The 56,635-nt window shown below is 57.8% G+C and carries 56 protein-coding genes and 4 pseudogenes (1 of these 60 cut by a window edge); 41 read left to right on the plus strand and 19 right to left on the minus strand.

Annotated features, from left to right (window positions below; translation table 11 throughout):
- Window positions 1-228: 228 nt before the first annotated feature.
- Window positions 229-915 (minus strand): hypothetical protein, encoded by a 687-nt coding sequence (locus NO978_RS17715; protein ID WP_257300893.1) that lies wholly within the window; start codon window positions 913-915, stop codon window positions 229-231.
- A gap of 586 nt (window positions 916-1,501) precedes the next feature.
- Between NO978_RS17715 and NO978_RS17720 the strand changes: the two genes are divergently transcribed.
- The gene (locus NO978_RS17720; RefSeq protein ID WP_257300939.1) at window positions 1,502-2,380 is read left to right on the plus strand and encodes a DUF955 domain-containing protein; all 879 of its coding nucleotides are present in this window, start codon (window positions 1,502-1,504) and stop codon (window positions 2,378-2,380) included.
- Window positions 2,381-2,774: 394 nt separating this feature from the next.
- Here NO978_RS17720 and NO978_RS17725 read toward each other — a convergent pair whose 3' ends face one another.
- Complete coding sequence (locus tag NO978_RS17725) at window positions 2,775-3,209, minus strand: hypothetical protein (protein ID WP_257300894.1); 435 nt, start codon at window positions 3,207-3,209, stop codon at window positions 2,775-2,777.
- Between the two features lie 71 nt (window positions 3,210-3,280).
- On the minus strand, window positions 3,281-4,426 hold the full coding sequence (locus NO978_RS17730; RefSeq protein WP_257300895.1) for a hypothetical protein: 1,146 nt from the start codon (window positions 4,424-4,426) through the stop codon (window positions 3,281-3,283).
- A gap of 879 nt (window positions 4,427-5,305) precedes the next feature.
- Between NO978_RS17730 and NO978_RS17735 the strand changes: the two genes are divergently transcribed.
- The 4 genes from NO978_RS17735 to NO978_RS17750 all read left to right on the plus strand — a co-directional run bounded on the left by NO978_RS17735 (window position 5,306) and on the right by NO978_RS17750 (window position 10,336).
- Complete coding sequence (locus NO978_RS17735) at window positions 5,306-6,940, plus strand: MBL fold metallo-hydrolase (RefSeq protein ID WP_257300896.1); 1,635 nt, start codon at window positions 5,306-5,308, stop codon at window positions 6,938-6,940.
- Between the two features lie 70 nt (window positions 6,941-7,010).
- A complete protein-coding gene (locus NO978_RS17740; protein ID WP_257300897.1) occupies window positions 7,011-7,229 on the plus strand; it encodes a hypothetical protein in 219 nt (72 codons plus the stop codon).
- A gap of 241 nt (window positions 7,230-7,470) precedes the next feature.
- Entirely contained in the window at window positions 7,471-8,850 is a 1,380-nt protein-coding gene (locus tag NO978_RS17745) for a PD-(D/E)XK nuclease family protein (protein ID WP_257300898.1), read from the plus strand.
- A gap of 565 nt (window positions 8,851-9,415) precedes the next feature.
- Entirely contained in the window at window positions 9,416-10,336 is a 921-nt protein-coding gene (locus tag NO978_RS17750; RefSeq protein WP_257300899.1) for a transcription initiation factor IIB family protein, read from the plus strand.
- Between the two features lie 10 nt (window positions 10,337-10,346).
- On the opposite strand, the gene NO978_RS17755 is transcribed toward NO978_RS17750, so the two are convergent.
- On the minus strand, window positions 10,347-10,601 hold the full coding sequence (locus NO978_RS17755; RefSeq protein WP_257300943.1) for a hypothetical protein: 255 nt from the start codon (window positions 10,599-10,601) through the stop codon (window positions 10,347-10,349).
- Between NO978_RS17755 and NO978_RS17760 the strand changes: the two genes are divergently transcribed.
- On the plus strand, window positions 10,482-10,823 hold the full coding sequence (locus NO978_RS17760; protein WP_257300900.1) for an SWIM zinc finger family protein: 342 nt from the start codon (window positions 10,482-10,484) through the stop codon (window positions 10,821-10,823). The genes NO978_RS17755 and NO978_RS17760 overlap by 120 nt on opposite strands.
- Window positions 10,824-10,933: 110 nt before the next feature.
- Window positions 10,934-11,425 carry a hypothetical protein gene (locus NO978_RS17765; RefSeq protein ID WP_257300901.1) on the plus strand — a complete coding sequence of 164 codons (492 nt, stop codon included), beginning with the start codon at window positions 10,934-10,936 and terminating at the stop codon, window positions 11,423-11,425.
- A 268-nt stretch (window positions 11,426-11,693) separates the two neighbouring features.
- On the opposite strand, the gene NO978_RS17770 is transcribed toward NO978_RS17765, so the two are convergent.
- From NO978_RS17770 to NO978_RS17800, 7 genes are all read right to left on the minus strand, one after another.
- On the minus strand, window positions 11,694-12,053 hold the full coding sequence (locus NO978_RS17770) for a type II toxin-antitoxin system PemK/MazF family toxin (protein WP_257300902.1): 360 nt from the start codon (window positions 12,051-12,053) through the stop codon (window positions 11,694-11,696).
- Between the two features lie 3 nt (window positions 12,054-12,056).
- Complete coding sequence (locus NO978_RS17775; protein WP_257300903.1) at window positions 12,057-12,323, minus strand: AbrB/MazE/SpoVT family DNA-binding domain-containing protein; 267 nt, start codon at window positions 12,321-12,323, stop codon at window positions 12,057-12,059.
- A 246-nt stretch (window positions 12,324-12,569) separates the two neighbouring features.
- A complete protein-coding gene (hutH, locus tag NO978_RS17780) occupies window positions 12,570-14,123 on the minus strand; it encodes a histidine ammonia-lyase (RefSeq protein ID WP_257300904.1) in 1,554 nt (517 codons plus the stop codon).
- A gap of 70 nt (window positions 14,124-14,193) precedes the next feature.
- Window positions 14,194-14,682: a hypothetical protein gene (locus tag NO978_RS17785; protein WP_257300905.1), complete on the minus strand. Its 489-nt coding sequence runs from the start codon at window positions 14,680-14,682 to the stop codon at window positions 14,194-14,196.
- A 2-nt stretch (window positions 14,683-14,684) separates the two neighbouring features.
- A complete protein-coding gene (locus NO978_RS17790) occupies window positions 14,685-15,191 on the minus strand; it encodes an aromatic-ring-hydroxylating dioxygenase subunit beta (RefSeq protein ID WP_257300906.1) in 507 nt (168 codons plus the stop codon).
- A complete protein-coding gene (locus NO978_RS17795; RefSeq protein ID WP_257300907.1) occupies window positions 15,188-16,561 on the minus strand; it encodes an aromatic ring-hydroxylating dioxygenase subunit alpha in 1,374 nt (457 codons plus the stop codon). Before NO978_RS17795 ends, NO978_RS17790 begins: the two co-directional genes overlap by 4 nt.
- A 174-nt stretch (window positions 16,562-16,735) precedes the next feature.
- Complete coding sequence (locus NO978_RS17800) at window positions 16,736-17,725, minus strand: pyridoxal phosphate-dependent aminotransferase (protein WP_369684164.1); 990 nt, start codon at window positions 17,723-17,725, stop codon at window positions 16,736-16,738.
- Between the two features lie 56 nt (window positions 17,726-17,781).
- On the opposite strand from NO978_RS17800, the gene NO978_RS17805 reads away from it, so the two are divergent.
- Window positions 17,782-18,606: an IS5 family transposase gene (locus tag NO978_RS17805; RefSeq protein WP_158832582.1), complete on the plus strand. Its 825-nt coding sequence runs from the start codon at window positions 17,782-17,784 to the stop codon at window positions 18,604-18,606.
- Window positions 18,607-18,635: 29 nt separating this feature from the next.
- Here NO978_RS17805 and NO978_RS17810 read toward each other — a convergent pair.
- A pseudogene (locus tag NO978_RS17810) lies at window positions 18,636-19,367 on the minus strand (MFS transporter); the annotation flags it as partial.
- A 259-nt stretch (window positions 19,368-19,626) separates the two neighbouring features.
- Here NO978_RS17810 and NO978_RS17815 point away from each other — a divergent pair.
- From NO978_RS17815 to gdhB, 3 genes are all read left to right on the plus strand, one after another.
- Entirely contained in the window at window positions 19,627-22,509 is a 2,883-nt protein-coding gene (locus NO978_RS17815) for a bacterio-opsin activator domain-containing protein (RefSeq protein WP_257300908.1), read from the plus strand.
- 112 nt (window positions 22,510-22,621) lie between these two features.
- Window positions 22,622-22,765, plus strand: coding sequence for a rubrerythrin-like domain-containing protein (locus tag NO978_RS17820; RefSeq protein WP_257300909.1), 144 nt, complete (start codon window positions 22,622-22,624; stop codon window positions 22,763-22,765).
- Entirely contained in the window at window positions 22,762-24,072 is a 1,311-nt protein-coding gene (gene gdhB, locus NO978_RS17825) for a glutamate dehydrogenase GdhB (RefSeq protein ID WP_282352304.1), read from the plus strand. Before NO978_RS17820 ends, gdhB begins: the two co-directional genes overlap by 4 nt.
- Window positions 24,073-24,598: 526 nt before the next feature.
- On the opposite strand, the gene NO978_RS17830 is transcribed toward gdhB, so the two are convergent.
- A complete protein-coding gene (locus NO978_RS17830; RefSeq protein ID WP_369684163.1) occupies window positions 24,599-26,044 on the minus strand; it encodes an amidase in 1,446 nt (481 codons plus the stop codon).
- A gap of 109 nt (window positions 26,045-26,153) precedes the next feature.
- Between NO978_RS17830 and NO978_RS17835 the strand changes: the two genes are divergently transcribed.
- Together NO978_RS17835 and NO978_RS17840 are read left to right on the plus strand one after the other, a co-directional pair.
- Window positions 26,154-27,005 carry a sulfite exporter TauE/SafE family protein gene (locus NO978_RS17835; RefSeq protein WP_135822956.1) on the plus strand — a complete coding sequence of 284 codons (852 nt, stop codon included), beginning with the start codon at window positions 26,154-26,156 and terminating at the stop codon, window positions 27,003-27,005.
- Window position 27,006: 1 nt separating this feature from the next.
- Window positions 27,007-29,442, plus strand: a complete 2,436-nt coding sequence (locus tag NO978_RS17840) for a heavy metal translocating P-type ATPase (protein ID WP_257300912.1) — start codon at window positions 27,007-27,009, stop codon at window positions 29,440-29,442.
- Between the two features lie 75 nt (window positions 29,443-29,517).
- Here the strand turns inward: NO978_RS17840 and NO978_RS17845 are convergent, their stop codons facing one another.
- Complete coding sequence (locus NO978_RS17845) at window positions 29,518-30,792, minus strand: IS4 family transposase (protein WP_135823195.1); 1,275 nt, start codon at window positions 30,790-30,792, stop codon at window positions 29,518-29,520.
- 255 nt (window positions 30,793-31,047) lie between these two features.
- Here NO978_RS17845 and NO978_RS17850 point away from each other — a divergent pair, with 255 nt between their 5' ends.
- The 3 genes from NO978_RS17850 (at window position 31,048) to NO978_RS17860 (ending at window position 34,637) form a co-directional block, all read left to right on the plus strand.
- Entirely contained in the window at window positions 31,048-31,500 is a 453-nt protein-coding gene (locus NO978_RS17850) for a helix-turn-helix domain-containing protein (RefSeq protein ID WP_098727617.1), read from the plus strand.
- Complete coding sequence (locus tag NO978_RS17855) at window positions 31,497-31,775, plus strand: hypothetical protein (protein ID WP_098727616.1); 279 nt, start codon at window positions 31,497-31,499, stop codon at window positions 31,773-31,775. The genes NO978_RS17850 and NO978_RS17855 overlap by 4 nt, the downstream gene beginning before the upstream one ends.
- A 276-nt stretch (window positions 31,776-32,051) precedes the next feature.
- A complete protein-coding gene (locus NO978_RS17860; RefSeq protein ID WP_115864527.1) occupies window positions 32,052-34,637 on the plus strand; it encodes an RND family transporter in 2,586 nt (861 codons plus the stop codon).
- Window positions 34,638-35,183: 546 nt separating this feature from the next.
- Here NO978_RS17860 and NO978_RS17865 read toward each other — a convergent pair.
- On the minus strand, window positions 35,184-36,992 hold the full coding sequence (locus tag NO978_RS17865; protein ID WP_115864528.1) for a multicopper oxidase: 1,809 nt from the start codon (window positions 36,990-36,992) through the stop codon (window positions 35,184-35,186).
- A 99-nt stretch (window positions 36,993-37,091) separates the two neighbouring features.
- Here NO978_RS17865 and NO978_RS17870 point away from each other — a divergent pair, with 99 nt between their 5' ends.
- The 15 genes and pseudogenes from NO978_RS17870 to NO978_RS17940 all read left to right on the plus strand — a co-directional run bounded on the left by NO978_RS17870 (window position 37,092) and on the right by NO978_RS17940 (window position 46,627).
- A complete protein-coding gene (locus NO978_RS17870; protein WP_115864529.1) occupies window positions 37,092-37,631 on the plus strand; it encodes a plastocyanin/azurin family copper-binding protein in 540 nt (179 codons plus the stop codon).
- Window positions 37,632-37,855: 224 nt separating this feature from the next.
- A complete protein-coding gene (locus tag NO978_RS17875; RefSeq protein WP_135536394.1) occupies window positions 37,856-38,830 on the plus strand; it encodes a transcription initiation factor IIB family protein in 975 nt (324 codons plus the stop codon).
- Window positions 38,831-39,215: 385 nt separating this feature from the next.
- Window positions 39,216-39,593, plus strand: coding sequence for a helix-turn-helix domain-containing protein (locus NO978_RS17880; protein WP_135823175.1), 378 nt, complete (start codon window positions 39,216-39,218; stop codon window positions 39,591-39,593).
- Complete coding sequence (locus NO978_RS17885; RefSeq protein WP_135823174.1) at window positions 39,590-39,871, plus strand: hypothetical protein; 282 nt, start codon at window positions 39,590-39,592, stop codon at window positions 39,869-39,871. The genes NO978_RS17880 and NO978_RS17885 overlap by 4 nt, the downstream gene beginning before the upstream one ends.
- A gap of 477 nt (window positions 39,872-40,348) precedes the next feature.
- Window positions 40,349-40,557: pseudogene (locus NO978_RS17890) on the plus strand (hypothetical protein); the annotation flags it as partial.
- A 209-nt stretch (window positions 40,558-40,766) separates the two neighbouring features.
- Window positions 40,767-41,993 (plus strand): MFS transporter, encoded by a 1,227-nt coding sequence (locus NO978_RS17895; protein WP_257300913.1) that lies wholly within the window; start codon window positions 40,767-40,769, stop codon window positions 41,991-41,993.
- A gap of 315 nt (window positions 41,994-42,308) precedes the next feature.
- Window positions 42,309-42,689, plus strand: coding sequence for a hypothetical protein (locus NO978_RS17900; RefSeq protein ID WP_135823172.1), 381 nt, complete (start codon window positions 42,309-42,311; stop codon window positions 42,687-42,689).
- A gap of 83 nt (window positions 42,690-42,772) precedes the next feature.
- Entirely contained in the window at window positions 42,773-43,210 is a 438-nt protein-coding gene (locus NO978_RS17905; protein ID WP_006186968.1) for a hypothetical protein, read from the plus strand.
- 108 nt (window positions 43,211-43,318) lie between these two features.
- Window positions 43,319-43,810 carry a hypothetical protein gene (locus NO978_RS17910; RefSeq protein ID WP_006186967.1) on the plus strand — a complete coding sequence of 164 codons (492 nt, stop codon included), beginning with the start codon at window positions 43,319-43,321 and terminating at the stop codon, window positions 43,808-43,810.
- Between the two features lie 105 nt (window positions 43,811-43,915).
- Entirely contained in the window at window positions 43,916-44,317 is a 402-nt protein-coding gene (locus NO978_RS17915) for a DUF6166 domain-containing protein (RefSeq protein WP_006186966.1), read from the plus strand.
- A 23-nt stretch (window positions 44,318-44,340) separates the two neighbouring features.
- Entirely contained in the window at window positions 44,341-44,619 is a 279-nt protein-coding gene (locus NO978_RS17920) for a hypothetical protein (RefSeq protein ID WP_012289570.1), read from the plus strand.
- A 160-nt stretch (window positions 44,620-44,779) separates the two neighbouring features.
- On the plus strand, window positions 44,780-45,391 hold the full coding sequence (locus tag NO978_RS17925) for an HD family hydrolase (protein WP_010890466.1): 612 nt from the start codon (window positions 44,780-44,782) through the stop codon (window positions 45,389-45,391).
- Between the two features lie 164 nt (window positions 45,392-45,555).
- Complete coding sequence (locus NO978_RS17930; RefSeq protein WP_049892641.1) at window positions 45,556-45,777, plus strand: hypothetical protein; 222 nt, start codon at window positions 45,556-45,558, stop codon at window positions 45,775-45,777.
- Between the two features lie 54 nt (window positions 45,778-45,831).
- Window positions 45,832-46,131, plus strand: a complete 300-nt coding sequence (locus NO978_RS17935) for a hypothetical protein (protein WP_257300914.1) — start codon at window positions 45,832-45,834, stop codon at window positions 46,129-46,131.
- Window positions 46,132-46,261: 130 nt separating this feature from the next.
- Window positions 46,262-46,627, plus strand: coding sequence for a hypothetical protein (locus NO978_RS17940; protein WP_081927556.1), 366 nt, complete (start codon window positions 46,262-46,264; stop codon window positions 46,625-46,627).
- Between the two features lie 158 nt (window positions 46,628-46,785).
- Here the strand turns inward: NO978_RS17940 and NO978_RS17945 are convergent, their stop codons facing one another.
- Window positions 46,786-47,406, minus strand: a complete 621-nt coding sequence (locus NO978_RS17945) for an SDR family oxidoreductase (protein ID WP_049987714.1) — start codon at window positions 47,404-47,406, stop codon at window positions 46,786-46,788.
- A gap of 165 nt (window positions 47,407-47,571) precedes the next feature.
- Here NO978_RS17945 and NO978_RS17950 point away from each other — a divergent pair, with 165 nt between their 5' ends.
- The 4 genes and pseudogenes from NO978_RS17950 to NO978_RS19845 all read left to right on the plus strand — a co-directional run.
- Window positions 47,572-47,991: a hypothetical protein gene (locus NO978_RS17950; protein ID WP_049987713.1), complete on the plus strand. Its 420-nt coding sequence runs from the start codon at window positions 47,572-47,574 to the stop codon at window positions 47,989-47,991.
- Window positions 47,991-48,266 carry a hypothetical protein gene (locus NO978_RS17955; protein WP_012289564.1) on the plus strand — a complete coding sequence of 92 codons (276 nt, stop codon included), beginning with the start codon at window positions 47,991-47,993 and terminating at the stop codon, window positions 48,264-48,266. The genes NO978_RS17950 and NO978_RS17955 overlap by 1 nt, the downstream gene beginning before the upstream one ends.
- 124 nt (window positions 48,267-48,390) lie before the next feature.
- A pseudogene (locus NO978_RS20065) lies at window positions 48,391-48,882 on the plus strand (DUF6610 family protein); the annotation flags it as partial.
- Window positions 48,842-48,994: pseudogene (locus NO978_RS19845) on the plus strand (DJ-1/PfpI family protein); the annotation flags it as partial. The pseudogenes NO978_RS20065 and NO978_RS19845, both read left to right, overlap by 41 nt.
- A 97-nt stretch (window positions 48,995-49,091) precedes the next feature.
- Here NO978_RS19845 and NO978_RS17970 read toward each other — a convergent pair.
- From NO978_RS17970 to NO978_RS17980, 3 genes are all read right to left on the minus strand, one after another.
- On the minus strand, window positions 49,092-49,397 hold the full coding sequence (locus NO978_RS17970; RefSeq protein WP_004054295.1) for a putative quinol monooxygenase: 306 nt from the start codon (window positions 49,395-49,397) through the stop codon (window positions 49,092-49,094).
- A gap of 115 nt (window positions 49,398-49,512) precedes the next feature.
- A complete protein-coding gene (locus tag NO978_RS17975; protein WP_049987710.1) occupies window positions 49,513-50,838 on the minus strand; it encodes a hypothetical protein in 1,326 nt (441 codons plus the stop codon).
- A 70-nt stretch (window positions 50,839-50,908) separates the two neighbouring features.
- A complete protein-coding gene (locus NO978_RS17980; protein WP_257300915.1) occupies window positions 50,909-51,544 on the minus strand; it encodes an IS6 family transposase in 636 nt (211 codons plus the stop codon).
- Between the two features lie 184 nt (window positions 51,545-51,728).
- Here NO978_RS17980 and NO978_RS17985 point away from each other — a divergent pair, with 184 nt between their 5' ends.
- From NO978_RS17985 to NO978_RS18010, 6 genes are all read left to right on the plus strand, one after another.
- Window positions 51,729-52,256, plus strand: coding sequence for a hypothetical protein (locus NO978_RS17985; protein WP_257300916.1), 528 nt, complete (start codon window positions 51,729-51,731; stop codon window positions 52,254-52,256).
- A gap of 165 nt (window positions 52,257-52,421) precedes the next feature.
- Window positions 52,422-53,498: a PQQ-binding-like beta-propeller repeat protein gene (locus tag NO978_RS17990; protein ID WP_257300917.1), complete on the plus strand. Its 1,077-nt coding sequence runs from the start codon at window positions 52,422-52,424 to the stop codon at window positions 53,496-53,498.
- A gap of 353 nt (window positions 53,499-53,851) precedes the next feature.
- Entirely contained in the window at window positions 53,852-54,211 is a 360-nt protein-coding gene (locus tag NO978_RS17995; RefSeq protein ID WP_257300918.1) for a helix-turn-helix domain-containing protein, read from the plus strand.
- Window positions 54,208-54,549, plus strand: a complete 342-nt coding sequence (locus NO978_RS18000; RefSeq protein ID WP_257300919.1) for a type II toxin-antitoxin system PemK/MazF family toxin — start codon at window positions 54,208-54,210, stop codon at window positions 54,547-54,549. Before NO978_RS17995 ends, NO978_RS18000 begins: the two co-directional genes overlap by 4 nt.
- A gap of 140 nt (window positions 54,550-54,689) precedes the next feature.
- Window positions 54,690-54,875: a hypothetical protein gene (locus NO978_RS18005; RefSeq protein WP_257300920.1), complete on the plus strand. Its 186-nt coding sequence runs from the start codon at window positions 54,690-54,692 to the stop codon at window positions 54,873-54,875.
- Between the two features lie 1,276 nt (window positions 54,876-56,151).
- A protein-coding gene (locus NO978_RS18010) for a hypothetical protein (protein WP_257300921.1) crosses the window boundary here: on the plus strand, window positions 56,152-56,635 show its 5' end (the start). It continues 515 nt past the right edge of the window; the window shows 484 of its 999 coding nt (coding positions 1-484); it begins with the start codon at window positions 56,152-56,154; its stop codon lies off the right edge, out of view.

Genomic DNA, 56,635 nt, shown 5'->3' on the forward strand with positions numbered 1-56,635 from the left:
ACGGGATGGGCTCCGCGACGGAGCCCATCCCTGTGGATCATCACGAACCTCCGCTGCCAGCTCATACAGCCCGATTTGTGCGCCTCCTATGAGATGGTGGCGAAATCAGCTCGGGCTAAACACATACCTTTGATGAATTCACTAACCAATATTACGACGCTGTAATTGCGATTCATTACGGTCGAGAATCAGACGGATCTGCAGCATACAATATCGCAAACGACTTTTCTATTCAGTTTGGCCTGTAGTTGAAATTGGATATTCTAAGGAGAACTCCCATACTAGTTCAACGTTATTCGAATCAGGAAGATAAAACTTGCTTTCAAAGCTATATTCACCAGCAGGTGGGCAGTTGTTCTGTTCGTTTGCTAATACAAAGTATGTATTTGAAAAAGTTTCACCCTGACTTAATGACACCTGGAAACCATTGTTGGCTGGACTGTGTGGTATATCAACACGGTTCCAGCAATCACCTTCTCGAGAATCAGGTACTACATTAAATTCGTTGTCATCATTATCATCAACCACAGCTGCATTATGAATATCTTGTGGATGTAAGAGTATCCCATCTTCTATTGGACCGTCACCAACGAATTCAGCAGATAATGGAGCTGATCCTATGAAATTTATATCACGCGCCCCACCATGATTTGTTAATCGCAGTTGCACCTCAGCGGGACTTTCAGCGGTGGCCTCGCTTAACTTTTGAAATTGAAACGAGAGTCTCGCCTCTTCAATTGAGGTTGGTAAAGAAGCTGTAGATGTCCCTGTAGACTGCTCTGTAATTGAGGTCGACTCGTCAGGCTGAGTAGAGCTTTGATTAATTTGGTCTGTGTCTCGTGGTTCCTGTCTTGAGGAAAGACAACCGGATAACGCAGCTGCCCCAAGACTCAGAATATACTTTCTCCGCTCCATATCACCAATAGCTATCCTACGTTTAAATCATCTACCAATGGTGAAATGATATTTTGACCAAGGTGCTTCCCGGTACGGTTTCTCCAAGTAGACCCACAGACTTTGCATCGAAACTACGGCCACGACAGCGAGTAGAGATATTCACATCGCTGTAAAACTCCATAGCGGTCGGAAGACAGATTTCGCCGATGTGCTTGCCGCGATTCCTTCAATCGACCTCGATAGTGTCGAGTTACATCTGCACCGGGGGAACCCAGGAGCACTTCAGGCTCAACTGAGTGACGCTCAAACCTTCATCGAAAGGGATGGACTCGAGCACCGGTTCAAGAGTATGGTTCACAAATCGGCGGCTTCATCGGAAGACGCCGAAACGCTACTCGAATTCTTGAAAGAGGAGTAGTAGGCGATGGTTCCCAGTAGTCAGCCATCGAGAACCCATTTATTTCTCCCAAACTGGGTGAGGGAGACAAAAACACTCCCTTGGAGATTCTTGATGTCTTGCCAGACAACTCAGACCGACAGTGCCGATGCCAAGGAATCCCCGTCAAAAATCGAGTTCGACGATTCAGACACCCGCCGCGACGAGATGCACGACTCGCTCAAGGCGTGGGTCGAGCAGTTCGCCGAGCTCTCGGACGAGGCACGAGGCAGCGCCGAACTCCAGGAGTGGCTGGACGTCCAGTCGCGCTTCCACGACTACTCGTACCGGAACACGCTCCTGATCAAGCGTCAGTACCCGGAAGCGACGAAGGTCGCAGGCTACAACACGTGGCGAAACGAGTTCGACAGACATGTCGAGGAGGGCGAGTCGGCCATCTGGATCTGGGCACCCATCATCACCACGAAATGCCCGGAGTGCGGGAACTCTCCGTCCTACCACGAGAACACCGACTGCGAGTACGACGACACTCCACCCGAAGACTGGGACGAGGGGCTGGTCGGATTCAAACCTGTCCCTGTCTTCGACGTCTCCCAGACCGAGGGTGAGCCGCTTCCGGAGCTCGATACAGCCGCTCACGGCGACGGCAGTGAAGACGAGATACTCAACGCGCTTCTCGGGGCTGCACCGGAGCTGGGAGTCCGTGTGAACCTCGTCCCACCCGAGGAGTGGACCCACGGCGACGCTGCTGGCGTCTGTACCAAGCGCAGCACGTACGACTGCTCGTTGCTCGTCGAAGTCAAGGACGTCGACAACGACGCGCAGGTGGCCAGTGTGCTCGCACACGAGTACGCCCACGCCTTGCTACACTTCGACGTCGACGACGCGGATGAACAGGTGAAGCGCGAAGTCGAAGCCGAGAGCACTGCTTACGTGGTCTCGCAGTACCTCGGGCTTGATGCTTCCAACAGCGTGTTCTACGTCGCCGCCTGGGATGGAGACCCAGCAGAAACGATTCAGGACCGCTTACAACGCATCGTCGATACCGCGCGGGCAATTATTGCTGCCGTTGAAACAACTCAGTAACTAGCCTCAGAGAGCCCCCAGGCACTTGCTATCTATTATATTGTAAGAGCGTTACCCTGTTCTTAATTTATTAAATTTCACTGACCACGTCGAAACATAGAAACCGAGAGGCTGCGGTAAATTCTACGGATATCTGATTATTCAGTAAAGATTGTAGACGGTACATTTCAGCATCATCTCACGGCATCCAAGGTGCTAGTCCCGTGCACAATGGGCAGAGCCGAGCGTGCGCTTGATGCTTGAAGAGACGGGATTCCGAAAACACAATACCTTCGTCTCTTCGCTTTTTGACGCGATAACGCAGTCGCCGCGTCTCCATCTCGTGAATCAAGAGAGTCGATTTCATATATTCCGTGCTTCTTTTATTATATGATAAGTTTCTACTATAACCGGTTCAACCACGCTGGGTCAATGATTCCGTTGGATGGAACGGAAAATATCTCCATAGAGTCCCGATGACAACGGCTATAGGGGTTATGATGAGACCACTGACTACCCCCACAAATATTGCAGAGGATATCCTCTCGAAAAGTGTGGGTGTTCCAAAAGGATATGGCCAGCCACTAATGTACACGATCCCGAAGGTAAGTCCGACTACTATATCATATGAATACCATGAGGAGTAGTTGAATCCTATTGGAATTGATGCAATCAGGACAATTACCAGCAATATACTCCAGAAACCAGCGACTGAGATTATTTCGGAAACTAATTCACCTCTACTTGAATTTTCTACTACTTTGGTGATTCCCACGCCAATAATAATACCTGCTAATAGAATAGCTATATGAGTCGCTAACCTTCTCTTGATTGAGCGGTCAATAACCATTACCAATAGATGTAACGCCAGAGAATAAGTACTTTGCGGCGATTGTTTATTCGTATCTAAGTTACAGTTAGTTATACATATGTATATTGCCATTCATCAGTTATATGCCACGCTGCAGTCCCGAAAACCTTGTATGATGCAAATGGATTCGGGTCTCTGCCATTGCAAACTCCCGCGACGCCCACTTGTCCTTGGTCAAATTTTTGATATGCGACAGACCCACTGTCCCCATCATCAAAATCATTGTCTCCTCCCCACTTTACTTGATGACATCGTTCGTCACATCCCTCACCTCCAGTCCACTTGAAATATCCATTTGCAGCACCAATTTGACCGGACGTTTTACAAGTCGTGATGCCTCTCTTGGTGAGGTATTCATCGGCAGCGATCATATCCTGTAGCGCCTTTTTAGTAAATTGTTCAACGATGACATCTGTTGTCAGCCCCCCATTTGGATCGCCGATATGCATTGAAGGGGTATGACCATTGATTGGGTTTGCAGTGACGAAATCATCTTGGCAAAATGCCTCTCTGACATCACCGATTGCGGCATCTTCATCTTGATTGTACAATTTCCGAGAACCGGGATTATCTCCATAAAAAATGTGTTGGCAAGTAGAAAAGTATCGTTCCCCATCCTGGTGTAAGGGGGCACCCATCGTACAATGGGTATTGTCGTATCCCACTTCCATTTCCGCACCCGTCGGTACGTCTTCACCGTAGTCCGTCTCGTAGCATCCAAGTTGGAAATCACCGGTTGAGAATGCGTTTATTGGAACTCCACCGATGTTATCCGGAATTCTTTCTAGAGCTTCTTGGGTCGATAGTGTGTCAGGTTCTACTTCACCGTCCGGGTTTCGAAGAACACCAACGTTTAATCGAGGGCCAGAACCACCATGCTTTGGCGGAGTCAGCGTAACCTCACGAACAAATCGTTGACTTTCGAAATCACCCTGTCTCCGTGCTCTCTGGGCATGGATTAGCGAATCATGCCAATCCCGGGAAACCTGTTTAGTCCTTGTAGTAAGCGGGCTAGACGAATCCCCTAGCTCTTCTCGCCGAAGTGCATAATCGATCTCAATCAGTCCACTACTTGCGGCTTTTGCACGACTGGAACCGCATAGTGACAGACCAATTGCCCCACCTCCAATCGTTCCTAACACATTACGTCGCTTAACTAAATTCCCGTTATGCTCCGCACTTTTTCCATTAGACATCTCCATTAGAATCCCAAACCATAGACATATAAGTGTTTCTGTGAGTTCTTATCAATTATAAAATATGAGTGGGTTTACTCCGTAGGATCGCTAGACGTAACGACGACAATCTCGTTCTCTCTATAGAAATCGAGGGCGTGTTTAGACGCTAGTAAGAGCGTCTCTGAGCGAGGTTTCGTCTAGAGAATCAACTCCCGAACCGAGAGTCTTCCCTGGATACGGAGTTCAAATAAAAATAATCCGTCAGTAGAACCGCTCAGCCATCGAAGACGGCCGATCGGGGTGCCTCTTTTCCGCGTCTCGAATACACGGCCGTGTTTAGACGCTCGTAAGAGCGGTTGAGAGCGGTATTTCCCGAGTCCGCGAGTCGTAATTGGTGACGAGTATCGTCTGTTTTCGAGTTGAGGTCAGTCTACTCAGCCTAGATTGGTTGCAGTAGCCGGGCAATTGGGTAGGGGAAGCAAAGGAACGACCCGAACTACTGGCAGCTGTTCATCGCCGATCGGGATACAGGCCCTCAAAAGCCTGAAAATCGGCGTCTAAACAGGGCCGAATACACTATTTCGTCAATCTGGCCGTTAACGAGGCTGGATTGGACCGTCTAAACACGCCCGAAATCAAAAATTTGTGCTCAGTAGGATCGCTAGCAGGCGGTCAGTTAACATCGAAATTTGGTGTATTTGAAGCACCTGGTTCTCGATGTATTTTGGTGGATTCAATCGGTTTCGGCTGTTTCCGGCTGATCGCCCCATTTTCCACCGAAATTTCCAGCTTCCAAATTACCCCCGATTCGTAAGAACAGGTCCAAAGTCTAGCGAATTTACAGACCAAGAAAATTTGAATAGACCTTTAATTACGTACAGGAACAATTGAAACTCGATGGAGGTCACCTTCCAGCACGCGAACCCCCACTCTGGGCACGAGTCGGTACTGGTCCGGCTCTCGGGGGACGTGACCGAGCAAACAGCGTGTATCCTCTTCGATTCAGGCACAGACGTCGACGTCGATGGGCTACTCGAGGACGACGAATACCTCACAGCAATCGTCCTCACCCATGCTCATCTGGACCATTACGCAACCCTGGGCACGAATTTGCGTGATGGCGCTCCAGTCTACACGTCCGAACCGACAGCGGCCATCCTCGACACTGTCCTGACCGAAGCAGCAACCAACTACGACATCTCGAACGTCGACGCTGTCGTCGACGCACTCGAACCGATCTCGGACTGGACCACGGTGCTGGGCGATATCGAGCTCCGTCCCGTTCCAGCCGGACACACCCCTGGTGCAGCCGGCTTTCTGCTTCGGTTCGACGACGGTGGTGAGCACAGAACGATGCTCGTGACCGGGGACTGGACGCACCGATCTGCTGCCGGCTTCTCCGGTCTCCCCACGACGCTCTCGCCCGACGCCGTCTTCCTGACTGGCGCAACCAACGAAGAGTTCGAGGACGAGCTCACCGCCGCCGTCGAGACGATTCTCGAGCGCGTCCGAGCTGGGTCGACCGTGCTCGTAACCGCCAGTGGACTGGCCGGCGTTCACATCGCCGCACTCCTGGATGAACTCGACACAATCGACATCGACCCGCCATCAGTCTCGATTACTGGTCACGCCGCGAAACTGTACGAGACACTCGGGTACGACTATTCAACTGTAACGTCTGTTCCGACGTTCGACGATCCCGATGCAATCCTCGAACCCGGCGCTGTGACCATCGCCGGACCGGAGGTCCCTGTCGAGGGAAGCGCAGCGAAGTTCTACGACTGCGTCCAAGACGACCCGGGGGCAACGCTAGTACAGCTCACGAGCGGGAGTGTCTCGCCGGTCGAGTCTACCGGCTGTACCGTCGACCACTTCCAGTACAGCAACCATCCACCTGAGGCGGCTGTCGACGATCTCGTCGAGGACCTTGCCCCGAGACAGCTCGTCATGATGCACCAGTCCGGACCAGCGCTCTCCCGGTACAAGGACCGCTACGACAGCTTCGTGTGGGCAACCACGGACCGGGACGAATACAAAATCTACGAAGACGGGACGTGGGTGGCACCACCGTGGGTGAACGACCGTGTCGCCCGCCGGCTTCGCAGCCAGCAATATGGAAACGGAAGCAGCCTCGGCTCGTTCATCGACAGCGAGCGATCATTGGCCAACGTCGAACAGAGTAAAATCAGTCTCGAGGCAGAGGGCCTCGATGGTGGGACGCTCAAGACCCGTTTTCAGCAATCTGCTCCGGATCCATCGAAGTCGGGGTATGCATCCCAGCTTACTGATTCGCCGGTCGAAAGCGAGGATACGGATATTCTCGAGCACGTCGACGAGATCGAGTCACGGCTTTCCCGACTCGAGAAGACTCTCACCGATAGAGAGGGTGCAGATTACGGAACTCATCAGGTTCGCGTTGTCGACGCCGGCGACGGGGATCTGTTCCTTCGTCTTTGCAATCCGGACGACGTGGCGCAGCGCCTTTCTCATGGGGACACCGTGACGATTCGACTCCAGAACACGCTCGACTGACCCCACGGGCTCACTGCCGGAGCCGGTATCCCTACTACATTGCAGACACAATGTCGACTCAATTAGGTACATGGACGGTGGTTCCACTCCGATTCCCCCGTTCGCTGAGGAGGCCCTCGCTTTACTCCAAGACACGATAGACGATTCATCGGGGATCGAAGAGCAATCTGCGCTCGAGGCGCTTGAGGCCGAAGGGTTCAGTACTGCTGATGCCAGGGAAGCACTCGAAGTTCTCGAGATGCGGGGTTACCTCTACCGTGTCGAAAACCAGCTCCGGATTACGGATTAATGGCTCTGTTGAAACCCTCTTAGTCAGACACCATCTGCGGTGAAACAGCCGGTAGGTAGGATTGCGGACTTACCATCTGGATTTGTATCGGATACTGTTAATGTTCAAGGCGTCGTGCTGAATAGGGATCATATATCCCACAAATGAGCCTCCTCGGAAAATTCACAGTTATCCGAACAGAATCAAGAAGCGGCCTACACGATTATCCGGCTGGGTTTTATGATTACCCCGGAGCTATGTGATGGGAATGGGCGGAAACGAACTGAAAAAAGAGTTACGAGAACTCCGGCGGTCCCTACAGGCAATTCCAGAGGCCCGCGAACCACCGAAACCGACCCTGCGAATCCTCGGCAGCGCTCGCGCCGAACAGTACTGGAACCGATTGCTGTGGTATTTTCTCAATCCGGACCAACCCCACGGATTCGGCGCCGATCTCCTGACGAGCTTCCTAGACAAACTCGCCCAGCAAACGACTGCAGACGTGGAGTACATCCATCGACACATCGATCGAGTCAAGGTCGGAATGGAGGTAAGCTCACCAAACGATAATCGACCCGATCTCGTAATTCGCTCCCCTAGCAACTGGTTCGTCTGCATCGAATGCAAGGTAGACGCCGGCGAAACCAATGACCAACTCACGAGATACATTCAGGACCCATACATTGGCAACGAACTGAAATCCACGTATCCGGAAGCTGGTCATCACTACGTCTATCTCTCGAAAACTACTGCATCGGACGCCAACACCGAACTCCACCTGACCAAAGAGACCGCCCCGACGTCGTTCGTCGACGACTATCTCTCCGCCAACAGCACGGCGGATGAGTACCACAAGCGCTTCGTCGACCTCTCTTGGGGTCACGTGGTCGACGCGTTCACCGATGTGGTCCGGTTTTCTCGCGGGCAGTACCCCGATCGGAGTGTAAGCCAACTTGACGACTTCCACGCCAACATCAACAAGGTGACCAGTATGACCGACGACGACTTCACGGAACGACAGAAAGAGAAGATGCAGTTTCTGGACGAGTACAGAAGCGAGATTGATGAACTCTTCGAGGCCGCAGAGGCCCTTCGCCGACCACTCGCAGAGGACGGGGAATGGGTCGACATGTTTCGCAGCGTCGCCCCGGACTGTGAAGTCTGGACCGACGAGTGGCACTGTCGACGGGACAAATGGGGGTGCATCTTCCAGAGCGGATGGTACCGTGATAACAACTGGGAGCCGACGACAGACCACCAAGAGACGCGTGGTGGATCGGGCCATCGTCTCCATTTCACGCATATGATCCGAAAGGAGAGATCGTTCCGGGACGGCGTCCTCAAGTTCGAACTTCGTTCCTCGACTAACAATTCGGTTCGGTCCGTGTTCAACAATCTCTACAACAGTGAGCGGTGGCAGACCAAACTCGATTCAGTCTGCGATGAACATGGAATCACGAACAAGGGTAATCAGAAAACCTACACGACGGCAACGTATGATGTGAACCAAGCGGGTCTCCCTGAGAGTTACTTCGAAACCCTCGAAACAGCATTCAGCGATCATCAAGAACTCGCCCACCTCGTCAACCAGATCCACCGTGAAGCAGTCGCCGAAGCGCGCCCATCAGATGGCGATACCTGAGCATTATGGAAACGAAGCCCTTTGTGTAGATAACCTGGAAAGCCGGGTCAATAGGGACTAAACAAAGCTTTTGAGTCCGGATTTTGACGGGAAGCAACTGTAACCGCTGTGTTCAGCCTGCCGTTCTTAATAACCATCACACATTAATATATTGTCATTATATAGCTGGCCTACGTCTAACGATTACACACATCGTCCTGTTCGTGACTGAGGATTTCAACAGAGCCCAGCTCCCATGAATTTCCTTGCCAGTGAGATTGCGTGACTGTATCAACGAACTCTGGTGGCATCGTCGGGATAGGTAGTCGTTTACCCAGAACACCATGTTTGAGAAGTCCCAGCAGTTGATACCGTCCAGTTTCCCTTGGCTGGAAGAACGACTTCCACGGTTGATTGCGCCAGATGTCGAGTGCCTGCCAATGAATTGTGGTGTCAAGAGGGTTGGGTATGCGTTGGTTAATACTTGCCCCAGTGTTGGTTAAGAAGGACACTTCCATAGGGAATTTATTGACCCCTGTCGGGTGAGGGGTTCGTCAAACAGGCGAGCACCTCGGAGCGTATCCAGATGCCTGTCAGTGACATCTACCCGACGACGTTCGACGAGGACGTACCGACCGAGACCGACACCAACCACTGCCCGGAGTGCGATGGCCGAATCACCCCGAGTGGTGACGAGTCAGTCTGTGCGGACTGTGGCCTGGTCGTCGACGAACAACGACTCGACCGTGGGCCCGAATGGCGAAGCTACGACGAGGACGAGTGCAGGCGCACTGGCGGGGCGCGCACGGTGTCCAGACACGACCGTGGCCTCTCGACTACTATCGGCTACGGAACGGACTCTCGAGGCAACCAGCTCTCCAGACGGAAGCGCCGACAGCTCGCGCGGATGCGTCGCGAACACTCCCGTGGCCAGTACGAGTCCAAAGCCGACCGGAACCTCATGCATGGGTTCACCGAGATCCGTCGTATCGTCGGCGCCCTCAACCTCGGTGATTCGCTTCGCGACCAGGCCTGTTCGCTGTTCAGGACGGCTCAATCCGAGTCCCTGCTTCGAGGCAGATCCATCGAAGGCATCGCAGCAGCCTGTGTCTACGCAGCCATCCGGTGCAACGGTCTTCCCCGAACGCTCGACGAGATCGCGACGCTCGCGAAGGTGCCCCAGTCCCGGGTGAAGTCCTGCTACAAGTCGCTCAACGCCGAACTGGGACTGCCCGCAAAGCCGATGACCCCGAGCGAGTTCGTTCCCCAGCTCGCCTCGGACCTGGACGTGCCTGACCGACTCCGTCGTCGTGCTCGAGAGTACGCCCGCCGGGCACAGGAGAGCGGTGTGACGACGGGTGTGCGTCCCTCCGGGTTCGCAGCGGCCTGTCTGTACAAGGCCAGCGAGAGTACGTTGCTGACTCAAGACGAGGTAGCTGAGGCGGCCGATACGACATCGGTGACGGTGCGAACGCACTGGCAGACGCTGAACGAGGTCGTCGACTGAGCGTTTGTGCTCACCTGAACGGGTGAGGTGAGACAGAATTCCCACCGAGAACCATCCTCTTTCGCAACTGTCGTTCACGAACCGAGTCCGGAAACGTGCCGAGTACGAAGCCTTCGAGTTTCAGCTCGCCGGCGACGCCGTCCTCGTGACCAACTGCAGCCACGACGACCCCAGCGGGCACCGATACCTGGTCCACGTCGTCGACGGCGTTCCAACCTCCTGTACGTGTCCCGCTGACGAGCACTACGACGATGCCTGCAAGCATCGCGTCGCCGTTGCGATTCGTGGTCCGGTTCTCAACGCGGCTGTGGATGCGATGGTCGCGACTGACGGTGGGAGCGTCGTCAGCAAGTCAGAGGGAACTAGAACTGAGGATAACGGAGAGTGTGAGTGTGAGAAACTCCCCGATGGAGTCCCATGTTGGCCATGCTTTCGTGATGGAGAGGCGACGTTCGGACCGGTCGACCGATCATCGCACACTCCCTGACTAGCCGCTCGGCGTAGAGCCAGTTTGTGGCGCTGGCAACGGGGTGCCAGCGTGCGAGATAGGGCATCACGATGCCGTACTTTCGTCGACGCGCTGGCGAGTGTGATTCCATGCACCAGATCATCTACGCGCTCGTCGAAGCAGAGTCAGAAGATGAAGCACTCGAAGAGGCAACGGTAACGTTCGACCGACTGGTCGGTGCAAAACTCGACGAACGGCCCGTGTTCGACTACCACGTCACGTTCGATGAGGAGGACGCAGCGGTCGCCGGCAAGGCCCGCTGGGGCGACCGGCCGGTCGCGGTTCCTGTCGACTCGCACGAGGGCGCACGCTTGCTCAAACGCGGCTGGGATGCGACCGTCTCGGAGTTCGAACGCAACCTCGAGAAGGTCGACGAGGCGTTGGAGGAGCTGACCGTCGAGGAGTTGATGCACGACAAGGCACTCGTCCGACACGCCTGCAACAACATCGGTTCGTTCCGCGGACACTCGCTGTTCCTCTACGACAGCCACGCGAACGGAATCAGGAACCGATCACACCTCGACCGCGTTCTGGACTCGTCCGAATCACTGTGGATCGTGCCCGCCGACGTCCACTACTGACGCGAATATCCCCTTCTAATTCGATTCCCCTACGGGCACTCTATTCACTTGTGCCCTCCACCCACCAACCACCTCCCCTCCCTCCGCTCCGTGCTCGCTCCGCTGCGCGCGCAGCCACGACCTTACTCACCTGTCTAACTTTCATCCGATAACGCGCGAGACAGGGTGCGCACGGCTGAACTCTTCGATACGTTGCCCGTTACTCAAATTCGAGTTGCTTCCATTCCGGTTGGGGCATCGGGTGGTTCAGAAAGTTCACCAGTCCTTCTCAGATCTCGGTGAGGCCGAGACTGTATTCGAGTGCAGTATCAACCTCGTCCATCCGCTCTTGTGGAATCGGGCCGAGGTTCTCGGTGATACGGTGCTCGATAGAAATAGTTCGAATCTGACTACAGAGCGCAACCGAGTCTTCCCGGAGCGCGCACTCTTCGGCTGGGACGAGCACTTCAAATGGGTAGAGTTGCTCACCGAACGAGGTGGTGAACGGGACAACGATTGTTGTCGGTGCGTTCGCATTTCCGACATCATTCTGCACGACGAGGCACGGACGCGTTCCCCGTTGTTCGGAACCCTGCGTCGGATCGAGTTCGACGATTACGACATCCCCTCGACGGACAGACAGGCTCATCCACTACCACTCTGGAGCATCGCCCAGTTGTTCATCAGCCTCCGTCGAGACGCCCGCCAACTCATCAGCGAGTTCACTGGTCCGTTGGGCAGACCGGCGATACCCCTCAGCCAGCTCCTCACGGGTGACCGGTCGTTCGATAACGATCTTCCCCGCCTCTTCGTGGATCACGACGTCGTCACCTCCCTTGATTCCGAACCGCTCTCGCAGCTCTTTGGGGATCGTCACTTGGCCTCGCTTCCCGATTTTCCGACGTTCGCCACTACCCATACATATTCATATCCTATTCATACTCATAAGCTTTCGGTTGAAAGGCAGCCAGTATGAGCCCTCGCAAGTGCCTGTCGATATTCTCGATCCGCTGCGAGACGACTCAGACCGGGAGATCCAACTCATCAGAACTGGCCTTCCGAAACTAAACATCACGTGAGGACACTGGAATCCCCATTCAGTCAGGAACGAACACCACTCCGTCAGAGCCTGGAAAACCTCGACTGGTCGCCCCGTGGGAGACTGCTATTCGATTGCCCCGGTGCGAATCAGCGACCGCAGGCTCGCAAAGTCGTCCTGCATCAGTCGGTCTTCCGTGAGTGGTGCCACAGTCTCTTCGAGCGTGTCAACGATTTCGCTCGCTTTCTGTCCGGGACTCCCGTCCCTGTAGTCTAATGCCGTATACGAGGCGAACAGCTCGATAGCTAGCACTGTCTCGACGTTATCGAGAACCTCCACGAGATGGTTCGCACCGTTTGCACCCATACTCACGTGGTCTTCCTGATTGTCCGATGTCGGAATCGAGTCCGTCGACGACGGATGCACGAGCGTCTTGTTCTCGGAAACCAGCGCGGCAGCAGTCACGTGTGGCATCATAAATCCACAGTTCAACCCCGGATCTTCGACGAGGAACGGTGGGAGCCCGTCGGAGTGCTCACTCGCCGTCGTCCCATCAGTTCGTCCCTCGGGCTCACCACCGGTTAACTTGAAGATTCGCCGCTCGGAGATGTTGGCTATCTCTGCAATCGCCATCGAAAGCTGGTCGATGACGAATGCAATCGGCTGCCCGTGGAAGTTCCCCCCAGAAACCACATCTCCTTCGCCCTGGTTCAGTACAAGCGGATTGTCGGTGACGGCGTTCAATTCCCGTTCGACAACCTCCCGAACGTGGGCGACCGTATCCCGACTCGCACCGTGTACCTGTGGAATACACCGGAGTGAATAGGAGTCCTGTGCCCGATTCGCATCCGCAGCGGCCGTGACTAACTCACTCCCCTCGATGCCCTCCCTGACACGTCTCGCCACCTCTTTTTGTCCAGGGTGGTTCCGCAATTCGTGGATCTCCGCACGGAACGGATCACTGAGCCCACGGAACGCCTCTAAGGTCATCGTCCCGACGGTATCGGCCGTATCGAGCAACCGCTCTGCGTCGTGAACAGCCAGAGTAGCAACAGCAGTGATGTAGTTCGTCCCGTTGATGAGTGCGAGCCCTTCCTTGGCCTCGAGACCGGTCTCGCCGTCGTCAGTGGAGAGTGGTTCCACGCCAATCGAGTCCAGGACGTCACTCGACGGCACCCACTTCTCTCCGTTCCACGCTTTTCCTTCACCGAGCATCGCAAGCGCGATGTGAGCGAGCGGCGCGAGGTCGCCGCTTGCACTGACCGAACCCTTGCGTGGAACGTGGGGATAGAATCCACGATTCAGCAGGTCCTGGAGCTTCAGAATGACATGCTCCCGAACGCCGGAGCTCCCCGAGAGAAGGGAGTTGAGACGAAGCAACATCATCATCCTAGCTTCATCTTCCTCGACAGGGTCCCCAACACAAACCGCATTACTTCGAATCAGATTCGTTTGCAGCGTCGTCACATCCTCGGAATCGATGATTTCGTTCTGGCTTGCACCGAAACCAGTGTTGACGCCATATATTATCTCTCCCGTTCCGATTCTCGATTCCAGATTGGACCGAGCCTTCCTGACTCGCTCTAGTGCCTCGTCGCTCACCGCAACGTCCTCCCCATCACGGGCACAGGCAACCGCGCTTTCTATCGTCAAATCCTCGCCAGTCAGTTCAACTGTCATTCTCGAACCTCCGGATTCGCTGCATTCAACCACTTTTTTACCACTATCGCGACGAAATCTAACATCGAATTCATTTCTTTGGGTCCTCCAGTCGTTGTCGGAGCAGTTCTGTGAACGTACTTTGGTCTTGAGACGCGATACTCTCGAGAGCCACGGCGTTCAATCGAGTCGTGAAGCCGAGTTTTGGTGCCACCAGTTCAACCCACGTGGGTGTATCGGTGTCGGGGGCCTGTATCTCGACGTGCCCGAACTCGTTCGTTATTCGTGTGAGTTCTTCAGCCGTGTCATCGCCAGGCTCCCGCTGGACGAGAAGCTCGTCGGCTGGCCGAGACCGCTCCTGGCGGTCAAGGAACGAGAGGAACGTCGAGCGGTCCTGCCAGGCAAGACACTCTAACGTGACTGCACCAAGACGGATGCGGTCGTCGACCCTCGATGCATCAAGCTCCAACCGGGCTCCTTTCGGAGTGGTTACGCGGCGTACATCGACCGCTGTTCCCTGGGTAGCCACACGGGTGAGAGGCGTCACAGTCACCGTCGTCGTCAGAGAGTTGTCGCTCATGACTACAGGAAGAACGAGAGATTTCGTGTCTCGAGTATCGTCTGGTCGAGTTGTACCTCCCGCTGAGCGAGCTTGAACGACCCATCGACACGACGGAGTGTATCGTGTCGCTCACCAACGAGCATGTCTGACTCCGTCGTGTCGCCCTGGTTTCGATAGAGCAACAGATTGCTCTTCACCCGAACCTCATCGTCCGACGTCTCCTCCACCCGAACGTTGCTCACGAACCGCCGGGTTCGTGATGGAGGGTTTTCTGCCCAGGCATACTCGCGGTCGAACCGCTTCACGCGGGTCGTAAGTGTCCCGATATCCTCTCGATAGTGGAATCCGTCGTCACTGAACTCGGACTCTTCACTCCCCCGTTCACGGGTGACTCGTCTGGGAACGCGATACTCGACATCGTCAGTCAGCAGTTCAAGCCAATCGTGGAGCCTGCCGTCGTCGAGGAGTTCGGCCTCCCTGTAGAGGAATTCCTCACACTCCAATCGGAGTTCGAATCGGTCACTCATTGGCTTTCCTCCGAGTCGATGTCCTGACCAGTCATCGCGCGGTACCAGCTCTGATAGAACGTCTGCATCGTTCCATCCTCGAAGTTCGTGTCGTACACCTCCCCAGGTCCCGGGAACTCGTCCGAGATCTCCTCGGAATCACTCATGTCGCCGACCCCCATCTGGAAGTTCGATTCGCGCCCCATCTTCTTCCCGAACGTACTCCCGGCTGCTTCGGCGATACCGTCCCAGACTGCGAAGTCGTCCACCTCGAAGTTTCCAGCCACGCTGAACGTTCCAATACCGGTATCGTATGCGCGCTGTTTGAACTCCTCAGAGGCACCCTGTGGGACGAGAATCCAGTTCCACACCTGCGTTTTCTTTGGCCCGACAGGCTGCCACTTTCGGACGTTCAGAAACGCCGTGACTTCGCGATTCTCCGGGTCCGGATTGAGATTCATCTGAAGGAACGACATATTCGGGAACACGGTGCCGACGCTCGAGACCAGTCGTTTCGCAAGTCGAAGCTGGTCATCGGAGAGATGGGCGTCCGTGAAGACATCCTCCGGGTAACCGCCTGCGTACTCCTGGTTCTCCAGATACGCAAGCATGCAGGAGTGGCCGCTACACTCAGTGATGTCTGCGGGGGTTCGCTCCGCCCCGGCCGCGGAGAGTTCCGGCGGGAAAATATCCAAGTCCATTGCAGACTTGTGTGTCGCGAGCGTGTGGTAGGAATCGCCGGTGAAATTGTCGGCCCCAATCTTCCAGTTCGTATCGATCTCCCACCGAATTGGCTCCCCAACCACTTCCATCCCGCCATCAGCAAACTGCAGATGGAGGTCGAGGTACCACGTGAAATCGCCGAGATACTCCTCCAGTGTCGGGGCATCGGCGGAAAGACACGCGAACACGAGACCGCGGTAACTATCGACCTGTGGCGCGGAGTCAAGCGCGTACTCACAGGTATCGAGTTCCTTGAAGAACTCTTCTTTGTGCGGGACACCGACAAGTTCTCCCGTGGTATCATACGTCCAGTTGTGGTACGGACACCGGAAATACGACGTATTGCCCTGTTCAGCACGGACGACCGTCGTGCCACGGTGTTGGCACGAGTCGAAGAGGACCTGTACGTCACCGCTGTCATCCCGGACGAATATGAAAGGACTGTCCCCGATGTAGCGTTTCGCGTAATCACCCGGCTCCGGGATTTCTGATTCGTGACCAACGAGTACCCAAGTATCACTGAAAACTCGCTCAAGCTCCAGCTGGTGGATTTCGTCGTCGTTGTGGATCTGGGAGGGGATAGTCCCCGTTTCTTTAATCGATCCAACCTGTTCGATGACATCCGCCGCCGCTGGCGTCGAGTTAGCTGTGTTCCTCTCCGTTCCCATGTCATTAGGTACTCAGTATCATTGGTTAAGGTGAATGGTGGCAATTGGAGGGTGTATTAAATACAACAGAGTGTTAGATTAGCATTTCGCGAATCTCGATCCTTCTATTAGAAAATAATTTTAGAGTTTAGAACAGAGGTTATAACAGCGAAGATTGTTCAAAATTTGAAACTACTATAGAAGCGCGGATTCGACTCGATCTCCGAGTTCTTCAAGTCGGTCGACAGGCTCGTTGCTGAAGACGATCCGGACGTACTGATCGCTGTTCTCGTCACCCCAGTGGCGCATCGGCGTCGCAGCGATCTTGCTTTCCTCCAGAAGGAGGTCCGACGCCGTCGAAGAATCGTAACCCAGTTCCTCGACGTTCATCAGTTGCATCCATCCACCCTTCGAGGGGATCGTGGTAACTCCAATATCGCGTAATTGCTCGGTGACGGTATCGCGCCGACGCTGTAATTCGGGAACGTACTCGCTTGGTTCGAAGTCGGACTCGATTGCAGCGAGCGCGCCTGCCTGTCCGATTCCACCAGGCGTTGTCGTGTTGTAGATGTGGGTCCGTGCAGCGTCGTTCATGAACTCCTCAGGGCCGACAATCCAACCGACGCGCCAACCAATCATCCCGTATGACTTCGTGACGGAGCCAGCGATAACGGTCCGCTCGGCCATCCCAGGCAGGGAAACAGGGTGAATCAGTGGCAGATCGTCGAAAAGCACTGACTCCCAGATAGCGTTGTAGAGCAGCCAAATGTCGTGTGCCTGGCAGAGATCGCGAATCGTCTCCCATTCCTCGCGATTTAGAACTGCCCCTGACGGCATTGACGGATTGACCAGCAGAAGGACTTCGGTGTCGTCACTCACAGTTTCTCGAAGTGCGTCGACGTCCAACCGCCACTCGTCACCAGCATTCTCGTACGGTACGAACGATGGTTCACCGCCAGCGAGACGAGTCCGGTTTATCATGCCGGCGTAAATCGGGTCCGTCAGGACGACCTCATCTCCAGGGTCGATCATCGCGAGGAGAGCATCGAGAACACTCTCCCCCGTGCTACAGGTGATAACAACGTTTTCAGCACCGTAATCGTGACCCGAGCGATCATTCGTCTGGCGTGCCACCGCTTCACGAAGGTCTTTCTTCCCGATGAAAGTGCCGTGTTGAATAGCGATCTAATCGACGGTTGTCACGGGTTAGAAGGGCGAAGCCGAGGAAATCGATTCTGGCTATGGAAGTTGATCTCCTCGACTTCGTTGAGCAGTGTCGGCAGCTAGTCAAACAAGCGTTGGGAAAGCACGCGGGCGAGCCCGCCAGCGGCGGGTTCGCCCGCTGGAAGCACGTCGTTCTCCATTGTTTCCGGCTCGAAGACGGCCACAGCTACCGTGAAACACCGAATCGGCTACAGTACATGACCGAGATTTGTGACGCACTTGGCCTAGATCCGGACGATATGCCTGACTTCACCACACTCTATAAATCGTTCGACCGGCTGGAAATGTGGGTCTGGCGGGCGTTGCTGCGCGTTTCCGCGCAGCAACACCCGCAGTCTGGCCACGCTGCACTCGACAGCACGTTCTTCGACCGCCGCTCCGCTTCGTCGTACTACCGCCAGCGGTCAGGAAGTAACGTCCAGACACTGAAAGTGACGACACTAACCGATAGAGAGTCTCTTGCTGTTCTTGACGTACATATCTCCGCCCGGTGGAAACACGATACGAAGACCGGGCCGCAGGTCGTCCGCCGGAACGCGGACGACCTGCTATCAGTGGCTGCCGACAAAGCCTTCCACAACTGGATCACGAAATACGAGTTCTACGCACTCGGTGTCGAGCCACTCATCTTACAGCGTGGATCAAGACCGTTAACGCTAGGACATAACGCGCTCATCCGGGCAAAAGGCTACTCTCAGCGCTGGATGGCCGAAACATCGTATTCGACAACGAAGCGCTCGCTCGGCGATGCCGTGCGAGCGCTCGGCTGGTATCGACAGTTCCGTGAAATCGTCCTCATGTTCGCCATCTCCAACATAGAACCGCTCTGTGAACCTCTCTAACCATGACTCAGCATCTATTCAACACGGCAGTATAATGAATAGCCGAGAAAGCCGAGCAGCCCGACCGACCAGACACTCCGGTTCCGGAGGACCGCACCGAACTCCTCGAGAGAAGGAGCGTCTCCCCGGCTTGTTCCGAGTCCGCGACTGGCCGGCCAGAACAGGACGAGGCCGACGACCGTGAGGCCGGTGAATGCGACAAAGATGGCGGGCCACCCGAACCGATGCGCAATCAGTGGCCCGGTCCCCTGACCGAGCGCGAATCCGATCGGGCCACTCGCGGTGAAGATGCCGACAGCAGTCGCTCGATTCTCGCTGGTCGCTGCTCGACTCACGATGTCGATGCCAGCGTTCCAGACGACGACGTAGGCGACCCCACCAAGCGCTCGTGATGCAATCACAGATCGATAATCCCCTCGCCGCCCAGCGATCCATCCCCACGTCCCGGCGACAACAAGTGTCAGCACTGCGAGTGCCATCGCAGTCCTGGAATCCGCCCGGTCGAGCGCCGCTCCAGCTGGGAGGCTTGCGATCACCGCGGTGCCGAACATGACCCCGACCAGGAACCCTGCGATCGTCGGCCCAATATTCAGTGCGTCGCGAATGAGCGGGGTAACACTCGCCGGGACGATCTCATAGGCAGCGAGCCCCGTCGAGATGAGACTCGCTCCAGTGACGAGTCTCCACGCCGACTGGCGCTGCTGGTGCGGTTCCTTGCTCGTGGCGTCTTCGGGCTGGGTGGTGGGAGGTCGGGTAGTCATTCCTCGAGAGTCTGGTTGGATAGCGGAACGCTGAAATCGGGAAGAGTCGGTCGACCGCGAAAAGTCCCGATAATCGCGTTTTCATATTCCGTAGCGCGCTCCCTATCTCACGGGGTTAAACAACAAACCTCTTTGGTTCGAGACGGTTAGATAGTTAACTAGCAATGGACGTACATTCCGACCCGGGCCAGTACCGGAGCTGGAGGCGAGCTCGAATCGGCACCGAGAGAACCATTCGCTATCTCTCTGTGGTCGAATAATGGCTGCTTCCCCACCCATTCTGGATTCGTCGACGGTGTTGCTCGTCGGGACAGACGACTGGCTCACGCAATTCGCCACGACGCTCGAGAAACGGACTGATGCCACCGTACAACACGTTCGAACCAAGACGGAGGCAATCGACACCATCCGGACGAACCCCACGGACTGCCTCATTACCGAGTACGCACTCGAAGAGACAACCGGACTCGACCTCCTCCGAGAAATCCGCGAGGAATCGCCTGCGCTCCCGGTCCTCCTCGGGGCTACTGCCGGGAGCGAAGCCATCGCCAGCGAGGCCATCGAAGCCGGTGTCACCGATTACATCGCGCTTTCGGACCCGCTAGCACAGATAACCGACGAACTCATCGACCGAACAGAGCGTGCCCTCCGGGCCGCACAGCGGTCGGCCACGCAACGGGACCGGGCCAGACAGTTCGACGCGATCTTCAACGATTCGCGAACTGCGACGTGGGTGCTTGACCCGGGTGGCGCACTTGCCCGCGTGAACGAGACAGCACGGGAGATGATCGATGAAGACATCGACACGATCGTCGGCGACCCCTTCTGGACGCTTCCGTGGTGGTCACAGGCCGATGCACCGAACACGGACGTCCAACAACTCGTGGAGAAAGCACTCGACGGGACGTTCGGCAACGCGGTCGTCCCACAGCCGCCAAACGTCGATGACTCGCGCGTTATCGACCTCTCCGTGCGCCCGGTCGAGAACGAGCGCGGCGATCTCGTCTCGATCGTTGTCGAAGGCGTCGACATCACCGAGCGCGTCGATCTCGAACGGAATCTCAGAGAGTCCGAAGAACTGCACCGCGTCACGCTCAACAACATGACCGATACCATCCTCATCACGGACGAAGCCGGCGAGTACACCTACGTTTGTCCCAACGTCCACTTCATCTTCGGCTACACCGTCGACGAGATCCGGAATCTCGGAACGATCGACGACCTCCTCGGCGATGACCTCTTCGACCGGGAGGAACTCGCGGAAGACGGCGTCCTCAAGAACATCGAGACGACGGCGACCGATAAAGCCGGGCGCGAGCACACGCTCCTCGTCAACGTGCGCGAAGTCTCGATCCAGGATGGGACTCTCCTCTTCAGCTGTCGGGACATCACGAAACGCAAGCAACGCGAGGAAGCCCTCGCCACGCTCCACGAGACGGCTCGCGATTTCCTCTACGCCGAGACCCACCAGGAAATCGCCCAGCACGTCGTCGACGACACTCCTGGTGTGCTCGATCTCGATGCGAGTGCGGTCTACCTCTTCGACGGTGAGGCCAACAATCTTCGACCCGCAGCTCACTCGGCGACGATGACCGAGTTGAACGGGCCACTCCCGACCGTGCACGCCGACGGCGAAACACTCCCGAGCTACAGTTTCGTCGAGGACGAATCGCTGTTCTTCGAGGACGTTCACGACGCGGACCGACTCGACAATCGGGCAACCGACCTCCGAACTGCGGCCTACATCCCGCTCGGCAACCACGGCGTGTTCGTTGCGGGCTCGAACCAGGTCGGTGCATTCGATGAGGTGATGCGAGAATTGGCCGATCTGCTCGCGGCTACTGCCGAAGCAGCCCTCGACCGGGTCACACGGGAATCACGACTCCGGGAACAGGACCGAACACTTCAGACGCAAAACGAGCAATTGACCGCCCTGAACCGCATCAACGAGACGATACGGGAGATCGATCAGGCTCTCGTACAGGCGGAGACGCGCGAGGAAATCGATCACACGGTCTGTGAACTGCTGACCGCCGACGACCGGTTCCGATTCGCCTGGATCGGGACGATCGATCCGACGACCGATACCCTGGAGCCTCGGGCCTGGGCAGGGACCGAACAGGGGTACTTGGATAGTCAGTCGTTCGCCGTCCAGGCGTCGGGTGCAGAACCGGCCGGACAAACCGCAGCCACTGGCGATGTGACGATGGTGACGAACGTCGCTGCTGGTCTCCATGACGAGGCGTGGCGGAAAGACGCCATCTCCCGGGACTACCTGTCCGTATTGAGCATCCCGCTCGTGTACAACGACCTTACCCACGGTGTGTTGACGGTGTACGCACCGACCCAGGATGCGTTCGACGAGACGGCGAAGGCCGTCCTGGGAGAACTCGGCGAAACCATCGCATCCGCTCTCAGTGCGATCGAACGGAAGAATGCATTGCTCACGACGTCGATGACACGTGTCGAGTTCACTATCGACGACCCGAAGTTTGTCCTCTCACGGCTGGCACAGGACGCGGAGTGCACCCTCTCGTATCAGGGTGGCGTCCAGCAGTCCACGGAAGGCAGCTACGTGTTCGTGACCGTCGAAGACCGGCCGGTAACTGACGTGGCAGACGCGGCCTCGCAACTGGTCGGTATCGACGACGTGCAGCAGATCAGCGCGGACGGCGAGGGGGGTGTTCTACGGCTCCGGCTCACACAACCGTTCCTCGCCTTGGAGCTGGCCGATCACGGTGCCGTCTTCCGCGAAGCGACCGCTGATCCAACCACGACGACGCTCGTCATCGATATCCCGGACAGCATCGACGTCCGAACGATCACGCAGCTCGTCCGTGAGACGTTCGCTGGCGCTGAACTCCGTGCCAAGCAGACGCTCGATCAGACCGCAGAACACAATCTCTACTCGAAGTTCCTCGATTCAGTGACGGAGCGGCAACTGGAGGTGATCCAGACGGCGTACTACAGTGGGTTCTTCGAGTCGCCCCGTGAGAGCACGGGCGAAGACGTAGCGGAGACACTCGGCATCTCCCCACCCGCGTTCTATCAACACGCGCGGACCGTCCAACGGAAACTGTTTGCTGCACTCTTCGAAGAGAACAATCTCCCGGTGGCGGCCGCCACGGAGACAGTTCAATAACAAACCCACTGGTTGGAGTGCTGTTTGGTAGTCAACAGCCGAATACTCCCTTATACACTTATTACACCTTATAGAGTGCGCCACTCCACCTGGCGGCACTCGTGAACTCACAATGAGAGATGTCGACCCTGAATCAGACGAAGAAACCCCCTACGAGTGCTTCGAATGTGGCAAAATCATCATCGCGGAGGATAGCCCGGGCCAGTGTCCCGACTGTAGCGGTCCGATGCGAAACCGGCGAATGCCGCTCGAATGACCATGGCATCGAAATCTGATAGCACCCGCGACGAGTCAGACGACGAGGCGGCAGATTCGACCGAACCCGAATCGGCGCTCGAAACCGCCCGCCGCCAGTTGTACCATGCTGCTACTCATCTCGATATTGATCAGAACATCGTCGAACGGCTCAAACACCCAAAGAAAGTCCACGAAGTCACTGTTCCTATCGAACGTGACGACGGGACGGTCGAGGTGTTCACGGGCTACCGAGCCCAACACGACAGTGTTAGAGGACCGTATAAAGGGGGGCTCCGGTATCACCCCGAGGTGACGCGGGACGAGTGTGTCGGCCTCGGCATGTGGATGACCTGGAAATGCGCCGTTATGGATCTCCCGTTCGGGGGTGCCAAAGGTGGCGTTGCGGTCAATCCGAAGGAGTTGAGTTCGGCTGAGAAAGAGCGGCTCACCCGACGGTTTGCCCAAGAGATCCGCGGAGCGATCGGCCCGACAGTAGACATTCCCGCGCCAGATATGGGGACAAATCCACAGACGATGGCGTGGTTGATGGACGCCTATTCGATGCAGGAAGGCGAGACCATTCCTGGTGTCGTCACGGGGAAGCCACCTGTCATCGGGGGCAGTAAAGGCCGTGACGAAGCGCCTGGCCGGAGCGTTGCCATCATCGTTCGGGAGGCAATCAAGCACTACGAGAAGGATATTAACGAAGCGAGTGTCGCCATCCAAGGATACGGAAGCGTTGGCTCGAATGCTGCACGGTTACTCGACGACTGGGGAGCGAACATCGTTGCGGTCAGTGACGTCAACGGTGGTGTCTATGACACGAACGGCCTCGATACCCATTCGATTCCATCACACCACGAAGAACCCGAGGCTGTGATGGGTCACGACGCTCCAGAAACCGTCACCAACGCGGAACTGCTTGAACTTGACGTAGACGTTCTCGTGCCTGCCGCCTTAGGGAACGTCCTTACAGCCGAGAACGCCGAGGATGTGCGGGCGGATATCATCGTCGAGGGAGCGAACGGACCAACGACGAGCGCGGCCGATCGTATTTTTACTGAGCGAGGGATACCTGTTATTCCGGATATATTGGCGAATGCCGGTGGCGTCACAGTGAGTTACTTCGAGTGGCTACAAGATATCAATCGCCGTACTTGGTCGTTGGAACGGGTACACGACGAACTCGAAGAAGAAATGTTGACGGCATGGGATGTGGTCAGAGACGAGTTCACCGATGGTGAGGTGACGTGGCGAGATGCTGCCTATATTGTTGCTCTCTCACGAATCGCTGAAGCCCATGAGGCGCGGGGGCTCTGGCCATAAGGAGATGGGTCACCGACCATTCAGACGGATTCGACGGCCAAGTACCCCGCTTGAACGAGGGCTGTTTCGACTGTATCAGCTTGTTAGTCCCGGGGCTCTCCTCGTTACTATCTGCTTTATTGGATACGTTGTCATCGGCTTCAGCTTATCCTTCGTTGGGATCTATGAACCAGCGTACTCCGTGATGGGTTTCACCGACCCATTTTTTACAATCTTGTCATTTCTGACTGGGCTTTTCATCAGTACGATGTCGGGAACGCTCGCGGTGCTCACGCTCCTGCTTAGTCCCAACGATTCGAAGGCTGGTTTCGTTGTCATGGTGAGTTTCATTGCTCTTGGATTTGGGGCCGCTACGATGCGAGTTACATTCGGGGGCGTCCAAGCATGTCTCGCTGAGATAATAAGCAGTCTTCTGTAGAAGTGAAAATATATTTGTGCGATGCAAAAGGGATTAGTTACGACGTTCGCTCTTGAGAACTGCTCAAGAGGGTCCAAACGCTGGGTCTGCTACCGATGGCCGGTCGGTTCACCGCAGAGGATACTGATTCGTCCACGGCCGGCATCGTTCAAGCGCTGCAGCGACGCTCAAAATATCTGCTTCAGCAAACCGCCGGCCAACAATCTGTAATCCAACTGGAAGCCCGTTGTCGGTAATCCCAGCAGGAACTGACGCCACAGGGTGGCCAGTCATATTGAACACCCATGTCAACATCACGTCTGTCGGGACACCAATCACGGATTGACCGTTGATTTCCGTTGGATAGCCGTCGGTGAGATGCTTGCTGAACGGTGGGACGGTAAGAGTGGGTGTCACGAGAACGTCGTAGTCAGTCAGCGCGTCCTGAATGCCATCGTATGCATCAGTCCGTGGCGCGTTCTGTAATCGATTGTCGGCAGCGTCGGTCTCTGTTCCTAATGCGATCGTCGATCGAACCGTGTCTTCGACATCTGCCGTCTCGAAGTCGATGCCGTACCGGTCTTCGATTCGTTGAGCGAATGCACTGAAGAAGACGCCAACCTGCGTGACGTACGCCATCGAGAGCTCTTCATACGACGGGAGCGAGACGTCCACAGTATCGACTGTCGCACCGCCGGCCGCTAGGTCCGTGACGGCAGCATCAACTGTTTCACGCACCGTCGATGCAACTGGTTGTAAATCCAGATTCGGACTGTACGCAACCGATAGCTCAGTAGTCGGCCGGTTAGTGGCCTCGACGTATTCCGTCTCTGGACGGGGCACACTAAATGGGTCTCGGTCGTCATAGCCTGCGAGGACATCGAGTAAGAGAGCTGTGTCCTCAACTGTTCGTGCCATCGGCCCACCCACAAAAAACGGAGAGTGGGTGCCGAATCCGTCGAATGGGATACGTTCGGGAACAAGCCCGAACGTCGGTTTCAGCCCGATGACGTTACAACAGGAGGCTGGGACCCGGAGCGAGCCACCGATATCCGACCCGGTGGCAAGCGGTACTGCACCCGCCGCAAGCGCCGCTGCCGAGCCGCCAGATGAGCCGCCCGCAGAATGATCGGAGTCGAACGGGGTCGGAGTCGCACCAACGAACCGATTCTCTGTCTTAATAGTGTGACCGAGTGCCGGTGTGTTGGTCGTACCGACGATGACGGCACCGGCAGCTTCCAGCCGCTCGACTGTGATGGAATCCTCGTCGGCAACGTTATCGGCCAATGGAGCGAGTCCCATCGTATTCTTGACACCCTCTTTCCGGCTCCGAAGATCTTTGATTGCGACTGGCACACCGTGGAGTGGGCCGAGGTCTTCTCCACGGGCCGCTGCAGCGTCGGCGGCGTGAGCACGCTCCCGTGCCGATTTCTCAGTGATCGTGATGAACGCGTTCAAATCATCGATTGCTCCGATACGCTCTAGGGTTGACTCGAGGAGGGTTAGCGCAGACACACATCCAGTACGGGCTTCAGACGCAAGTTCCCGTGCCGATCGCTGCATGAATTCGGGCATATCTAATGAACATTCGGGCTGTGTGTTCCTATTTATTCTCATCAGTGACCTTCGAAGTCACGGCCCGAACCGAAACCAACTACACAGGACGGGTGGTATACTCTAATCTATGCTGGCTTTGCCAGCCGTGAGTATGATCTCGGCAGTCCTAGTACAACTGAGTGAGATCGGCATCGCGAGTGGCTACGGACTGGTGGTGTTTTTTCTGATTGGCCTCCTCGGCGGTGCACACTGTATTGGAATGTGCGGCCCGCTTGTTGCAACCTACGCCGAGCGTATGGAAACCGACGACCGCTGGTCTGGCGCACTCACTCTCTATGAAGTGCGACAGCACACGCTGTTCAACCTCGGCCGGACGATGAGCTACGCCCTCATCGGGGCTGTCTTCGGGGCTGCTGGCGCGCTGCTCTATGGGACGATCGGGCTCGCCGGGATTCTCGGGCCAGTCCAGGGTGTCGTCGGCATCTGCATCGGCGTGGCAATCCTCGGGATGGGAATCACCCGATTGGCCGGCTACCAACAAGGAGCCGTCGAAGGTGTGATTGCCGATACTGGTATCGGATCAATATTCGCGCGAACTTACACAGTGATCTCGACACGGATCGACCGCTGGGTCAACGGCATCGGCATCGTCGGGCTTGGCGCGCTTCATGGATTGTTGCCGTGTATGCTGCTCTATCCCGCATTCCTGTATGCGTTCGCACAGGGCTCGCCTGTATATGGTCTCCTCTCGCTCGCCGCGCTTGGGCTCGGGACGATTCCTAGCGTGTTCCTCTACGGAACGGTGATCCAGTCAGTAAGCGCCCGCCAGCGACAGGTGGTCCACTATGGACTCGGTGTGTTGTTCATTGGGCTCGGATACGTCCTATTAGCGATGGGGCTCATGCGGTTTGGCGTCGTGCTCCCGTTGCCCGATATCCCGTACTATCAACCAATCTCCGGCTCGGAGGCGGTTGCGTAACATGTCCACCTGTACACTCTGTGACCTCCCTGTCGAAGACCCAATCATCGACGTGGCCATCGACGGCGAGTTCTGCTGTCGGGGCTGTCTAGAGGTCGCACGCCTGGTTGACAACGGTGAGGACGTCGACCTCTCCATTACGGCCGTCCGTGACCGTGTCGCGGCCGAGGATTCCCAACCCGATGTCCCCGAGGGCGCCGAAACGGCCTACCTCTCGATCGACGGTATGCACTGTCAGACCTGCGAAGGATTCATCGAACTCCTTGCCGAGGAAGAGGACGGTGTTCACGAGGCGCGTGCGAGCTACGCCACTGAAATGGCGCAGGTGGTGTACGATCCTGCCCAGATCGACCGTAACGCGATCTCCGCTGCACTCAGTCGACTGGGCTATCAGGCCCACGGTCCCGACGAGGAAAACGACTCGCTGCGTTCGCGCGTCGAGTTCGGCAAATACCGTGCAGTGCTCGCGGCGGTACTGATGATGCCCGTGTTGATTCTCTACGTCCTGTTCATCTATCCGGTATACCTCGGCATCTATCCCGAGAGCTTTCTCTACGGAAGTACCGTTGAGGAAATGGTGTTCGGGCCGCTAGCTGTCTGGAGTACGCTCATCGTTATTGGGCTTGGATACCCTGTCTTCCGCGGGGCCTACGTGAGCCTGAAAGTCGGTCGCCCGAACATGGACGTGTTGATCGCCATCGCGGTGCTCGCAGCGTATCTCTACTCGCTGGCCACCTACCTCACGGGCGGGCGTGACCCGTACTTCGACGTCGCAGTGATGGTACTCGCGATCGTCACCATCGGCAACCATCTCGAGTCACGGGTCAAACACGCTGCGCTCGGCAATCGTGCGGATCTCACGGATTCACGCGTCGATGACGCCCGCCGACTCGACGACGACAGCGAGGCCACCGAAACTATCGACATTGCAGCGTGTGAGCCTGGCGATCAGCTGTTAGTCAAACCTGGCGAACGGATCCCAGTCGACGGCCAGATCATCGACGGGACTGCCGCGATCGATGAGGCACTCATCACGGGTGAATCTCTCCCGCAACGCAAATCCGTCGGGGACGACGTACTCGGCGGGTCGATCCCTACTGACAATGCGGTTGTCGTCGAAGTTGGTCCGGAAAACACCAGTACGATGGATCGCCTCGTCGAACTCCTCTGGAACGTCAAGAGTTCTGCGACGGGCGTCCAGCATATGGTCAACCGTTTTGCGGTGCTGTTCGTCCCGCTCGTACTCGGGCTTGCCGCGCTGACTGCGACTGGCTGGTTCGTCCTTGGCAACGACCTAAACACAGCTATAATGGCCGGTGTCTCCGTGCTAGTGGTCTCGTGTCCGTGTTCGCTCGGGATCGCGACCCCGCTTGCTCTCGCGGCGGCCACCCGCGATGCCACCGACAATCGGATGCTCGTTCTCAACGAGACAGTGCTTGAGCGGATCGACGACTCCGCAGTCGTTGTGTTCGACAAGACTGGGACGCTCACCACTGGGGAGATGGAACTTGTGGACATCGCTGGCGACGATCCTGACGAAGTGCTTGAGATGGCGGCCGCCGTCGAACGTCGGTCAAGCCACCCCATCGCCGCTGCGATCGACGATGCCGCCCCGCCGACCACGCGCTCGGTGTCGAGCTTCGAGAGCGCCGACCGTACCGTGTCAGCGCTCGTCGACGATACCCGCGTAGTTATCGGCCATCCAGACTCCTTCGATGCTGACGAGTGGACGATTCCCGCGGAGATCGAGGCAGCCGTCACGGACGCCTACGAGTCGGGCACTCATCCCACGGCGGTTGCCTGGGAGGGTGTCGTCCGAGGAGTCGTTACAGTCCGAGATACGCCGCGAGAGAACTGGGAACACGTGGTTTCCGAGCTCGCGGACGCGGACCGAGAAATCGTCGTGTTGACTGGCGACGACGAGCGGATGACCGAGACGTTTGCGAACCATCCCGCAGTTGATCACGTATTCGCAGGCGTGCGCCCCGAGTCGAAGGAAGTGATCGTCCAAGGACTCCGCGAACGCGGGACGACGACAATGATCGGCGACGGAACGAACGACGCGCCCGCACTCGCCAGCGCCGACCTCGGGATCGCGGTCTCAAGCGGCACCGATCTGGCGATCGAGGCGGCCGACGCGGTGGTGCTGGACGACCGTCTCGACGCCGTTCCCGAGGTCTTCGAGCTGGCAAGTGAAACTCGAGGCCGAATCAAACAGAATCTCGTCTGGGCGGCTGGCTACAACGCGATTGCGCTCCCATTGGCAATGACTGGCGTGATCACGCCGTTGATCGCCGCCGTTATGATGGCGATCAGTAGTCTCATTGTCGTCTTTAACTCGAAGCGCCGACTGCTTTCGACGAACGGAGATCATTCGGCTGAGACCGACTCTAGCGAACGCAGCGATCGACTCGGACCTCCCGCACACTCGGACTGAGCGATCGAACGCAAGCATCGTCCGTAACCATCCTGCTACGCTTTATGTATAATAACTGCCGCCATTCGTCTTTAGCTAAGACTCACACCTCGGTTGCGTAGTGGTAGCGAGCGTCTCTTGTAGGATCGGTCGTTGTTGGTGGATCTTCTGTGCATCTTCGATCAGCCGCTCCAACAGCGGCGGTGGCGAGTAGCCGAGATATTCGCCGAGTTCGTGGAGGATGAGCTGGGCGTGCGACCGGAAGGTCGCCGCCCAGCGTTCCGGCGGGAACACGATCTCATCGTCGGCCTGCTCGGTGACCAGATCCAACAGCTCACGACTCACCAGCAGCGACAGCAACGCCGCGTACAACAGAATTTTCACGACATCCGGATCGCTCGTGTCGAACTCGTCCAACTCGTACTGCGTCTTCAACTCACGAAACAGGGTTTCTACCTCCCACCGGCACCGATACAGCGTTGCGAGATCCGCCGGGAGAAACTCATTTCGCGGCAGATTCGTGATGTACAGATGGTAGTCGTCGGCGTCCTCGTCGCGGACGCCGACGACGCGGAACCGCTTCGTGTCCAGCGAGCGCGTTCCCTCGTACTGTCCCCGCTTGAACTCCGCTTCGACCTCCACGTCGATGTACTGTCGGTGCAGATCGTCAACGACATCCTGGATCTGTTCACCCACCAAGGGCCTGGCGCGGCCGCGCCAGGCCCGTAACTCCTCCGTTATCACCGGATTCGCGTTCTCTTTCAGCCGACTCACGAAGTAGCCGTCGTTCTCGTCGATCAACGCAAAGCGACGGTACTTGAAGTACGCCAGATCGAGCAGAACTAGCCGTCCGTGCAGCCACGAACCCGTCTTGAACAGCGTGCTGTCGTGCGTTTTCTCGTCGGTCACGTCGATCCGTTCAATCGTCTCGTCGGTGGCATTGTGGAGCAGGTGGAGCTTCGCTCCAGCCTGCTCCTCGTGACGGGCTTGGAACTCCTCAGAGAGGAACTCGTGCAACCGCAACACGGTTCCGTCAGCGATCATCACGTCCCTGAATCGGTCGATATCAGCGTCAACAGCGTCGGGAACAGCGACCTCGTCGAGGCCGTGCTCGACGAGGTCGCGGAGGTACTCCGCGAGTGTCGGCGTCAACCGGTGATAGAAACCGCCTGGTGAGATCGTCTCATCAGCGGTCGAGTTGTAGCTCCGTCTGAACCCAGCGAGTGTTCGGCTCTCGCCTGCGGCGAAGCCGAACACGAGCGCCCACACGAGGACTGGAACCTGAAGCTTCCCTTCACGCTCGACCACGCCGAGTTCCTCGGCGTGCTCTTCGAGGAACTCGGAGGGAAACAATGTAGTGAGCCGACGCATGATTCTCGATGAGGAGGCTTTGGTGTGCACAGCCGTCGCCTCCTCATTCCTCTCGAAAAGAAGCCTCGATAAGCCGCCGCTGTCTCGTGGTTCTCCTCTTAGCTAAAGACGGATGCCCAACTACGTATCGGACGTTCTGCTAGTCCAACGATCTGGGAACACCCGATACCCCTATACACCCATAGTCGTAAGACAGAGCTAACTGACAGCGTACCCGTCTCGGAGTCGAGACGACCTGGAGAATGCGATATTCGAATGACTGAGGAATTCATCGACCCAAACCGGCTCTCGCTCATCCCATCACGGTCGAACGCGACTCAGACAGCCACCAATATGGTGCAGGATCCCTCGACGGATGACGACGATCCGCCCGTTTCAGCAGTCCTTCAATCGCTCGAAGACAGTAAATGCAGAGCGATACTCACGACATTGACCGAGCCGAAATCCGCAACCACACTCTGCAACGAATGCGAGTTGCCGAGTTCGACAGTGTATCGCAAACTTGAGCGACTCCGTGAGGCCGCTCTCGTCAAAGAGTACACTGAAGTCCGCCGTGACGGACCGAACGCCACGTTGTACGAACGGGATTTCGCGGATATCTCGATCAGCATCGACGACGACGAATTCACCGTCTCCGTCGAACGACCAGACGAGGATGCCGAGGACCGTATGGCGACGTTCTGGTCCGAGATGAAGAAAGAATCATGACGGACAGTATTATCATCCTGCTCGGCATCGTCAAAATCGCTGCATTAGTCCTCGGGGGTATCGTCTCCCTGTTAGCGTATCGAGCCTATCAACGAACGCAGATCGAGGGACTCCAGTACTTCGCAGTGGGTCTCATGGTCATCACCATCGGGACGTTTCTGGTCGGGATCCTCCACCACATCTTCGGCATTCCGAGCGTCCAGGGAATGCTCTTTGAGAGCCTCATCGCTTGTGGCGGTTTCCTCGTCATGATATACGGACTCTACGGTCAGTAGCCGCGGCTACTCGATCGGTTGGAACCACTCAGAGACTATTCCATCCAGCCCACCCACGCCGTCTGTTTCATTCAGAGTGGCCTGTTCAGTTGTCTAGTTACGAAATCGTTTCCAGAGAGTAACCGAACTTCGCGGTTGTCCCACGTTGTGGGAGACCTCCATCGTTCCATATGAGGCACACACGGAGAGTGTGACAATGAACGAGTCGAATACACCAGTCCGTCAGCCAACCTCAACGCCACAGCCCACGCGAATACGAAGCGGTGTCGGTGACCAATGAAACGGAATTTGCCGTCTCGATACGCGGACGCGCTCGTCTCGCGGAGCAAACTCATCATCGTCCTGTTGCTCGTCCTCACGGCGATCGTCGGCGCTGGCGCGGTGGTCGGCACCAGTGAAGACGGTGCGATCGGTCAGGCAGGCATCGACTCCGAGGAACAGGTAGCACTCGAGGAGATCGAATCGACGTACGGAACGGACGATGCGGTGGTCACACAGATCGTCGTCAAAGACGAAGGTGGAGACGTCCTCACCCGCGAGTCGTTACTGCAGAGCCTCCGACTCCAGCAGGAGATACGGGAAACCGAAGCCATCAATACGACGCTCCGAGCGGAGTCGGGGCTCCGCGGTCTCGAGAACATCGTGGCGACTGCGGCCTACTTCGAAGCCCGAACGGCTGGGAGCGGGACAAACGACACAGCCTCCACCGGTCGGAACGGGCAGCCACCAGCGCCGACACTCGACCAACAGATCGAGGCGCTCGAATCACGCTCAGACGAGGAGGTTGATGCACTACTCACTCGACTACTCAATTCGGATTCGACCGCCCCTGACCGTGACCCGACCACATTCCTGCCGTCGGACTACGAACCCGGCGCAACGAGCGCCGACGCGAGACTGACACTCGTCTTCCAATCCGACAACAGTGGCGGCGCTAGCGGAACGCCCCAGGAGGCGTCCGATGCGCAAGTGGCTATCGCCTCCCTGGTCGACGAGCGCTTCGACGACGCCGACGCGTTCGTCTTCGGACAGGGCATCATCGACGAGGCGTCCTCGCAGGCCATCGGCGACAGCTTCCTCATCATCACCCCCGTCGCTCTCGTCCTCCTGCTCGTCGTCCTCGGTATCGCGTACCGCGACGTGGTCGACGTGCTCGTCAGCCTGTTCGGGATCGGCATAGTGATGGTGTGGCTCCAGGGTATCCAGGGCTGGCTCGGAATCCCGTCCAGTTCGATACTCATCGCCGTCCCGTTCCTGCTCGTCGGGCTGAGTATCGACTACTCGCTCCACGTCGTCATGCGCTATCGCGAGGCGCGAACGGGGGAGCTCGACGCCGATTCCCAGTCCGATGGCCGACGTGACCCGACCACTGCGATGCGGGTGGGGGTCGCCGGTGTCGTCGTTGCGCTGGCCGCTGCCGCGTTCTCGACCGGCATTGGCTTCTTCTCGAACTACGTCAGCCCGCTCGGGTCGATACAGGACTTCGCGCTCCTGAGCGCGGTCGGCATCGTCGCGATGTTCGTCGTCTTCGTGGCACTCGTCCCGGCCGTCAAACTCGAAGTTGAACGACTCCTCGCTCGACTCGGGCGTGACCGCCAGCAGTCAGCGTTCGGGGTCGGCTCAGGGCCGATTCGCCGTGTGCTCTCGGGTACTGCGACTCTCTCTCGACGCGCACCGATCGCTATTCTCGTCGTCTCACTGTTGTTGGCTTCGGCAGGTGCTTACGGTGCGACGGGCCTGGATACGGAGTTCAATCAGGCGGATTTCCTGCCGGAGGATGCCCCAGAGTGGATGGAGTCGCTTCCGGAACCGTTCGCCCCCGCTGAGTACGACGTCCGAGAGGATCTCTCGTACCTGAGCGACAACTTCCGTCAACGCGGGCAGGGTTCGGAGGCCCAGATACTGATACGCGGGAACGTGACCGCGCCGGCAGTGCTCACTGCAACCGACAATACGTCTCAGTATTCGAGTCGAAATGGAACGATCGCCATGCAGTCGGACGGCACGGCCGCTGTCGAGAGTCCGGCGACTGTCCTCCGGTCTGTCGCCGCCGGGAATCAGACGGTCGCCGCCGCGATTGACGCGCGAGACTCGGATGGTGATGGCCTCCCGGACGAGGACGTCGCGTCTGTCTACGACCTCGTGTACGGCGCCGCTCCCGACCGGGCGTCGACAGTCCTCTATCGTACCGAGAACGGGTCGTATGCGACAGCCAGGTCACTCGTCGGTGTGCAGACCGACGCGGCCGCCCAATCGATCGCCACCGACGTGCGGCAGGTCGCCACAGGCATCGAGGGGAACGCACCGGTGACAGCCGTTGCGACGGGTGGGCCGATCATCACTGCTGTCGTCCAGAGCGCCCTGTTCGAGACGCTCGTCGAAGGATTCGCCGTAACGCTGGGTGTCATCCTGGCGTTTCTCCTTGGCCTGTACTGGTGGCGGTACCGCGCGCCAGGGCTCGCGGTCGTGGTGCTCGTCCCCGTCCTCCTCGCGCTTGCGTGGTTGCTCGGCACGATGGCACTGCTCGACATCCCGTTCAACAGCGAGACTGTCGTCATCACGAGTTTGGCGATCGGGCTCGGCGTCGACTACAGCATCCACCTCGGTGAACGATTCGTCGACGAGCGTGAGCGCCGAGCGTCGCTCGACGAGTCGCTGGTGGCGGCAGTCACAGGGACTGGCGGTGCGTTGCTGGGGAGTGCAGCGACGACGGCTGCGGGCTTTGGCGTCCTCGCACTCGCGCTCTCCCCGCCGCTCCACCGCTTCGGCCTCGTGACTGGGTTGAGTATCGTCTTCGCGTTCGTGAGCTGTGTCACCGTGTTACCGTCTCTCCTCGTAGTCCGAGAACGATACCTCAGCTGAAAATAGCCGCAATAGAGTCACAATGGAACCGGTGATTCATTCGCTATGTACCGCCTGACGGCGTCCTCGTGTCTCCAGACCACAAATCGGTTCAGGTACAGCCGAGTGAGCTCTGGTGACCCAAGCGACGACGACCTGCGCACGTACAATAGGTTGTTCTACGCCGAAAATCGGCGGAGGCGTACACATGGACCCACGAAACACACCTGGTTATCGGATGCACCGCACGCTCAGCAATCTCATTGATATCGACGTCGATGAATTGGATCCCGCCAATCGGGAGCGAATCGACGCAGCGATGAGAATCCTGGAGCAAGTGAATCTCCTTACTTGACCAGCCGCCACGGGGGACGTTGGCGGCCACGTAGTATCCTGATACACGACCCTCGAGGAGCGGTTCTTCCTGGTTCGTCTCAGGATATGTTTGTTATCCCCTGAAGGAGGTGAGGAGCAGGGGAACGTCCCCAGGTACAACTCATGCCAACACTCCAAGCAGCGACGATGTCGACGTCGTTCCGAACATCGACCTCCGGTACGTGATCGCGTTCAGGATCCGTCATCGTTATCACCGCCAGAATACGGCAGTACTCTGAAGGGCCGCATCATGTCGTGGTCCTCGTGTTCGAGCATGTGACAGTGCCACATGTACCAGCCGGTCTGGTCGTTGAATAGGCCCTCAAACCCGCCGAAGTGAACGATCACGTGAGTTACCTCCCCCGGATTCGCCGTGACGACGTCGTTCCAGCCCATTTCTTCCGGTGCGGGGGGTTCAAGCGACTCGATATCGATCGTCTCCGCCTCGGGGTCGTACTCACTGTACGGCTGTCGCCCAAGCACCTGGAAGTGCACGAGATGCATATGCATCGGGTGAGACATTCCCGTCAGGTTCGCGAAGCTCCAGATTTCCGTGTCGTTGAGGGTGGGCTCCTCAGTAACCGGATCGTACAGTTTGTGGGGCGATGACTCCGCTTCCGAACCCAAGAGGTGCAAGGGTCGTCCGTACTCGTCGGAACTCATGGTCATCGGGAGGTACCGTTCCTCGTCGACCGAGTCGACGGGGATTTCTGGCACTTCCGCCAACGTACTCGGAACCTGGCTCGGATCGTCGACGTCATCGGCGGCGACATCGACAAGCATCACGTCCGGTAGCGGCTGTTGTTCTCCGGTATTAATGTCCGGGCCACGGTAAGGTGCCGCGGCGTCGTTGTGCACCAGGAGCGTCTGTCCGGCGTAGTCCGAGAAATCAACGACGACATCGGCACGTTTGCCCGTACCGATCTCCAGACGGTCCTCGATCGTGACCGGTGAGGCCAGCAGACCACCATCGTTTCCGACGAGGGTGAACGGCGGCCCGCCCGCTCCGGTCGTTCCGTCCGACTCGTTGTACTCGAACAGCTTGAGGTTGTAGAACCGACAGTTCGACCCATTGAGGATCCGAAATCGGTACTTCCTCGGGTCGACTGAAAGCCGAGGCCAAGCCTTCCCATTGACGACGGACGTGTCACCGAAGAACTGCGAGACGATGCTCGGGTTGGGGTTCGGCGAGTCGCTGTCCGTCCCGGAGCGGGCGGTCGGGTAGAACAACGATCCGTCGTCGTTGAAGCTGCGGTCCTGGAGCACCAGTGGGATCTCGTACTCGCCCGACGGTAGACCAAGTGACTCCTCTCGGTCGTTCCGGAGGAGATAGAGTCCGGCAAGACCGGCGTAGACGTTCAACCGAGTAATTCCGAGCGAGTGGTCGTGATACCAGAGCGTGGCCGGGGGCTGGTCGTTTACGTAGTAGTAGTCTTTTTTCTTGAACTTCGGGCCGGTTTGCTCGAAGTCCCGCGTGAACCACGCTGTCGGCTTGCCGTCGCTCGTGTGCTCGACGTTCCCGCCGTGAAGGTGGGTCACGACCCGTACTCCGGTACTGTCGTAGGGAATCTTGCTACTGTGAATCGTCTCATCCACCGGCAGGAGATGTTCGTTCGGTAACTTGTTCATCCAGCGCACATAGACTGGTTCGCCCTGCTGTGCTTCGATCGTCGGCCCCGGGTATTGGCCGTCGTACCCCCAGACAGTCGTCGGTGGAAGGTTAGGATGAATCTTCTGCTCAATCTCGCGCATTTCAACCTCGTAATAGGGGTTCCCGTCCTTCTCCCCAACTGGTTCCAGGACACCTGGCCGAGGGACTTCGGCAAGCCACTTTTCAATCTCAGGCGACGAATGCTCGCCTGAGAGTGACTGCGACGGAGTCTCAGTTCTTCCAGTCGGGGCTACACACCCTGCGAGACTCAGCGCGCCAGTACTGCCCGTCGCCGCAATGAATTCACGCCGCGATAGGCCGGTCCCGGGCGCTCCAAGATGGTCCCTCATGTATAGAACTTCGTGCGCAGTGACAGTCAGTCGACGGCGGAATCCCGACCGGTGGGAATCCGCCAAAGTGGTCTATCAGTGGCGTTCCAATGGTCGGGTATGGAACGTCGACAGGTCCTGAAAGCAGGTGGAGTCGCCGCAACCGCAGGTCTCACCGGGCTCGCTGGCTGTAGCAGCTCGAACCCCGACGAAAGCGGTGAGACGGATACTCCATCGAACGGAGACACAACGACAATTCTGATGGTCACGGAGGGAAGCGACTATTACTTCGACCCGATCGGGCTCTTCGTCGAATCCGGCGAAACGATCACGTTCGAGATCGATAGCGGCAGCCACTCTGCGACAGCATACAAGAAGGGGAATGGACAGGCGTCAGTCACGCGCATCCCGGACGGTGCCGAGGCGTTCGACAGTGGGATACTCAGCGAACAAGGTGCTACCTTCGAACACACTTTCGAGACAGCAGGTACGCACGACTACTACTGTACCCCCCACAAGAGCCTCGACATGGTCGGCCGCATCGTGGTTGGAGAGCCCGGAGGCCCCGCTGAGGGGAGTATGCCGCCGGACGGAGACGTCCCTGAGAGTCAAACGATCGTCGACCAGGGAGCGGTTTCGTACAGCGACTTTTCTGGGTGACGCTCCACCCGCAGCTGTTAGCTGGTCGGTTCGTAACCTTAGTATCCCAATCAGAGACAACTATATTTCCGACACCGCGAATCTTAGTTTGTGCTCAATAAACCAGATTGCCGGATTCCCATATGTTGGGATTCCGCCCGGTATTCTTGGGAGTGTCGACTCACAGCTACGCTAGAGACACCCACTCAGATTGATCGAGAGACGATATCTGGAATCTGGTACTCATGCCCAACACGACACTCAACATCGAAGACAACCATACAAGTGAACAGCAATCAACCTCCGAGTCCCAGTCGAGAGTATCATGTCCGGAGTGTGATGGTCGGGTCGTTCACGATGATGAGCACGGGGAGACAACTTGTAAGGAGTGTGGCTTGATTCTCGACGAAGCAGCTATTGACCGCGGTCCGGAATGGCGGGCATTTCATAGTGAAGAACGAGACGAGAAAAGTCGCGTTGGGGCTCCAACAACGCAACTCATGCACGACAAGGGACTCAGTACGACGATCGGTTGGCAAAATAAGGATGCGTCTGGACAGTCGATTTCGGAGCGTAAGCGTGCCCGAGTGCAACGACTTCGAACGTGGGATGAGCGGTTCCGAACGAAGGATGCACACGAACGGAACCTCAAACAAGCACTCGGCGAAATCAGTCGGATGGCATCCGCCCTCGGTGTCTCAAGACCAGTTCGTGAAACCGCTGGGGCCCTTTACCGCCGGGCTGTCGACGAAAACCTCCTTCCAGGCCGATCCATCGAAGGAATGTCGACAGCCGCTCTGTACGCAGCAGCCAGACAACACGGAACGCCACGTCCTTTGTCTGAATTCGCTGAGGTCAGCCGAGTCGAAAAAATCCGCATTCAGCGTGCATATCGGTATGTATCTCGTGAACTCGAGTTGCAGATTGAACCAGCAGATCCTCTCCAATACATCCCTCAATTCGCGTCGGCGCTCGAGGTGAGCGATGAGGCGACACGACAGGCCCGTGAACTACTCACTACCGCAAAGGCGCAGGCTGTTCACAGCGGAAAGAGCCCTGCGGGTCTTGCAGCGGCCGCGCTCTACGCGGCGACTCACTTAACGAATGAACAGTTGACACAGGAGACGGTGAGTAACGCTGCTCACGTGAGTATGGTAACCATTCGGAATCGCTATCAAGAACTGCTCGAAGTCTACGCAGAGAACGGTGACTATGCGTGAAGAGCGATCCAGCGGAGCCATGCGAGAGGGTTCGGACGCCTCCAGTTCAGCGAGGGACGTGATGAGTGAACTCACTCGCGAAACCGAACGGGAGATCCTTGAAATACTCATCGCGGAATCGCCACTGGGTGTCATGGAGATCGCTAAAACTGCTGAGCGCCATCCGATAACGGTGGATCAAACCTGTGCTCGTCTACACGAGAAGGGATATATCCATTCACGCGGCCGAGGACGCTATGAGGTCACTGAGAATGGAGTCAGACAGATTTGAGATGGATGCGATTGATACTCTCGAGGAGCCGATTTCTGTTCCAGACTACGTCCACTCTCCATTGTTTGAGTTGTAATCGGATGCCATATCCCCAATACCGTCCAAAATTAGAGTATGGTGAGCGATCCCGCGTCATCTGAGGACTCTCCATCGTTGCAGAATGTCCTTGATGCGCTGGACGACGCCAACTGTCGAGCTATCCTCCGTGAAACAGCTGAACCCATGACCGCGAACGAACTCATCGACGCCTGTGACATACCCAAATCGACGTTGTACCGGAAACTAGAACTCCTTAGTCGAGCCTCCCTCGTCCGCGAACAGGACACAATCAATCCTGGTGGGGGTCGAACTACGCGATACGAACGAGACTTCGACAATGTGACCATCTCTATGGACGACGAAGACGACTTGTCGGTAGCCGTGAAACGCCCACCACGGAGCCCCGACGAACGCCTCGAAGATATTTGGTCGAAGATGGGGGATGAGTTATGATGTGGACAGGACCGGCCATTGTCGTCGTGAAGACGGTGATCCTGCTGTTGGGGAGCGGTATCACGTATATCGCGTACAAGGCATATCGACGAACAGGCACGCACTCACTGCGAGCGCTCGGAATCGGGTTCGGTGTTATCACGTTCGGCGCGCTGCTCGCAGGAATTGCACATCAAATCCTCTCCGTCTCACTTGAATTGGGAATTCTAATCAATAGCGTCCTTGTTGCGATTGGATTGGCAATCATCATGTACTCACTTTATCTCGAGCGCAGGTAGGACAATACGTACCGAAGCAAAAAAGAGATCACTGTTCTCAATCATTCACCGAACTGAATCGGTCGATACAGCATAACGACATACGGATTCAGTGGCAGCTAGCCGCTTGGCAACGGAACTGCACTAAACGGCTGGAGAATGATAGATACTCACGACGAAACCTGTTATCGAAGTCCATTGCCTGCCGCGTCTCCTGAGTGGACAATAGCGATACGCAGTGAGAACATTGAGAGCAAGTCTCGACCATTAAGAGGCTGGCATCAATCCTGACGCCGGTGAGGAGATCGACAACCATTGGTTTTCCCCTAGAGCAGGTGGGTCTCCTCACTCGACCAGCTGCCACGGGGGACGCCGGCGGCCACGTAGAATCCTACCTTCACGACCAATCGAGCAGCGCTTTGTCCAGCTTCACCATAGAGGAAGAGTTTGTAACCCCTGAAGGGGGTGAGGGGCAGAAGAACCCCCCAGGTACAACTCATGGCAACACTCCAAGCAGCGACGACGTCGACCGGTGCCATCGTGACGGATTCACAGGCAGTCCGTTAGCTCTGTGAGAGCTATTGTTTCGGGACCCTCAACTGGGAGGTGACCGAAGACGGCGAACTCACCATCTGGGGGTACGCCAGCTTCGAGGTGTACGAAGCCCGTGAAGACAGCCCCGCAACTACGAAGGCGAGTGCGTAAGCTTGAAACTCAGCCTGACCAATTCTAGAGAAAGTACGGTACTGTGGGTGTGCAACTGCGTTGGCACGCAGTTTCTGTCAGCCCGTCTGTACGCTGATTGTGAATCTGATAACGCTGACCGTTGCCTCGGCGGTATCTCACTCACGCCCCACTACCGTACACAGCGCTATTCGATGTAGTATCGGCAAGCGAATTTCGAACGACAACATCCATGAGAACAGCTCTATCCAACCCACTCACAGACATCCAGCAATCACAGACAGTCCTCATCATCTTTGCGAGTACGCTCGTGAGTGTGATGGGCGTCTCCCTCATCAGCCCAGCACTGCCGACGATTCAAGCAGCATGGAACATCTCGGCGAGTCAAGCGAGTCTCCTCATCTCGGCATTTACCTTGCCCGGTATCGTTCTCACACCGTTCATCGGTCTCATCGCCGACCGCGTTGGTCGCAAACGTGTGCTCGTCCCTTCGCTATTCTTGTTTGGCGTGAGTGGCATTGCAGTCGTGTTTGTCGACGGATTCACAACGCTTCTCGGTCTCCGCGTCGTGCAGGGAACCGCTGGCAGTGCCATCATGAGTCTCACCGTGACGCTGCTCGGTGACCTGTTCTCGGGGGAACAGCAGAGTCGTCTCATTGGACTGAACGCGGCAATCCTCGCCATCGGCGCGGCTGGCTACCCCTTACTGGGCGGTGGCCTTGCGCTGCTCTCGTGGGCCGCGCCGTTCGTCTGCTTCGCACTCGGTATTGTCGTCGCCGTTGCCGGCTCTGTGATTCTCCCTGAACCCGAGAGTAGCATGGATTCGTCCGGACTCTCGTACGTCGCTAACGCAGCGCAATCGGTACCAACACGGACGGCTCTCGGGTTGTACGTCGCTATTTTCGGCATTTTCTTTGTTCTCTATGGCGCACAGCTCACGGTCGTCCCGTTCATTCTCGACGAATCCTACGGCCTTTCTTCTGGGATGATCGGGCTGTTGCTCGGACTCCCAGCGGTGACGATGGGGGTGACGTCCTCACAGTCGTCCCGTCTCATGCGCCATCTCTCACCCCCGCGGCTCATCACACTCGGTTTTGCGACCTACGGTATCGGGATGACGCTCGCTGCACTCGCCCACTCGATCACCGTCCTTGCCGGCGCACTGTTCCTGTTCGGTATCGGACAGGGATTCGCGGAACCGATCACCGATACAGCACTGAATACACTCGCGCCCGATGCGTTCCGCGGCGGAATCATGAGTATCCGAACGAGCGTGCTTCAGTTCGGAACGACCCTCGGCCCGCCAGTGTTCGTTGCTGTTGCCTCAATTGTGGGCTACACCGATACGCTCCTCATCGCCGGTCTCGCTGCCCTCGCTCTCGGCATCTCTGCGTTCGGCCTTCTCACGCTTTCAGAAACTGGGCAATCAACTCAACGTCGCACATTCACAAATGAGTGATTGATCTGTTCCATGAGCTTGTCTCTATCCCGAGTACGGTTGCCCCGCACCCACGAAAAGAGGGTGTAGATGGCTTCGTTCAGCGAGTGTTCTAGGCCCATATCTGCCCCTCGGAACGTAGGCCAATAGACCGAAGGCCGGTATCACAACAGATCTCGATACGTGCGTGTACTTGCTTGGGAGGTCTTCTAAACGCTTTCCGCACATTCGAGAGGAGCGAATCATCCACCGTCCCGTTCCAGAACCCAGTAACCGCAGTACGTTTGTTACCCCCTGAGGAGTGCGGGGGTAGGAAAGCGCCCTCGAGTACAACCTATGGCACCACTCCAAGCAGCGACGACGTCGACCGGCACGATTGTATCGGACGCACAAGCAGTCCGTCAGCTCTGTGAGAGCTATTGCTTCGGGACCCTCAACTGGGAGGTAGACGAGGAGGGCGAACTCATCATCTGGGGCTACGATAGCTTCGAGGTGTACGAAGCGCGTGAGAACGGTCTCCCCGATTATGACGGTGGGATCGTGACCCACGAGTTCCTCCGGCAGCTCGCGGAGTACATCGATGGCGACCAGGAACTCGACATCCAGACGGCCGGGTATACGAAGTGTCGATTTCCGGTCCTCGCCAAGCGGTACGTCATCCGCAATGGTGAGGTCCTTCACGCCGATCTGACCGGACTCGACCCGATCGGCGAATAACTGGTGATCATCCCTTGGCAGGTGAAGAGGAGTCGTTTATCGGGGGCTGACGGACTGAGCCCCACGTGGGGCTTCGTGATACCATGTCCGAGCAATCTACTGACGACTCGTTCGAGGACTGTGAGCTAGGCCCCGAGGCAATCCTCGGTACGCAGACGTTCGAAGACGTCCTGTTCACCGAGGAGACAGAGACCCCGGTGAATGTTCTTACTGGCGAGACGCCCGAGCATTCGCAAGCGAGCGTCGACGAAGCTCGGGCCTTTGCCGCCGGGATCGACACCGATACGCCGCAGATCGCGCTGCAAGCATCGGTCGAATCGCAGATCGAAACCGCGAGCAAACCGTACACGGCAGCCGCGTTCTTCCACTTCAAAGCGACTGGAACACTCGCACTCCACCGCGCCTACCACGCAGCGTACGAATCGGCGGCGTTCGCGGTCGATTTCGACGCCGACTACGAAACCGGTGACCTGACGATCACCGTCGAGGAGATCACTGGGTCGGAACGAGACGACGCCTAGCGAGCGCGTATTCCGGCGGTGTTTATCGAGCGCCGGCGATGGGTGCCGGCGCACCAAGCAGTGATGCGGAGCGGAGTCGCGTGCGTCGGCAGACCGAGGTGACAACCGATGCACATGGTCATTTACACGCTAGTTGAGGCATCGACACGAGATGATGCGCTCGCCACCGGAAAGACGGTGTTCGATCGACTCGTCGGCGCCGTGCCACACGCAGGTGCTGTCTTCGATTACTACGTGTGCTTTGACGAGGAGGACACGACGGTCGCTGGAACGGCCCGTTGGGGTGATCTCCCGGTTGCAGCTTCTGTGGAATCCGATGAGGGCGAGGAGCTGCTCGAACGCGGCTGGGAAGCCACGAAAGAGGAGTTTCAGCGGAATCTCGACCGGGTGAAGGAGGCACTCGACGAACACAGCGACGAGGAGATCATGCGCGATGCGGACCTCGCCCGGCACGCATTCCACCAGGTCGGTGCGTACGACGGGCCTTCGGTCTGCCTGTATGACGAACATGGCAGCGGCATCCGGCATCGAGGCCAGTTGGAGCGAATTCTCGACGAGAGTGACGATCTCTGGATTGTGCCGGCGGACATCCACTTCTGAGGGAACAAACCGGCCAGCTGCTCCGTGGTGCAGTGACCGCAGAGCATTTTTTTCGCCCCCTGAGGGGTGCGGGGGTGCTCGAACGAGCACACCTCGAATAGAACGATGAGTGGAACTATCGACTCACAATCAGTCGAACAGACACGCCCGAGAAGTGACCGTGACGTCGTCTACGTCGGCTATCGACAGCGAGGCCGCGCCATCGTGGAGAAACAGCCCGGTCAGGAACGGCTCACTCCAAATCGGAGTCTCGAGTTGGCGAGTCACAGTCCCTCTGGCTTCGAATGGGGATACGGGGGCAGTGGCCCGGCACAACTCGCGCTCGCGCTCCTGCTCGATTACTCCGACGACGAGGAGGTTGCGCTAGCGCAATACACGGAGTTCAAAAACCAGGTCGTAAGCCAGTTGGATTGCACTGGTCCCGGCGGGCGCTGGCGACTCACCGGCAGTGACATCGACGCAGTCCTTCGCGAGACATCCGACGAAGCGGCCGCACCGTCTATCTGAGCACCAATCACTGAGAGTAACATATGTCGGAACACAACCAGCCGTCTCGTGCGGATGTCGAATCGATAGAGAACAGTGAGCGGCCGTCACCAACGGAATACGTCGAACGCAGCGACGTCGGTGTCTCGCTGACCGTGAAGCTCAAGCGCGGAACCGGGACACGAGATGAAGACCAGATCAAAGCCAAGGTGAAAGCGAAAACGCTCGAAGACGCCCGAGAGGACATGGAGATCCTTCGAGCGTACGTTTACAAACTCGCCGAGGACGCCCGCCAAATCCAACCCGAGGAAGAAGACGAGTAAGCAGTCTAGCGGGTCTCACAAAACGATTTGGCAGGCCACAAATTTCGACTCGTTTTGACTGAACTATCTGTTCAATGTGTGTGCGAACTTATTGACTGAGTGTGGGTGCTCGGCGGAATCATCTCGATATTTTGAATTGGCCGCTTGCTGTTTCCCCGATATGATGACAGACGAACTCGGATCCTTGCTCGAATGGTTCGACCTGAAGGACGAACTTCGGACGGGATGGGAACTCCGGAATGTCGACTCGCCTGAATCGGTCGCAGCCCACACGTGGGGGACAGCGGCGCTTTGTCTGCTCTATGCCGACCAAGAAGATGTTGACCGCCAGAAAGCAGTGACGATGGCCCTCATTCACGACCTCGGCGAAGCTCGCACGGGCGATATTGCAACCCGTGCGGAGGACGGACGCCAGACCATTCCCACGTCCGAGAAAGAGACGGCTGAACGGAGCGCGGTAACCGATCTCGTCGGGCCCTTCAACGATTCCGAACTGCTGTCGCTCTGGGAAGAGTACGAAGCCCGTGACACCCCGACGGCACAGTTCGTCAAAGACATGGATCTTGTTGATAATTGTCTCCAGGCGCTCAAGTATGAGCGCCAAAATAGGTACGATGAAGCCGAAACAACTGACCACTTCACCGAGTTCGAGAATCTAGACGAGTTCTTTGCTACCGCCGCGCCACGCTTCCAGACAGAATTCGGCCAGGACCTGTTTAAGCAAATCAAATCGGAATACGAAAGCGAAATCGGACGACCTTGCCAACTATGAATTAGTCTTTGTCACTTACAGGTTCCTCGGTCAGTGTACACCCTGTACTGAGCGTTCAGCCTATTCGCCACACGACGCGAAACGAGGATGCACAAACTACTCTCTGACATTCTCAGTCCGGCGCTGTTTTTTCGTCGCCTCAGCAGGAGCGGAGGCGACACTCAGTGAGCAACTCCTCAGAGCAATCCACGGAATCGAGCGGCCTATCACCGGAACAGCGTCTCGAACCATCGAATACGGGACTTCTCAACGCCGGCATCGTGACGATTCACGACATGGAGACGCTGCGGGCCTGCGTTGCCTACGAGAACACCCACCAGAATCGGGTCCAGATTCTCCGGCGTCTCGAACACAGAGCCAGCGAACTCCGCAAAGAAGAGGGCTGAGACAACGCTCGTGGAAGTTTTTCGGAGCCTCCAGTGGGTGGAGGCTCAATTCACATGAGCAATCGACCGGAAATCGAGATTCAACAGCAGACCGCCTTCGGAGACGATGGCCAGCTCGAAGTGACCGAGACGAGCGTCGAAACCTCCCTCGAGGACTTCGGTGCGGACGTGGACCATCGCGACCGTGATTCACGGCTCGATCGGCCCGAGGCGAGTGAGTTCGGCGTCGACGACCGTCCGGAGGTAGAACAATCGTCCGAGAGTGATCAGTCGAACCTCTTCGCCGATACTACCGAGGATCAGCAGACGCTCGCCGGCGACGATGCATCCGATCGCTGTCTCTTCGAGGAGTAACCAACAACCAGTTCGTTCGACTGGCTGTGTTGGGTAAGTGATGGTGAGAAGCGAGATATCGACTCGCGAGACTAGTCAATCCCCGAATCAAGCGACTGCGAGCCTCCCGAACGCGGGGGCATCAGTACCCATGCCACGAATTACAAATTGGACGCGTGAGAGCCGTACCCCGAAGCTAGCGTATCGCAACACAGAGACCAACGCGCACGCGGTGTTTCACCGAGCGCCGGACTCGTATATCCACAAGTGGCGTGCCGCGATCCTCGTCGACGGCTACCCGGTGTGGTCGCGCGGATTCGAGACGAAAGAAGCTACCTCGCTTCGCGATGAACTCCGAAAGCGACCCCACCCTGAGTTACCTTGTCCAGAGTGTCTAATCGACGACGTCGTCGTCGGCCAGAAGAGTGCTGACGGCGCGAAAGTCCAACGGTGGTTCGAATGTCGAGAGTGCGGCTACGAAAGCCGGTCAGCAATCATCTACGGCCCTGAACGCTGAACGAGAGTTCGGAAGGACACGTGCTCGTTAGCGGAAGGTGTCATAGAATAGTCCCTCCAAGATGAATTTCGGGATGATGCCGATGCCGTTCGCTGTGAGGAAGTCGGCGACGTGTGCAGAGAGGCTGTCGCACCAGCGCCAGAGGAAGGCGAATCTGATCAAACGGTTTCGAGCGCGCTCTCGATTGGTTCGTCGCCTTCGATCATCTCGAAGGTCTTCCCGTAGGTGTTCTCCGTGTCGAGTGCGGTACCGAGCGTGCGGGCAACGTCGGCGCGGGTGACTTGGCCGCGTTCGACCCGACGGGCTGCCTCGATCCGCCCGGTTGCGGACTCGTTGGTCAACTCCCCTGGTCGGACGATCGTCTCCGTGAGTTCGCTTGCTTGGAGATGCTCATCAGCCGCCAGTTTGGCTTCGAGGTACGGCCGAAGCGCGTCGGGACTCTCCTCAGGGTTGTCGGCATTGATCGCACTGAGCATGACAAAGCGCGGGACACCGTGCTCTTCGGCTTCGTCGATTAGCCTGATTGCACCGTCTCGATCGACGCCTTCGACGTCCTCGCCACCAGACCCCGCCGCGAAGATGATCGCGTCGCTTCCGTCGACGGCGGTGGATACGTCCTCGGTGAGGTCCGCGACGACCACCTCGACGCCGAAGGCCTCCATCTCCGAGACCTGTGACTCCTCACGCACCATCGCTTGGACTGTGTGATCGCGTTCGCTCAGCACCTCAGTGATATGCTGGCCGACCCCGCCGTGTGATCCTGCGATGAGTACGTTCATGGCGTCGTAACGGACGTGCGATAGCGCCAAAAGAATTCGTACTCGGGGAAGCTCCTGATCCGGTAGAGCGGTCATCAGAGACCACCACCGGCCCTTCACGAGGTAGTTTTTGAGCGCCCGAGAGGGGCGCGGGCGCAGGCGAATGTGCCCCCAGAGGTGACCAGAATGGACGATACAACCCAGACGATAGCGTACCGGCTGACGATCACCGTCGACGGCGTCGAGCTACCCGTCGATGAGGAAATGCGCCATGCACTCCTGGACGATCTTCGCGTAGCAGTCCGTGACCGAATCGGGGAGCGCCACGGCGTCGAAGTGGACCAGGACGACATCACCATCGCGACGGGGTATCGCTACGCGCAGGTGCCAGCAGAGTGTCCGCTCTGCAGCGAGCGTCTCGATCTCCTGAGTGTCCATCTGAACAACGAGAACGGCGCGTACGCGAGCGCGAAGTGTTCCGATGAAGACTGCGAGTGGAGCGGCGACGCCGTCTATCGAATCATCGACCTCGAAGGCGGCGAGAGCAACGCCATCGAGAGCAGCGTCCTGACCGGCGATATCACGCCGAGCTACGACCCTTACTGATGAATTCAATGGAAGACACGCCCACATTCACGCGTATCGAACCGATCTGCCCTCGCGACGGCTGCGACTCGCAGCTTGGTATTGGGAAACCCGTCTATGCAGGCGAGCAGACCGACATCGCCTACGCCGACGTCTGGTGTCAGAACGAGGCGTGTTCGTTCACTGCCTGCGCGCAGTTCGCACTCGTCGATCTTCTTCACGAAGAGGCGGACTCAGAGACGAGTCTCGTCCACGCCGGAGAGATCGACCCACTCGAGGCTCGATACCACCGGTGAGTTAACCAACATCAGGAGCGGTAAAGCTGCTGTTGTTGGTTAATAGTGGCGTCCGCTGGTGGTATTTTCTCGCCCCGAGAGCGGGCGCGGGGCGAGTACTCCCGCGTCTTCTGGGTGATTCGAGATGGCGCTTTCAGCACGTCCGACCAGCAGCATCGCGACTGAAATTACGGCAGCCCGGCAGGCCGACCACGTAGCATTCCTTCACCGCGTTCCCTTCGCGCTTGACGCATTCCGACTCGGGTTTCTCACGGGTTTTCGCGAGGACTGTACCTACCAACAGCACCAGTACACAAACTTGGAGTTACCAGTCGGGATGCTGGATAACGACTTTCGCAATCCTGACCTTGATCGGTACGTCGAGCGTTTCTTCGAGTACGAACCACAGGTCGGCGTGATCGGTGACGCCTACGACGTCGACGAGGTCAACGAATACGTTGCTGCCGCTCGCGAGATTCAGGGAAGCTATCCAGCGGCTGACCTCGTGATCGTCCCGAAGTGCCGTGCGGCGATTCACGCGATCCCTGATGACCTCGTCGTCGGCTACTCGCGCGGCTACGCTGATCGACTCGCCCACGAGTTCTCCGACCCTGTGGACTGGCGCGGGCGGCGAGTGGGTCAACGAGGAAGTCGTCGTCGACGAGGGACTGGTGACCAGCCGCAAGCCCGACGACATCCCCGCCTTCTGTGATAAAATCATCGAGGAGTTCGAGGAAGGTCGCCACTAACGGCGCGGTAGCGCGAAAGGGTCCATCGCCACGTCCGGCGTTCGTGAACGAGATGTGAGATTCGTCTTTGCTGCTTCTGTCTGTCCAATTTCAGATGTTAGGGGAGTTTGGCCTCCAGTACGTCGACTTCTTCTATCTCCGGCGGTTCTGCGAACAGCTCGTCCGCGTTTTCCTCCAAGGCAGCAGCGATTTCGCCCGAGAGATGCGCTTCCCGACCGGATTCATCCGGAAAGGTGTCGAAGATGCCGAACGTCGAATCGTCCATGCGGAGCGCGAACCACGTGGTGGTGTCCGGTTCTTCCTCGGCCATCGGCAGTGCCGAACGGAGGAATTCCTCGACATCGGATTCTTTGCCGGACTGTGCTTGGAGTCGAACGAGGAGGGCGACGTTTGCGTCGGTCATACCCAGTCCGTAGGTAGGTGCGCAACTCACATAACTATTTATGCTAGACGCTCAGGTGCTGAGGAGTACTCGGGTGAAACGCAGAGCCTTACCCGCTGCTTCCTCCTTCCGATTCTTACGCCGCCTGAGTTACGTGATCTTCTTTCCGGGGCGGTAGCGGCTGTGTCGAGGACTCACCCAACACCTGCTCAAAGCTAAATGAGCCGTGGCGGTGAGCGAAGCTCTCCGCCGGCTCGCCGTTTGTGAACGTCGACATCGATTCACGCAGCGCCAACAACGATGTACGCGCGCGTGCCGCATGGCACCGCGCGTACGGGACTCCAAGGCCGTATTTCAGCCGCCAGTTCCCCCCTTCGATTGCATTCGTACTCACTGGCCCATTGAACTCTTCTTCGTCCTCGTCCCAGAACGATGGGTGCTCCTCACGGAGTGTCGCCACTATCTCCTCGTACGCAGTCTCGTACTCGTCTTCGAGATACTCCCGCAACTCCTCTAACTCGCCCGCCTCGTGCAGTTCGGACACGCGCTCGTCGCTGCGAGCGCGTGTCCGGAGCTTGTGGACGAGACACTTCACCCGATCCGGCAAGATGTCGTTGTAGCAGTCGTTGTCGTCGGTGAGCCAATAATCCACACCCAAGAGCGGGAAGACGAGCGCGAGCGCCAGCGCTCGCGCGAAGGCGGTGTTCCGACACTGGAGTCCGGCGAAACAACCCAGCTGAGTCAGATAGGAACATCCGACAGTGAACCCTTCCGGCCACTTCTTCGGGTTTTCTCCCTCCTGTTTCCGGCGCATATTTTCCTCGTAGAGGTCTTTCTTTGCGCCCTTCTTCGCCGGATAGGTCTCGTCGGCGACCCCGACGAGACCGTCGATGTCCTCGGCAGCGAGTTCGTCGGCGAACTCGGTTTTGAGTTCGTCAACGGTGCTGACACCGAACAACAGCGAGAGGAAGTTCATCGAGAGGATGCAGCCGGCAATCGTGACGCTGTGCTGCTCGGCGACTTCGTCGCCGAACAGCTCGGCATAGCGTTGGATCGTATCGCGGTCAACCTGGAGACCGTACTGATTCTGAAGAATCCGTTCGCACGCGTGGAACGGATTCTTCGCCGCATGGAACAGGCAGAGATCAACGACTGGTTTGGCGTATTCACAGTCCTCGTAGAACAGCTCCCCGATATCGCCATCGTAGGAATGTCTGCACTCGGAGCACTGATACCGCTGAATCTCGACAGTGATCTCGTCGAAGCCATCCTCGGTGATGAGGATGGCGAAGAGCCGATCCGTTCGGTAGCCGTTCTTCCAGACCGTGGTTTCACCGCACTTCGGACAGGGCCGCGGGTCTCCGACCCGCTGGCCCTGAAACCCGCGAAACCAACTCTGAAACGCATGAATTAGACCGAGTGGTACGAGGCTGTTCAGCGTCTTTTCTTCGGTTTCGTGCATGAGTAGTGGCCAGTAAGAGAGGGTGGTATTTCACTCCCGTTGCAGACACCACCCAGAAGGATCATCGTGTTTAGTTTAGCGAGTTCCACCAGACGGCGAAGGCCTGGAGCCACGTTTCTGCGGTTACTGGATCGACGTGACTGAAACTATTACTAAACGATGAGGTTCTACGTTTTACCTCTCTAAAAACACGTTCGACAGCGTTCCGATTTCCATGTCGAACGGGCTGAAATCGGAGTCCGAATCGACGCAACGCAGCCGCCAGATGTTTCGCGTAATCGACGAGAAACACGGCGTCCTCGACGTCGTGTTTCTCGCGCAGCTCTCGCAGAAATCGTTCAGTCAACGCCGTTGTCGTCGTCGTAAACAGCCGCAGATGCAGAAATTCGTTCGTTTCGGGATCGACCGCGGCATACAGCCAGAACTGCTGGCCGTTGATGCGGATCACCGTCTCGTCGAGTGCAACCTGATCCGGACTCGCGTCGCTGGCGGGCTGTAGACCGGCTTTCTGCACCCAGTCGTGAACGGCCTTTCGTGACCGGTTGACACCGAATTTCTCAAGTTCTGAGATGGTATTCGAAAGCGATAATCCTGCGAGATGCAGCCGAATACCCAGCGCCATGAGCCGGCGCGGTGTCCGCTCGCGCTCCACAAACGACAAGTCGACCCAGTCGTTACAACCGCTGAGGCGGGCGATTTTCGCCATAGAACAGCTGAAAATTCTCCCGCCTCACTCTTCATCCTTAACTAAACACGACCAGAAGGATACACCAAAGACCTTTATACTTTTACGAAAGCGACTTTGGAGACACCCATACTGAATGGAAATTGCTAATAGAGTTATTTTACCTTGGCAAAGGTATACCTTTCAAGACGCGTTAATGTCACATATGAAGCGGCGTCAGACGATTGCTGGCACTATTGCAACAATCGCCTCACTTGGAGGTTGTGTTTTTTTGAATAGTGAAAACTATCCAGATATACCAGACGGAGCAAGTCCGATCGATTATTCAGTTCATAGAATTGTACCCGGAGAAAGAATTCTGGACCGAACGGCGGGATCAAAAATCGGCGCGATAGTCACTGAATCCGATTCTGATATATTCACGGAGGGCTGGATGAACTCTTCCGACCGTGATTTTATCAATTCCACAGATTTTAGCTCTTCGATAATTATTGCTGTCCAATTAATTACATCTGAAGAATCAAGCGGTCTCAATATTGTGGAAGTCGTTGCAGAGAATGACACTACCATACACTCGTATAGTGAAGTGTCAAACCCGTCTGGTAATGACGACGCCTTCCCAAGTGGTATCTTGATGCGTGTATCAACTAACGAACTCGAAAAAGTTCAGACTTTGAACCACACGCACAGGGGCGGAAATACTGACGCAGACCTTACTACCGAGATCGGATAGAACTCTGCGGGTATTAAGATGCGTAGACGCAGCCTCCTTCAAATTGCCGCGGCAACCGTCCCCGCTACCTCCGCCGGCTGCCTCGCCATGCTCGGGTCCAGCGAAACGTCGGGTTCTGGTGAAGCGTCCGAACCTGACGAATCGCCGGAACTAGACGGTTGGCCGATGGTCGGCGGTGGCCCAGCCCTCCAGAACAGTCGAAAGTCATTCGAAGCGAATGCCACCGAAGCACCGACCCGTAGGCTCTGGGAGAAGAAGGATTCCGCATTCACACCCGCAAGCGACGGTGAATCACTGTATTTCGCCCGCTCATATGATTCCGTACTCACGCGAATCGACCCTACCGACGGAACGGAGACGTGGAACACGGACCTGAATATCGGAGGGGCAGAGTTTCCACCGGCGATACACGACGGGACAGCGTTCGTCCCAGGCTTCGGGGGTGTCGTCGCGGTCGAGACGGACTCGGGTGAGGTCGCGTGGTCGACTGACGAGGTACTATCGGCGTCGGCTCCCCCGACCGTCGCCGACGGGTCGTTGTATGTCGTCTCCGGCGCAGAGCCCGACAGCCCGGCCGGTGTTGTCTCGCTATCGACCGACGACGGCTCCGTGGAGTGGACCGCACCGGGCGACTTCCGTGGCCCTGCTGCGGTCGACGATGGGACACTCGTCGTGCGGGCGGAGGAGCATGGTGGGGCGGCTATCGATGCCGAAAGCGGTGACGTTCTCTGGGAGTCGAGCGAGCATCTGTTCGACACACCGCTGTCAGTCGCCGACGGGTATGCGGTCGGGGTCACGGACCGGGATGGTGCCAGCGATACAATCGGCCGTGCTCTCGTCCGACTCGACCTCGAGACCGGGGAGACGCGCTGGACCCGGGACGTCGACGCCAGGTATCCACCGGGCGTTGCCATCGCAGGGGACGAGGTGTTCGTTCACGACACCGACCGTATCACGGGCTACGAGCTCGACGACGCGACCGTCACGACTGAGATCCGGTACCCGGGAGCCGCTGGACCGTTGGTGGTGGCGGACGATGGGTTCCTCCTCGGAACGTGGGACGGGGAGGCCGCCCGGGTCGACCGCGACGGCACTCAGCGGTGGGTGATGACCGTCAGGAGAGTCAGGAGAGAGGACATGGTGCAACACGCCGTATACTCCCTACTCCACGACGGATCGCGGCCGGTCGTCACGAGCTACGGCGGCGACGTGTACGTGCCCGAAGCCCCGGCTACGGAGTGATTTGCAGCCTGTGTTCGTTTGTTAGTAGCTGAGTGAGTACATAGTCCGTCAGAGTCCGTATCCCGCGACACAACTGCGCTCCTTAACCTTCCAGTGCTTGCGGGGCGGGGGGGTGTCGAAACGGCCTTGCTCTTTCTGAGTCCACCAGGGCTGTGGATGGGTCGGCGAGCAACGTGGCGGAAGACTGGTGTCTCTTTCCGGCACGCACCGCTCGCCGCGTGCCGCCCTCCGCGTCGTTCTCACCGTGGGAAAAGACATCCCTCGGTACGTTTGGTCTTCCAGTCGCTGTCCAATGATGGTCCCACTGCGAATACGTCGATACATCTAATACATCCGAAGACAAAAGAATACATATGCCGATCGACATCGAGACGTTCGAATCCTCTCTCGAGGACCACCTCCAGAACCGTGGAGAGACGAACGCCGACCGCGTGATGCGGTTCCTCGCTGTCCATCCCGACAAGGCGTTCACCCAGAGCGAGATCCGCGACGCCACCGACGTGAAAGCCGGCAGCATCAGCGTCGTCCTGTCGCGCCTCGAAGACCGCGGCCTCGTCCGTCACAAAGGCAACTACTGGGCGCTCGGCGAAGCCGACGACGTCGCTGCCTACACGAACATGGCCGAGAGCACGCGAACAGCCAACGACCGCTTCGGTGAAGAGGATATGGACGAGTGGCTGGAACATGCCGTCGACGACGAGGACACTGAATGAGCTATCAGCGAGGCGATGTCGTCTGGGGGCCCGACCCGTTCAAATCCGGTGAGAACCCGCGGCCGTGGCTGATTCTTAACAACGATAGCCACCCGTTCGGGGACGAGGAGTACATGACCGTCACGCTGACGACGACACCACACGACGAAGGTATTCCCATCGAAGACACTGACTGGGTCGAGGGCGGGATGCCGCGCCAGAGCTACGCCTCGCCGTGGGTGGTGGCTTCCCCGAAGCACGCCGCGATTGTTCGGCGGCAGGGGCGGCTAGAGGAGTCGTTCGTTCAGACTGTCGTCGACGCTCTCGAGACCTATCTCGAACCACCGACCGAGGAATGACCAATCACCCGACTGTGTACGATGTCCAAGAGCGAACAGGCACTCCTGACGATGTATCCGTCGACAGCGTTTGTGAACGCACGCTTTCCCGGGCTGCCGATCCGCGAACAAACCACCCGGATGCGCACCTCGACGCGACGATGGCTACAGTCGTCGATCGATACGAGGAATCAGTTGTCCGGGCGGTCATTCACCGGATCCTCGTCGACGGTGTCCCGTTTCGGACCGCTGTTGCAGACCACGAGATCGTGGCTCTCGATGGAGTCCGGATCGGGACGGTCGCGACACAGACTCTCGACGAGCTGAATACAGAACAGCTAGCGTAGCTCTTCGAAAGCCCTCGGCCGCTCGGCATCCCGCGACCACACGAGACTGCGTCTCGTTTGCTCCCGTTCGCTGCGCTCACGGGAACCACGCTGCGCTCCTCGTGCCTGCGGTGCTTGCGGGGTCGGGGGACGACCGAGGCGGCCTCGCCCTTTCTAAGTCCACCAGGGCCTGGGGAAGTCGATTCTCGACGAAGAGAGGGACAGATCGGTCGTCCACGACCAGTCCACCTGAGCATCCGGACCAGTCGGGAGCTCGGTCTCACATCGTGTCCACCTGTGACATTCCCCGAGAGCCGGTCAGACCTCCGTCCAGCACCGCGAGTCTACTGTCCGGTGTGTCCGCAGCGGTCCGTTCGGGGTGGACTCCTCGGGTTGTGCGCGCTCCGGCCGTGCAGACCGTTCCTGCCGGGCCCGGGCTTTCGCGGTTCCGTTGCGTCTGCGACGGACGGGCCACGGTCCTGGGCCGGGTCGGGCCGAGTGCAGCCGCCCGAGACCGGACGCACCCGAGAGCGGGCCTGCGAGCACTCGGCCCGCGACCGGGTCCGACCGGAGCCGGGCCGGCTCCATCTTCGCCTGCGAGCGCCGACGCTCGAACCCGCTCTCGCGTCGACGCTCGCTGGGCTCAGACGCGGCCTCTTGCGCGGTCCGGGACGGGCTGCTCGCCGTGCCGGCGACCCCGACAAACAGCTTCGGGGTCGCCGTCACCCGCGCTCGTCGGCCAGCGACGCCTCGTGCCTCGGCGTCGCTGACTGTCCTCGCGCGGGCTGGCTGCGCTGCCTGCCGGGCGTGCGCTCAAACTCGCTCGGCGCGCGGGGACGGTGCCGGGCTGCGGCTCCCAGCCCCGAGCTTCCACGCTCGCGAACGAGTTCGCTCGCAGGGACTCCTCGGGGGCTGGTCGCCGGTCCGGGCTGTGTCCCGCGCGCCGTCGCTCGCTGCGGCCTTGTGCGAGGCCGTCCACCGACGTAAACCGTGCTGCTTGCCGTCTCTGTCCCGCCTGCGTTGCGTCTGGCGACGGACGCGGCGAGACAGACCCGCGGGTCAGCAGGATTACGTCGGTGAGCGCGCGCTCACCGCGAGCTTCCACCCCTCACTGGAGTGGTGCGGCACTCCTGTCGGCGTCGCGCCGCGCCGAACAAGTTCGGCTGAAGGCGCGCCGCGAGCGCCTCGGGGACAGAGTCCCTGAGGACGTTCCGAGATGAGAGCCACGGCTGGTGAGTCGTGGTGTCGGAAGAAGACGCCGTGTGAGCGCCTTCGATGGTACCCTTGAGTGATACCAATGTCTAGTAGAAACACGATCCGTGATGAAGGTTCGGACGGACAGACGACTGAACAACTGACCCTCGAGGACGCGATCGAGGACGACGGTGAACTGCTCACAGAAGCAGCGTGTGGGGAGCACGCACCTGAGCTGCGACCCACGGTGGAACTCGAGAAGCAGGGTCGAATCGACTACGACTGGAGCCGGAAATCCGGGCTGGACCACCCGTACGGGACGACGCTCGCAGCGGAAGAGCGGCGGCTGGCAGAAGAGCAAGAACTGACTCGGCAGCGAGACCGTGCGCTGGCAGCTGAAGAGGCGGGCATCAACCGGGAGCAGTCGTGCAGGATGCAGACCGAGCAGGAGTCCAGCGAGCGCGTTCGTGAGTTCCGAGAGCGAGGCGTGCTCGGAAGCGGTGGCGATCCCGACATCGACCCGCGTGAACAACTCGACGCGGACACCCTGGGCGGGGTGAACCGATACGGGATGCAGCTGGCAGAGC

Source organism: Haloarchaeobius sp. FL176, from assembly GCF_024609245.1.
Classification (GTDB): Archaea; Halobacteriota; Halobacteria; order Halobacteriales; family Natrialbaceae; genus Haloarchaeobius.

Excerpts from the sequence above, each read along its gene's own strand:
- NO978_RS17715 (WP_257300893.1), bottom strand. The coding sequence starts at position 915 with ATGGAGCGGAGAAAGTATATTCTGAGTCTTGGGGCAGCTGCGTTATCC.
- NO978_RS17720 (WP_257300939.1), top strand. The coding sequence starts at position 1,502 with ATGCACGACTCGCTCAAGGCGTGGGTCGAGCAGTTCGCCGAGCTCTCG.
- NO978_RS17725 (WP_257300894.1), bottom strand. The coding sequence starts at position 3,209 with ATGGTTATTGACCGCTCAATCAAGAGAAGGTTAGCGACTCATATAGCT.
- NO978_RS17730 (WP_257300895.1), bottom strand. The coding sequence starts at position 4,426 with ATGTCTAATGGAAAAAGTGCGGAGCATAACGGGAATTTAGTTAAGCGA.
- NO978_RS17735 (WP_257300896.1), top strand. The coding sequence starts at position 5,306 with ATGGAGGTCACCTTCCAGCACGCGAACCCCCACTCTGGGCACGAGTCG.
- NO978_RS17740 (WP_257300897.1), top strand. The coding sequence starts at position 7,011 with ATGGACGGTGGTTCCACTCCGATTCCCCCGTTCGCTGAGGAGGCCCTC.
- NO978_RS17745 (WP_257300898.1), top strand. The coding sequence starts at position 7,471 with ATGGGAATGGGCGGAAACGAACTGAAAAAAGAGTTACGAGAACTCCGG.
- NO978_RS17750 (WP_257300899.1), top strand. The coding sequence starts at position 9,416 with ATGCCTGTCAGTGACATCTACCCGACGACGTTCGACGAGGACGTACCG.
- NO978_RS17755 (WP_257300943.1), bottom strand. The coding sequence starts at position 10,601 with ATGCTTGCAGGCATCGTCGTAGTGCTCGTCAGCGGGACACGTACAGGA.
- NO978_RS17765 (WP_257300901.1), top strand. The coding sequence starts at position 10,934 with ATGCACCAGATCATCTACGCGCTCGTCGAAGCAGAGTCAGAAGATGAA.
- NO978_RS17770 (WP_257300902.1), bottom strand. The coding sequence starts at position 12,053 with ATGAGCCTGTCTGTCCGTCGAGGGGATGTCGTAATCGTCGAACTCGAT.
- NO978_RS17775 (WP_257300903.1), bottom strand. The coding sequence starts at position 12,323 with ATGGGTAGTGGCGAACGTCGGAAAATCGGGAAGCGAGGCCAAGTGACG.
- hutH (WP_257300904.1), bottom strand. The coding sequence starts at position 14,123 with ATGACAGTTGAACTGACTGGCGAGGATTTGACGATAGAAAGCGCGGTT.
- NO978_RS17785 (WP_257300905.1), bottom strand. The coding sequence starts at position 14,682 with ATGAGCGACAACTCTCTGACGACGACGGTGACTGTGACGCCTCTCACC.
- NO978_RS17790 (WP_257300906.1), bottom strand. The coding sequence starts at position 15,191 with ATGAGTGACCGATTCGAACTCCGATTGGAGTGTGAGGAATTCCTCTAC.
- NO978_RS17795 (WP_257300907.1), bottom strand. The coding sequence starts at position 16,561 with ATGGGAACGGAGAGGAACACAGCTAACTCGACGCCAGCGGCGGCGGAT.
- NO978_RS17805 (WP_158832582.1), top strand. The coding sequence starts at position 17,782 with ATGGAAGTTGATCTCCTCGACTTCGTTGAGCAGTGTCGGCAGCTAGTC.
- NO978_RS17815 (WP_257300908.1), top strand. The coding sequence starts at position 19,627 with ATGGCTGCTTCCCCACCCATTCTGGATTCGTCGACGGTGTTGCTCGTC.
- NO978_RS17820 (WP_257300909.1), top strand. The coding sequence starts at position 22,622 with ATGAGAGATGTCGACCCTGAATCAGACGAAGAAACCCCCTACGAGTGC.
- gdhB (WP_282352304.1), top strand. The coding sequence starts at position 22,762 with ATGACCATGGCATCGAAATCTGATAGCACCCGCGACGAGTCAGACGAC.
- NO978_RS17830 (WP_369684163.1), bottom strand. The coding sequence starts at position 26,044 with ATGCCCGAATTCATGCAGCGATCGGCACGGGAACTTGCGTCTGAAGCC.
- NO978_RS17835 (WP_135822956.1), top strand. The coding sequence starts at position 26,154 with ATGCTGGCTTTGCCAGCCGTGAGTATGATCTCGGCAGTCCTAGTACAA.
- NO978_RS17840 (WP_257300912.1), top strand. The coding sequence starts at position 27,007 with ATGTCCACCTGTACACTCTGTGACCTCCCTGTCGAAGACCCAATCATC.
- NO978_RS17845 (WP_135823195.1), bottom strand. The coding sequence starts at position 30,792 with ATGCGTCGGCTCACTACATTGTTTCCCTCCGAGTTCCTCGAAGAGCAC.
- NO978_RS17850 (WP_098727617.1), top strand. The coding sequence starts at position 31,048 with ATGACTGAGGAATTCATCGACCCAAACCGGCTCTCGCTCATCCCATCA.
- NO978_RS17855 (WP_098727616.1), top strand. The coding sequence starts at position 31,497 with ATGACGGACAGTATTATCATCCTGCTCGGCATCGTCAAAATCGCTGCA.
- NO978_RS17860 (WP_115864527.1), top strand. The coding sequence starts at position 32,052 with ATGAAACGGAATTTGCCGTCTCGATACGCGGACGCGCTCGTCTCGCGG.
- NO978_RS17865 (WP_115864528.1), bottom strand. The coding sequence starts at position 36,992 with ATGAGGGACCATCTTGGAGCGCCCGGGACCGGCCTATCGCGGCGTGAA.
- NO978_RS17870 (WP_115864529.1), top strand. The coding sequence starts at position 37,092 with ATGGAACGTCGACAGGTCCTGAAAGCAGGTGGAGTCGCCGCAACCGCA.
- NO978_RS17875 (WP_135536394.1), top strand. The coding sequence starts at position 37,856 with ATGCCCAACACGACACTCAACATCGAAGACAACCATACAAGTGAACAG.
- NO978_RS17880 (WP_135823175.1), top strand. The coding sequence starts at position 39,216 with ATGGTGAGCGATCCCGCGTCATCTGAGGACTCTCCATCGTTGCAGAAT.
- NO978_RS17885 (WP_135823174.1), top strand. The coding sequence starts at position 39,590 with ATGATGTGGACAGGACCGGCCATTGTCGTCGTGAAGACGGTGATCCTG.
- NO978_RS17895 (WP_257300913.1), top strand. The coding sequence starts at position 40,767 with ATGAGAACAGCTCTATCCAACCCACTCACAGACATCCAGCAATCACAG.
- NO978_RS17900 (WP_135823172.1), top strand. The coding sequence starts at position 42,309 with ATGGCACCACTCCAAGCAGCGACGACGTCGACCGGCACGATTGTATCG.
- NO978_RS17905 (WP_006186968.1), top strand. The coding sequence starts at position 42,773 with ATGTCCGAGCAATCTACTGACGACTCGTTCGAGGACTGTGAGCTAGGC.
- NO978_RS17910 (WP_006186967.1), top strand. The coding sequence starts at position 43,319 with ATGCACATGGTCATTTACACGCTAGTTGAGGCATCGACACGAGATGAT.
- NO978_RS17915 (WP_006186966.1), top strand. The coding sequence starts at position 43,916 with ATGAGTGGAACTATCGACTCACAATCAGTCGAACAGACACGCCCGAGA.
- NO978_RS17920 (WP_012289570.1), top strand. The coding sequence starts at position 44,341 with ATGTCGGAACACAACCAGCCGTCTCGTGCGGATGTCGAATCGATAGAG.
- NO978_RS17925 (WP_010890466.1), top strand. The coding sequence starts at position 44,780 with ATGATGACAGACGAACTCGGATCCTTGCTCGAATGGTTCGACCTGAAG.
- NO978_RS17935 (WP_257300914.1), top strand. The coding sequence starts at position 45,832 with ATGAGCAATCGACCGGAAATCGAGATTCAACAGCAGACCGCCTTCGGA.
- NO978_RS17940 (WP_081927556.1), top strand. The coding sequence starts at position 46,262 with ATGCCACGAATTACAAATTGGACGCGTGAGAGCCGTACCCCGAAGCTA.
- NO978_RS17945 (WP_049987714.1), bottom strand. The coding sequence starts at position 47,406 with ATGAACGTACTCATCGCAGGATCACACGGCGGGGTCGGCCAGCATATC.
- NO978_RS17950 (WP_049987713.1), top strand. The coding sequence starts at position 47,572 with ATGGACGATACAACCCAGACGATAGCGTACCGGCTGACGATCACCGTC.
- NO978_RS17955 (WP_012289564.1), top strand. The coding sequence starts at position 47,991 with ATGAATTCAATGGAAGACACGCCCACATTCACGCGTATCGAACCGATC.
- NO978_RS17970 (WP_004054295.1), bottom strand. The coding sequence starts at position 49,397 with ATGACCGACGCAAACGTCGCCCTCCTCGTTCGACTCCAAGCACAGTCC.
- NO978_RS17975 (WP_049987710.1), bottom strand. The coding sequence starts at position 50,838 with ATGCACGAAACCGAAGAAAAGACGCTGAACAGCCTCGTACCACTCGGT.
- NO978_RS17980 (WP_257300915.1), bottom strand. The coding sequence starts at position 51,544 with ATGGCGAAAATCGCCCGCCTCAGCGGTTGTAACGACTGGGTCGACTTG.
- NO978_RS17985 (WP_257300916.1), top strand. The coding sequence starts at position 51,729 with ATGAAGCGGCGTCAGACGATTGCTGGCACTATTGCAACAATCGCCTCA.
- NO978_RS17990 (WP_257300917.1), top strand. The coding sequence starts at position 52,422 with ATGGTCGGCGGTGGCCCAGCCCTCCAGAACAGTCGAAAGTCATTCGAA.
- NO978_RS17995 (WP_257300918.1), top strand. The coding sequence starts at position 53,852 with ATGCCGATCGACATCGAGACGTTCGAATCCTCTCTCGAGGACCACCTC.
- NO978_RS18000 (WP_257300919.1), top strand. The coding sequence starts at position 54,208 with ATGAGCTATCAGCGAGGCGATGTCGTCTGGGGGCCCGACCCGTTCAAA.
- NO978_RS18005 (WP_257300920.1), top strand. The coding sequence starts at position 54,690 with ATGGCTACAGTCGTCGATCGATACGAGGAATCAGTTGTCCGGGCGGTC.